Genomic DNA, 56,947 nt, shown 5'->3' with positions numbered 1-56,947 from the left:
TCTGACTCGTACAGACGTTTGACTGCATCATTACTAAAATCAATGTACTAATTACCAATTCCATATTCTGTTTTTATAATTGAAACTTTCATCTTATACCTCCACTCCGAATGTACCGGATTATTCTTTTTGATTCATCAAGTCTTCAGCTCCAGGAGTTCTACCACGGATTATCCCTATACATTGATGATCTAGCTCCAGAAATCAGTTCCTCCCGGATACTCAGACTTCTAATATTTCTTAATCTCTATTTCGCTTTTCTTCAAAGACAGTCAAAATTTGCTGCAGAAGTTTGTGTTTTAAATGCCGGTATATGTTCGAAGCAATATACCAAAGATTCGTGTATTAGATTCGGGTTACTTCTTGGCATCTTACTTTGCCGCCTTACACACTGCTGGTATTTATGATTAGTACCAAACGAATTATTGATCGACTTTTTCCATTGCCGAGAGGATGGCCACTCTACAGTTGATGTGAAAGGAGCGGGAACCGTTCATAACACATCTGCACTCATAAATACTAATATAATAATATATTAATTAAGTAATATGGGTAGTTAAGACTCTTTAGCTCCCATTGGTAAGTATCATGACAATGCATAATTTCTAATAATTAATCCGATAAGAAACAACAATATACAAAATACGAAAATATATATCTTTTTTTCTTTATGATCAAATATTTCCACGATAAGTATGAAAAAACTAGTAGCAAAAAAACAGTAGGCTAATAATATGAGTAAAGAAGATATCATATCGATCTCCTTTCATTGTTTCGCTTATCTTCAAAGTCAGTCAAAACTTGCTCCGGAAGTTTGCGTTTCAAATGTGCCGGTATATCTTCGAAGCAATATACCATTGATTCGCGGTTTAAATTCGGAATCCTTCCTAGCAGCTCCCACTCGGCATTAGTCAGGTTCGCTTTACACTTCAGGCATTTATGGTTAGAGACCGCAAATGATTGCATTGGAGCGGCTCCATCCTCCACTCCTGCAGGTGGTCCACTCTGTAGTAAATGTACAAGCGCTGGGTTCCCTGCCCAGTCCTCAAGCTTGTAGGGGGCGAGATCCTTCCATCCCATCTCATAAGTATCAATCGCATCGATGAAAGCTTCATTGACTGCCTGATCGACCGCTGTACGTATTAACTTGGGCTCGGCAGCAGGATCTCCATTCATAATCGATACTCCGTAGCCATCACGAGTATAGGGTCCGATACGGATCTGTACGATCGCCTTTACATAGCGGTGTGGCACACTAATATCGAGCTCCTTAATCTCCTTATCCCACTCACTGCCTGTTGCAGTCTCAAGTCGATCTGTATAGACCTGGTTGGGGATATAAACCCCCTTCTTATCTTTTCTGTGTGTTACTGTCCCTTCCGGAAAGCGCTGCTTCAGCGAAGCTATGATCTCCTGATAGTTATCCATCCTCTCATACCTTTCTATTAGTCATATTTTTTCATGATTTTAGAGAACCGTTCATATACCTGGATGGCCATGTTTACTTTTTCCGGTAACTCTCGTAGCAGCTGCTGAAAATACTCTTCTCCGGAAGGTGTGATCTCATAGTAGCGGTTATAGCGGTTATCGTTTTCCCATCTACTAGTGGCATGCCCTTTTTCGGCTAACTTCTTCAATCGCTGTGACAGGTAGGAATCGTTCACGCCTACGCCATCAAGCGCCTGAATAATAACTTGGTCAATTTGTTTACCATAACGCTCGCCCTTCTGCAGCTCAGCCAGAACCATGAAATCAATGACTTGCTGAACTTTAACGACTGAACCAAGCGTAGACTCTTTTTCAACCTTATCTGTATTTCTCATTTGTCTGTATCCTTTCTATAATCCAATCGCTATGCTTATGGAAAAATAAATGAAGTATTAAACTACTTTTAGTTTGTTCATAGCATTTTGGAAAGCTTTCTGGTATAAATCAATCAGATTGGCAAGAACAACAGTAAAGTCATTTTGATTACCGTACTTCTGCTGAATCTCATGAATCTCTAAGGCTGATGGTGAGAAGTAGTCATACATTAGTGCAATATCAGTTTCACTAATTCCTCTAAAGTGAATCTCAGGAGCCTCTATGACTTCGAAATACCAAACATCATCGTTATTCAGTTGATCTATGGAATACTTTCTCAGTAGTTGATCACGAACCCAAGTAACATGACCTTTAAGTATCCAAGGCATTTGCCTTTTCATGCGATCACCATCCAGTCTGTAACATCTTAATATCTTTTCCCTACAGTAACTCGCCCGATGGGGGAGAGCTAAATCCCGCTCCTAGCACAGAGTTACAACCCCTCAAAGAGAATTCCTTATACTCCTAATTATACCATAACACGCGTGATTATAACATACGTGTTAGCACGTATTCACATCACTTAATCGCTTCATTCCCCTCTTTATCTGTATCCCCTCCCTTTATACCGCACTTCAACACTCTCCGTACCTAGACTCCACTTAGTAACAAAATTCAACTCTACATCTATATCCGAGTTTATTCTTTTGCTATCTACGTACCCAGTCGAAGAGTTCAACTCTACTTCTAAATCCGGATCAAGTTACAATTTTAGATGGTTTGGGGGGCGGGGCGGCGCGGAAGGCAAAAACCGGGTTAAAAGGTAAACCCAAAAAATCCAAAAATGCAGGTTACACCTGCAGGAGTTTATTATCGGCTATGTTGAAGAAATGGATTCAGAAATAGACATAGGAATCATAGTCTTTCCTGGATAGATGATAGATTCGTGAATATGCTTACGTGCAGTGTCCCAAAAGACAATTCACATAAATAGAATTATCGATGTAGCTAAGCAGCCGTATCGAACAAACAAAATAGTAGCAAACAATCAGTGAAAGAAGTAGAAATGCAGGGATCAAGCTCGTAGGAGCTGGACGCTGGGGATGGCATGCGTGTAAACACGTATGTTTAAAACACGCGGTTTTCGTGAAATCTATGTTCGAGGTCCTTTTTTTATAAAGAGATTAGACCTGAATACGTATGTGGTTATGATTAGTTACGAATTGTTGATCTTACGCAGAATTCTGAATGGTTAAATCGTAAGATTCGAAATGAAAGTACTAGATGTTCCAATAATAAAACCAGGGCAATGGTCTGGAAAATCAAGTCCTAGACTACCCTGGTTTTAACAATTCAAGTTTGGTTAAAGGATCAGATCAGCGGTTGTATGGCAAATTCCCCACTTAGTTCTATATTATGTATTTTTTATGGTTCATTTTGATCTCAGCCTTGATAATATCATGCAACTTTTTAATAACCTTATTGTATTCCTCCCAATCATTTAAAATTCCATTAAGAGGATCTTCAAAATCGTCTATATCTATTTCCTCGTAATCTTCCCAATTCAAGGGATTCGCTGCATGTTCCCAAAATTTATCCTCATTTTCTTTTAATGATTTTTCATAGAAACTGAGCTTATCTTGGATTTTTTCGTCAGCCTTTGTGAGGTTCTCCCCTAAAACGCTTGTCGCCTTTAGAAGCACGGATCTAGCGAGCGGAACTGTACCCTCAAGCCAGTATACAAGTTCGAAAATAAACTTATTAGATTGATTTACATTATTCTCAAATATACGGATAATTTCTGGCCGCGATGCTTTGAGCTCTAAAAACCCAACATAATTCCTTAATTGCTTTATTCCTTCGGCTTCCTCGTCAAAGGCTCTCTTGCTTTTACTTAAGGTGATGTGCAAATCTTGTGCTTCACGAATTGCCACATTAAGATTGCTGTTAAGTTCTCTTACGGTTTCGATTTTCGTTATTGATTCATTATGAAGCTGCTTCATTTGATTGAGCCGTAACTCCACCTCTTCCACTTTAGATGAAAAAGTCTTTTTGGAAATCCAGACAAATATACCACCGAATAATGTAAGTCCAGCAACAATAACAGCAAGCAACGACAATAGAGCATTAATATTTCCTTCAAGAATAGCTATTCTTGATTTTTGGGTATCTATTAATTGCTGGGTGATTTCTTCCTTCGTAAGTGTATCCCCTGGTAGCTGACCCATTGTCTGAAGTTCTTCTTTTGTGGCCATGTCCATCTTGAGTTTTTCCAAACTGTTTTGCAATTGATCGTTCGTAACAAAATCGCTTTCCGTTGCTGCATTGACGTTTAAACCCACTGAAAAGATACTAATTAAAATACAAAACGCCAGTACCTTAAGCCTAAATGTTTTATTCATGTGTCCTCCTAGTATTTATCCACTTTAAATCCCCTAAAGAGTAGGAAAGACTAAGAAAATTTCCTAGCATCCTTCTTAATCTCATCAAATATTACCACATGCTGAATAAATAGAGGAATGATATTGTATCCTCCCGTAAGTTAATGTCGTTCCCAGCCTATTAAAATTCGGTTGGTGATTTATTTTTCTATTAAAGCTCAAAATAGTCCACCTTATCCAGGAACGACTAAGCTATAAAATCGTATAGATTTGTAATGGATATAACATCATAGAACTTCATCATTTCTAGAGAAGAAAGAGGTTGCCTATGAGCAAAAATAAACCTAGTAAAAAACAAAGAAAAAAACATAAAAGAACCAAGAATATCCCTGTACTAGAGAGTGGACCTCCACCCGTCCCCCCAATAGGAATTGAGCTCTTAAAAATAAGAGAGAGCCTCACTAAGATTTTGGATAAGTTATTCAGCATTGCTAAATGGGATAAAAAGCTCTACTTAGACAAGATACGTTTTGCTTTCTCTCCATTTATGCTCATCCCATTGATTGTTTCCTGGATAGAAGCTCCAATTCATAAATTAGGTGCAGCACCTCATGTGCTACAAAGCACATTTCCAATCATTCTAAAAACAGTTGAGATTTGTAATACGGTTATGTATTGGTTACAAACTAGTGGATATATCCAGATCGTATACCTTCTGTTATCCATGAAATTCATTCAAATTTTATACAAACATAATAAGCATGATAAGCAGCTTCAAGAGAAAATGACCCCATCGCTAATTTGCAAAATGCTATTCGATTTAGTATTACTTTACTCAGCAACGCAATATTTTCCTGGTGTGCTTGCAACTGTTTCAGCTTGGGCTATTCTACCGTTTCTCGTTATAACTCTAGCTTACATAGCTAGTTTAGGTCATTATCAAAAACAAAAGGGATCCTATGATCCCGATCAGATGTTAAAACGGGAACGTAGGAGAGAAAAAAAACGTCATATAAAATAAAAAAGCAGTAGAATGCCCTATTAAGAATAAGCATTCTACTGTTTTTTTATTGATTTAAATAATTATCTACCGAAAGATTCATTTATAAGGTCATTAACCTTAGAATCATCATACAATTACCCGTTCCAGGACCGGCAATCTCAGCTTCCCAGCCTTTGTCCAGTGACGAAAGCGAACTTCTATCTTCACAAATGGCTCTACATAAACAAAATCCTTAGTTTCTCGAATAACCGCCTTCTTTAGAAATGGAAAAGTTGCTTTCCCGATCGGTGTGTTAAGGCCGTACTCTAATAGACCAACTGGGATGATCTTACCACCGCGCTCGACGCCTATAGACCAAGCATGTGTTTTCTTTGAATAACCCGTGACAAAGCATTCTTCTCTATTATATACAACGACGCGTTGCCAAATCCCCCGAGGTCTTTGTCCCTTATAATAGAGACTATCTCTACGCTTTAGCACGATGCCCTCCAGTTCTTGCTCGCGGCACTTTTCATAGAGAGGAATAAAACCTTGCTCTACATATCGGATGCGTTTAATGAACTCATTCTCCTTCACCGCTTCATCAAGCAGTGCTTTACGCTGCATTAGTGGTAAAGCGGTCGTATCTTTCCCCTTGTATGACAATATATCAAAGGCCACAAAGCACAATCCAGGTGTAATCTTCTTTTGCCGTGTAGACTGAAACCGCGCCATTGTGGATGCAAAGTCAGGTTTTCCCGTACTAGTATCACAAACAACGATCTCACCATCTAGTTTGGTTCCAAATTCAATTGCAGCTGTCGCAGCTTCAGTGATCTCATCAAATCGAGAGGTTATTTCATTATGATGCCGGCTATATATTCTCGTTCTGCTCTCTTTGCCAACAATACCGCGTATACCATCTATTTTTAGTTCTGCTATATGAAGATCTGATTCAAATGGAACATCCACTTCATCTAGCAACATTGGATCAGTAAACATTATCATCACCCATTATAGCGTAACAAACTCTATGAGTGATTGATATCGGTAGATGGTGGTAATCATCATTAAACATCATAAAATAATGGTCTAGGTAGCCGCTTATACGTTGCAGGTTCAATGTATAAACCCTAGATAAAGAAATGTAAACCACATTACCCCGAGCTTATATGTATTCGTACAGATTCAACTACCCTGCCCTATAGATTAAAGAGGCTGCCATACATATACGTGCAGCCTCGACTGTTGTCATTATTAGTCTATTGTTCTCCGATGGTGAATCGCATGCCAGCGAAAATATACCTGGGCAGGACCGTTCCATGAGGGAACCCGTTTCCCTAATAGCTCGGATATTTTATTAACCAACCAGTCTGTTCCGTCTCTTCGGATGGGCACCACGTTACCGTTTTCAACTCCTATCCAGCCATGTTCAAATAGCGCATCACACCCGAATTTGCACATAGGGAGTACAATATTTTCATCCTTGCGTTCCTCATCGCTAGCTTTGGACCGTTTTTTGATATGAGCTACGATAAGAAACTCAGGTGGTAGCGAGGTACCACAAATAGCACATGCCTCCAGTTCCCCTCTGCCTAACAAATATTTGCGAAGTCCTGGCTGCTCACGCCGCCGTTTCGTCACGACCGTCGTATCCGTGGGACCTTCAAACGTAAAAGTCTCGTTTTCCCCTTGCTGGGTGATCTTGGGTTCAGAGATCAACTGCATCTGATAGATCTCACGGAAAAAATCTATGCGTGAACTATTAAACGTCGCCCCTGTGTAATTCAGAACCAAGTCCTTTAGTTCCTCGTTGCCATCCCATGTTATTTTCCAACCCTCACCCCAGTTCACCCCTACCATGTTTAGCTGACGTATAGCTCCTTCTATGGCTATCCTAAGCCCGACTTCTCCTCGAGGTCCTCTTAATACATATTCTTTTCGAGCAGGATTCTTAACATCTACATACACAAGCTCAACATCTAATATTGATTCCATACGAAACCTCCAATTAAATCATCTTATCCCACGAGTTTAACTGCCAGTTAGCCAAATGCTATTCCCATTCAAATACTACAATTAACTCAGTCTACTAGTTTATATTCATTTAACCTTTATATTGATTTCCTTAAAAAAGACCCTACCACAACGGTAGGGACTCTAAAGTAATATTTGTTCTTCCTTTTCTGATTCTACATATTTAAATACCTCTTTTGCCTTGCCATCTGTGAAGTCTTCGATCTGCAAAGGTCTTTTATTGTTCATGGAGCGCCGATCTGAGGTGGCCACAATGTCTTCCATGATTTTTTGTTTCATGGAAAGCATACCTTCAGCTTTCGTTGTGATTTCCTCTCGAATACACTGCTCATAAAAGAAAATCGATTTGCCGATCCTATCATTTAACCATTTCAGCGAAGTGGTTTTATCATCTTCATCTTCCGGATCATACTCACGCTTAGTATCCGCGTAGTTATCTTCAATTGCTCTTATAATGTAGCCGGCTAAATTACTTACATCCATATTACGTTTTTTATCATATACATACTGTACATTCTCACGTATAAGTACTTCACCATACTTATGGATCAGCTCTTTAGCTGTCTTTTTATTAATTTCAAAACGGGCTAACAAAGCGATGAGATCTTCTTGCGCGATATATTCCGCATCATTTAATCCTTCACGTCCTCCACGAGGGTTCGGGAAGATATGAAACACGATACCAACCACCTTAGCACCTTTTTTGATCTCTTCGAACGTAAATTTTATATCTGTCTTAGCTTCTAGTTCCATTTGAGAGGATAGTAAAATACGATTTTTCAAATGACTGTATTTCACATACTTACCTTCTTCCAGCTCAAGCATATCCCGTAACTGTTCCAGCGTAAATCTTCTCTTTTGGAGCGGGAGATACTGTTTAAGTAGCTTGTACAACTTGGAAGAGTAAAAGCTCTTCAAATAAAGCACATTCCACATTTTAAACTTCGTAAAGTTTTGCTGGAGCTGTAGTAAATAAGGGCGTAGCATTGAAGAAAACTCAAGCTCTATCGTACCTTTACCATGATAGTACCTTGCTGCTGCTAACCAATGTGCTGACAGAGTGGATTGCATGCTCTTTTCTTCAATTATCACCTTTTTATCCTGTAAACCCTCAACAATATCACGAACGCGTTTATAGAAATTCTTTTCAGTAAGGTCTAGCTTCTCAGCAATATCCTTAACCTTGAAAAAATGAGTCTTAAATTGTGTATCATCTGGATGAATCCTAGATGCTAGTATGTATATTAGTCTCTCTTCGTATAGTGTGAGATTAGTCCTGGCCTCAATTAATGCATTAGATTCCGAAACGATGTAATGATCCGAGATGGCATCATGTTCGAAATCGAACTCTAACTGCTCTTTCTCTATCATGCGTTACCCTCACTAAACTTTATTTAATATATAGATTGTATTGTACCTTGAATGTATTATCTACTCCCTTCTATGTGGCATTTTTTTCTTGAATATTACCCACTATCAGAGCTGTAACTCTAATTAATGCCACATTATAAGGAGCCTGAGTACTCAAAACAGCTAATTTGATGGTGTTTTTATTAAAGTGCCACATGAAAAGGAGTCAAATGACGTTAAAAGTGGCATATAATTGATTGTTCACTCCCGTAGGTGTGGCATTTTAACTAGAGTGCCACATGAAAAGGAGTCCAATAACGTTAAAAGTGGCATATAATCGATTGTTACTCCCGTAAGTGTGGCAATCTAACTAAAAACCTCACTTATGGGAGTACTATAGTAACTTTTTTATTGCTATCTTAATAAACACTCCTTTTTATGTGGCACTTAGGCTAAAATGCTCTTTGAACAGACTTATTTCGGATGTAAATCAGAGGAGATTTCACTCAAATCCATGAAATTCACCTCTGATTTTTGGACAACCACAGTGCCAAATGCCACACAAAAGGGATAAACAAACGATGTACAACTGATCTTATAATAACTCCCTTGTAAGTGGCACCTATACTCCCTTTCATGTGGCATTAGACTCCCCTTCATGTGATACCTTATACTCCTATATTTGTGGTCATTGACTCCCTTTGATGTGGCATTTAACTCCCTTTTTAGTGGCACTAATCTATATTTATCCCTTACGCCATCTAGCATTTTCCTCTCTTAAAACAATAAACATATTAATAAAATAAAAGACTATAAACACATTAATAAATAATTATGTATATCACTTAAGAGATTAAGAGAATCATCATCAAAAAAATCCATAATTGAAACCTTCTCTATACTTTATTCTCCTAAACTCTAATTAAGAACACTGAAAAACTTCATAAATAGTAATCTCACCTATAATGACCCAAAAAGCAACATAGCTAAAAAGCGCTTTAGAACACATCATCTTCCTTAAGGTTTGTTTTGGTTGATATGATAGACTCAGTAAAAACCGGTGTCCTCAGCATGCAAATAACTATCCTATATAGACAACTGCATCCTTACGTTGAAATGCAGTAGGTAGTTCTTCCACAAGCGGATCAACATTTTCAAAGAAATATTCTTTATCAGCATCATTTAAATTATTAGCTGCCCATTCTTTAATTGATTTAGTTCATCAAGAATAATTGGTAAGTTTGCTTCAGTTACCTCAACGCCTAATTCAAAAAGTCCAATCCACCACAAATCTAGTGCATTAATGCCTGGTAACCAGCATCTTTCAAAAAAAGACAGATAAGCAACTTGTATGTAAAATTTACTTTCAAAATCATTCTGCGGATTATTAATTATTACACTGATTGCCATTTCTCAATCCCCTCCCCCGTAGGTAGCACTAAATTTATAATCAGAATATTCTTCTCAAAGCTGATTTACAACGTTCTCATTCAGTCGCTTGTCTTAACTCTATATGGCAACCCATACAGGAGAGACAATATGCCACGTCATTGCTCAGGTTTTAAGTTGCTCCTAAACTATCGATATCCAGGTGTTAGATTAACAAATATCTCACTCACTAAGCTTCAAAAGATCATTTCATTCAGGTAGTAATACTGATCTCAACTGATAATTTTTTTTCATAAATTCTCTCTGAACCAACACTTTATTAATGGTTTGGATCACCTTAAATTGAATTTTATCTTCAGCATTAAATGAGCTATCATTTTTTAAAAACTCTTTTAAACTCACTAATCGTGACACTGATAAATCCCATAGTTTTCTTTCAATAGCATCACCAATTTCAATGACTATTTCCCCATTTCTTCCCACGGATATCTCATGAGAATACACTGAAAGTAGATGGTTTCCATCAAACATAAGTTTAGTTTCTGATTCCTCATACATCGTTTAGCCTCCCATAATAATATATATACTATTATATTATTATATTATTTACATAATATAATTGGTTGGTTATTAATTATCAGTTTCATTCTTAGAGATAGATCTTTTAATAAAAAAAGAATTTGCCCATTGTTCCAAAGTAATCCCATGTTTCTCTATAAATTTATCAGTTTCATCTTTCTTATCAAAAATAAATAACTGTCTATCCTCTTCCTCATCTACTAATTTACCATCTGGTAAACGACCATAATTGTATTCATTCGGTGAAGCATGAAGCAATCGTACGTACTCACCAGAAAGAGAACAAGCTCCAGCAATAGCAGTATTATCAATATTCTCTGGAGCAAGGGCACCATAGATCGCACAATGAGTCATTTCTGCATTAAGCTTGTCACATAATCGGCACGTCGGGTATATTTTCTGTTTCATTACCATTTGGATAAAACCTCCATTATTCTGACTGTTGAGATTATCATATAACGGAACTTCCAAAACTCAAAATAAATTCTGTACTTAGTAATTATTTGAAATATTAAGAAAAAAACATATAAATCAACGAACACTTCATCCATTTTTGACTTATTAGAATTTTTTTGTCATATAATAGTTCCTATAGTTGTAATAGGTAATCGTTTACAATTACATCACAAGGAAGGTTGTGAATAATGAAAAATCCGATTATCAGTAAAAAGTCGTTCTTTCTTATACTTTTTTTGATATTCCTAATAGGAGTATACTTTCTATTCTTTGGATTACCATGGAAGTCCATTGCACAGAAAAAACAATTCGAAGTCTATTTAGAAAATAAATATCAAATTGAATTCAAGTTTAAAAAAATGGACTTTGATTTTATGCACCGCACATACCTTACTTATGCATACCCCGTGAGTGATCCAACTTTAGTTTTTTATGTAGGTCAAGATATTGAAAACAAAGAAATTCATGATCTTTACCAATATGAACTAGATAAACGTAAGGCAGGAGCAAAATAGATGCGCTTATTTATTTTAAAAAAGCAAGGAATCATCCGAATCCGGAGAATCCCTTGCTTTTTCTGTTTTAAATACCATTTTTAGTTAATTTAATCATAACTCTCACTCTATTATATAGTATAATATGTAATTAAAGGAGGAAAATAGACTAATAAGATCATTTATCCAAACAAAAGGAGATGATAGAATGTTTGTAAAAAAAACAATAGCTATGTTTCTCTTAATCGTACTATTGGGTTCTACTGCATTAATCCCACCTCCGGCAAGTGCAAATAGTGAAATAATCCCCGTTGATACTGCCATGCAAGTTGTTGAAAACGATATCAAATCCATAACTCCTGAGCATGAATTTTATGGGCTTTGGAATCATGTAGAGGTGGTTCATCGTGCAGACTTGTATGATATTCATGATAATATTATGGGTTACTACTTCCAACTTCTAGATGATGGACAAAGCGTAGGATACTATATTTCTGGAGCAAGATATGATATAACTCCGATACTAGAATACAGTAGTGCACCGGCTAAAGATTCTTTAGAGTCACCGGAAGCAGGCAAGAAGTTTTATTATTTTGGAGGAGAGAATCAAGCCAAAGCAGCGAATGCCGATGAACTCATTGCACAAATTGAGTTGGGCATAAATACATTTAACGAAAAAGTACAACAGCAAAAAAGCTTATCGGATACTGCTACACTGACTTTATCCAATGTGCTTAAAGATTTGGATCTGAATGTAGACCCCAACTCATCCCAATTGTGGGAGCAGAATCTGGCATCGGAAGCTATTTCTCTACGAGCCTATCCAGAAGCATACTACTTGAGCGTTCCTTCAATGAACCAGTATCAATCCGGCGTTAATCATCCCAATAGTGCCTGTGGGCCTACTTCGCTATCAATGGTAATACAATACTTACACAGTATAGGATTGTCAGTTCATAATATGCAAACATACTTTAATAATTCAGAAAGTGAAATGATTAATGGGATGTACAATTTTCTAGGGTCTAATTTCTTAGGTACTTCAGCAGGAAATATGTCGTATTTGACGCCTCAATTGCTAAACATGCACATGAGTGGCTGGACAGCAACAAATATCAACGGTGATGCCTCTGGAGCTACTGATAAATATAAGGATCGTATTGTTAGTTCCAGACCTCCATTGGTGATGTGGGATACATTAGGAATCTTTCCTTGGCTTGATCCTGAAGTGACATGGCATTGGCAAACAGGAAATGGATACAGAATGTCCAATGGAGTCTTCGAGCTAGGTGTTAAAGACCCTAGTAGTAGTTACACTACTTCCAAATATTACAGCTGGGCAGCCAATAAAAATTACTTCTTATTCACTTCATATAAACAATAAATATCGAGACAGAATTATTTAATAATAAAGGTAAACTGCAACTGTACTTTATATCTCCTATCGTATGAAAAAAAGAGAAGGCAGCAAAACACTGCTTTCTCTTTTTTTTAAATATACACATTTTCTATTCGAGAATTAGAAATTAAAAACCATCTGCCCCTCAGAAACGTTATACGACTTTTTCCTCTTAGTCACTGGTGTCTTTCCTTCAACAAGAAGTTCCAGCTTCCATTCGTTATCTCTCATAACATTTGATTCAACCGGCTTAGTTGTCAATGCTAACAACCAGCGGCGGAAATCGATATCGTTTAATCGTACCTTACTAGGATCCCAATGCAGTTCATAATGTTCCAGGAAAGAAGTTCTTGTTACAGCTAACCCATCAACCCCTAGATCAATGTTATTGGATACATACTCAATTTGTTGTTCAAAGCGCCCATACATATCTTCTGGAACGATGGAGTGTGCCCAAGATATTAACGCTTCTTCCACCGTTGTTCCAAAATACGTAGAGATAGTAGGAAGTTTATCAATAAGAATGTCTTCTTCTAAACCTGTTTTTACTGTTGTTGGAGTAATAGGAACCAAATGTGTAGGCGTAACAGACATCTTGCCCCAAATGGATTCAGCACTCTCTACTCCAGCAATATTGTTCCCTACAAAGCGTTTGGCAAGTTCATTCGCCAAACTTCCTCCGGAACTTTCCGTTAAGGCAGCAAGACCATCCTGACTAAACTGTCCTTCTAAAGCAAGCGCTGTGACCATTTTCGTGGCCATAAGATTGATCGCTAATTCCTGCATCGTACCTTTATAACCGCTATATACAGTTTCACATAGCGCCTGCTGACCAATTCTCCAATGTCGCCGGCTTGCTTGACGAACAATAGATAATCGATACCCCGTTTGATAAAAATACAGTGACGGGAAATTCAGAAGATCTAAACCTGTACTCACCAAAATTGGATTCGTGAGCATAACTTGAATTCCTTCTTGTTCCCGCTCCGCAATCCAAGCTTCCCGTAGCGGCCCATCTACACTGGATTCTAGAACACCTGTTTTGATTCCGCGCTCCTCAAATAAGGTTTGTAAGCGCTCGAGTGTACCCAGCTTTCCAGTGTACGTAGCATAGACTCCAACTTTCCGTCCCGCTTTGATCCTTGCCCTAGCGAATTTGATCAGCTGAAGTTCTTTTGGATATAACAACCGATCGCTAAGTCGATATCGCGGCGAGACAATCTCTTCCCCAGTGTCAGGATGATAGACACCTTTAAAGTTGAATGGTACATCCGGATAGGATAAAAGTGTATTAAGTAAACTTCCGAGTAAGACAGGTTGTCCACCTGCCTCAATTTCTTTCTGTACAGCTTTACGCAATAGATCAGATACTTCATTCAAGTTCTTTTCCAAATACCACGAGGGAGCCAATAATCGAATACCCTTCTTCACTATTCGTTTAGTGCGTCCTGGCTTTCGGTGAATTCTCGTTGTACAGGATACAAGGGTTCTTTCTCCCCCAAGCTTAACGTTCAAGGGCCCTTCCTGCAGCTCCGGTAAAACTTCGAACATATCAGACATCTGAATAAAGCAGGCGACGTCACTTAGCATGTCCGTGAAAAGCTGAGGTGCAGCTGCCGGCAATTCCTTTACACTAGTTCGAACAGGAGATCCATTACTGGAAGAATTCAATGCATTATCCTTACGAATTTTAGTTACCCTTTCTCGTACGCCATAAAGATCGATCCATTTCCCAACATCGCCCCAATTAAACCCCATTTGCTTCAAACGCTGTGGAAACATACGAAAAATAAGCTCAAATAGGTTACTAGAATATCCGTTGAGCAATGTGCCGGTCATTGCAATGGACCGTTTCGCACAGCCCATTAATACATGGAAAGCATGAGCTTGAGCGCTGCCACCCGTTAATAGCCATAGGTAAGGGTTTGATGCAATCGCTCCCTTTTCCCCGGCTCCACACCGTACGTGAACCTTTCAGTTCATACGGCGTTCCATCTACTAGTCTACCTATTACACCCTATTTAGCTTACAAAGGCTCCTGAGTTGGTTCAGTTTTCTCAACTGCATTGCGTTGTGATTAAAATAGTGGAGATATTTCTTAATAGTCTCTTCGTTCGTCGCGTGTATCAGCCTATGAATGTCCCGGTGTACAATTGTAAGATTCTTAAAGTCATCTCCCCCACCAAGGTATGTAGGGGTTTTATGATGACAGTGAACGTCTGATGCTTGTAACGGGATTCCCGTTATGGCGCATCGTCCCTTCTGCATGGAGTAAACTGACAACCGATTGTCCATGTATTCAACGGATCGGTTAGGCAGTTTGGACCTCATAAGTATTACAATCTGTGAGTCCCATGCAAAATCTCGATCATTGTCAAACGGATTCGTGGATTGGGAGTAGTTCAAGTTCGGAATGGACTTGATGTTCCCTATTGGGAAGATGTACAAATCTCCGATCTTATATGTCCTCCTCGTGACAGGATAGTGTCTCCTGTAAGTCGCCTCCGGCGGCAATCCTGAAGGATATTCATAGGATGCGATGTTCTTAAGACGATACCTCAAGGTTTTCATGAGCCGGAAATCAAGGTCACGGAAAGCTACAGTCGCATGGGTAGCATACTTATAATAATAGTGCATACCCAAAATGATCGAGTTGTAACGATTGATGTTCTCCGAGCTCGCGTCCTTATGGATTGATTCAATCTGTCTCTTCAAAGTACCCTGCATTTGCTTGGTCTTCTTATCTGAGACATAAGTGAAAGCGACAATCTTATGCCCTTTCTTAGCGGTCTTGAACTTGTAGCTCAGAAATTCAGAACTTTTCTTCCGAAGGTTAATAACTCGGGATTTTTCCGGGGATATGTCGAGTTTCAACCTATCCTTTAAGAACTTACGGACCGCATGGAACCATTTGTATGCAGTCGTGCAATCCCGAGCCATTATCCTGAAATCATCAGCATATCGGACGATGAATCCTTCTTTCATATTGCTTCCGTCTCTCAATGCTCGGTACTTCTTATCGTTGCATGAGTAAGTATGGCGGGTTTTATCGAAAGTTTCCCATTGATTAGCTACCCAATGATCGAGGTCATTAAGAACCACGTTCGAGAGCAGCGGGGACAGGATACCACCTTGCGGAACTCCCTTGGTTGGGATGCCTTCACCCTTTATGGGGGCTTTGAGCATTTTACTGATGACTGACAGCACGCGCTTGTCCTTTATTCCAATGTTCCATAGCTGCTTGATAAGCAAATTGTGGTTCACGTTGTCAAAGAAACCCTTGATGTCGATGTCCACTGTATAATGCAGTTTGTTGATGTTAATCAACGTCTGCACCCTTGCTATAGCATGTCTAGTCGATCGGTTAGGTCGAAATCCGTATGAGTGATTGTAGAACTTAGCTTCGCAGATGGGCTGAAGAATATTCAGGAACATTTGCTGGACTAAGCGGTCTATGATGCTAGGGATTCCAAGAGGTCGCTTGTCTCCATTCGGTTTTGGAATCCAGACTCTTCTTACTTCCCGCGGGCGGTAGTTTAATACCGTTTCCCGCATGAATTGTATGAAATGGGTCTGATCCTGTTCTGCCATGTGTATGATCGTGTATCCGTCGGTGCCCTTGGTTTTGGAACCCGTGTTGGCTTTAATCATGCGGTAGGCCAAAAGGATATTTTTGTCGGAGATGATCATTTCCATGAGGTCTCTGAAATTACGCTTCCCGCTCTTACTCTGGGCGTAAAGGTCTTTTTGAATCTCCACTGATTCGTAGTATTTATTGCCTCTGGACGTCTTTGTGTTCATCGGTGTAGGACCACCCCCTAAGAGTGAATCCAACTCACCTTCTTACCCGAAGGATGAACTTTAGCAAGCTAGAATGTAGAATGGTGATCTGTAGACTTGGGGCTATCCCTCCACTGTGTTTCCACAGTTTCAACGGTACTGTGCCCCTACTTTCACAACAGCAAACACATTTCGGCTGAAGCCTTATAGTGACCCTTCCGGTGATAGCCGTTTGGTATGAAGGTCTGTTGCTTACAACGTTCCGATAGATTTAGCTGTACATATGCCTTTAGGTGCCTGCTTTGTACCCGTGAGCCTTATAGCCCCATTGTTGGCTATCCCGACTTTCATAACGAACAATCTTACTCATCGGTATCTCACCCCGCTTCACACGGTAGCAAGGGTTTCCCCAAGCTTATGCCTCTAGATACGTTCATTCGCAGGTTTGTCAGTCCCACCCTTGGGACATTCTCACCGTGGACATTTTATAGCGCCCCGGCATATCCCGATCCATATCTTTTCCTGGAGCGGGATACCCGCTCCATAAATGACTTAGGAGCGGTTCTACCGACTTTACCTAGCTTCATACCCATTGGACTATCATCTTACAGAGCATGTAGGAGTATTAGGCTGTTGGTTTTAGCTCGACATGGCGGCCTCATTCCCAACATCAATCTATCAGTTGTATCTCAAAAATCGAGACCAGCAATTTCGCTCCAAAGGAACTTATATGCTAACGTTTCGCACGTTCATGGCATTCATCTCCAATAGCTAGATCAAATTTATTTTTGAAATAACGCTTAAAGAGATCTGCCGGTGATACTTTTCGTGGAGCTGGACCTACTGGCTTTTTTGCTTGCCCAGAGTAACTGCTTTGATCATGATTTTTCGCCGTCCACAAGGAAGCATTGCATTTCCGCGTGCCCATTTCATAAACGGGTGTTTTTCTAATGGATCCATCCGATTGAAGTTCTTCGACATGTTGAGTTGCTTTCAAATAGGAAACCAGATTGGAACAAAATAGATTGTTTTTTCTTCGAGTAGGTTTCCCATGCTTATTAAAGAAATCTTCGTACTCCATCGGTACTAGATCTCTCTCTTCTTCTTTCATGAGTAAACCACCACAGTCCGGACAAACCCATCCCTTAAAGGCTGTTTTTGTAATAGGTTTATCCTCGCTACCTCCCTTTGGGATACAGGTATACGTACGATCTACCCACTTAGCTGCAGGAGCATTAACATATCCTAATTTGGCTGTATCCCTTGCAATAATATAGACCTCTATCTTTGTAGGAGCGGTCTCCATTTTTTCGCTATCTCTTAAGTGGATAACATCAACATAATTATTCAAAAACTGGACTTCAAATAACTCTTTATTTAGGAGAAGTCCGACTTCACGCTTTGTTTTCTCAATGAGATGGTTCGGAACCATATATATTACGCGGCCTCGCCCATGAAGAACTTCTGAGAGCAGTGCGAAAAAGGTAGCAATACTCATAGCCGTTTTACCGGTGCCTGGTTCACCAATAAGAAAAAGATTACGTGATTTACGTAGACCTTTAATCAAAGCAGTTACAAGGTGAGCTTGGGACTTAAACAAAGGCCGCTTAAAATGATTAAGAATCTCAAGCGGTTCATCTCTCCCTGGGTGATGGATCGGCACATACTCTTTATCCAAGCGCCGGATTAAATCCGCTCCGAACATGGATAAATAATCCCCTATGTTTTCAATGTCCATCAGTGTATTGAGTTCTCCCGCTCCTATAACCCCATCTTCTGTCTCATGCTCTGCTTCGTTTCCTTGCTCTTGAACACCTGACTGCTGATCTTTGATCTCTAATAGCTCATCTTGGCTTTTTTCCATAACCGCAGGATAATTCAAATTAGACAACCTCCTGTACTTGTTCATCTTCTGTGAGTATTAATGCGCCAGTCTGAAGACCAAATGAAATACAGCCATCAAGCACATCTTCCTCAACCAGTAATTCATAAACGACCAATTCAGGATTATCATTTGAAAAATCATGTACGTTCAAAGGAACTAAGCCTTTACTTTTTATTAGCTGCTCATAGAGATAAGGTGTCCACTCTTCAAGCAATGGTGTCTCATAATACGAATCAATGGTCCAAAAAAGCTTCTCATGAATGTTCCCATCCCATGCGAATATGATATAGCCATCTTTTTGGCGTTCTAATACCTTTTCACTCACGACTAACCCAGTAACAAAAGTATCATCCTCGCGTAAAGACATATGCTTATATTTTCCGGATGGATAAACATAAAGTGAGCTCTTATCATAATCTTTTTCACCAATCCGTGGTGCATGAGATATTCGGAAGAAAACATCACTTTTCTTCCGAGAATGATGAAATTGAGCAAACATCGCCTGCACTCTGGAATCAATATCAATGACGTTTGCATACACCAACTCATTCTGTTGCTTTCGATCTTTCTCATTTACTTCACGGGTTACAATAATAGAAGTATGTGTTTTTACATAAATATCTTTATGCTTAAACTCCATGAATTTCATATTTTCTATTCCTCCAGATTCGTTCTTTTTTAGCTTTGAATAGTACGAATGTTGCCATACCGATCTACAATTTTAAAAGTAATCGTAAACTTTTCACGTTCGGTAATTACGGTTTCATTGTCTGTTACCTCGGTAGTACTAATACTCTCTTTTTTGACAACCCCTTTAAGAACATGAAGAAGTTTCCCACTTCCCACTTTTCCGTTCAGTTTTCCAGAAGCCATTCTAAGTACTCTGTGCATTTCTTTGTCTGGGAGGAGCGGCTGCAGTCGTTCTGCAGGCTTCTTAGGGGTTGACCATTCCATCCCTTTACGAGTGAGTGAAGATAGGCGTGATACCTCTCTCACATGATCTACGTCGATATGACTCGAGCGAAATAGCTTAGGGCTAATGTTTCCAGGAAACACTTTATATAGTGGGGCCTCTGCCATCGGAATACGTTGTAGTTCGCTTCCCTCAAGCATTAATCCCAAGATTCGCTGTACCTCATTCCTATCAATATATTTAGTAGCCCTCTTTCTTCCGATCGTATACACCTGATTGAAGGTATCATCATGGGAGGCATATACACGGATATCATCCAAGTTGGCCACCAAAATATTCACTATATCTTTGGTCATACGACCACGAGGGATATTAAATATTAGGATTCCATCCACAGCAACATAAGGGAAAAGCTGCCGAAGAAACCGCTTTTCTTTACGCTCCATCTTCGATTCTAACGTCTCGCTATCGTTATCATAGGGAGGATTAAGGTACATGAGTCTAAAGGTATCTCTGCTGATACGACACTCTTCATATCCCCCGTATAGAGCGTAGTTCGCACGTTCTCGAAGTTCGAGATACTTCTCTTCATTTGGCTCAATCCCGAAGGTTACCGCCTCAGTGCCTTCTGTCATGACATTCAATGCATTTCCACTGCCGGCACAAAAGTCGGCTACAGAAAATGCGGATTTCGGAAATTGAAGAAGACTACGAATACACAGCGTATCCTGATCTTTAGTCTCAAAATTGCCCATTCTCACTTTGTTATGAATAACCCGGTCAAACATATCTTTCATCTGATTGGACGACATCTATTTCCCTCCTAATTTTTAGCCAAAAAAAAGAGCTGCAGCATGACGCGCAACTCTTTTAGGCATCCTGTTATAGTAATCCCACACACCATTGCTACTACTAAGCCCTTGTCATAGGCACGGAAGTAAAACTGCAGTTACCGATGGATCACCTTCTAATGTCAGATACCCAGGGCTCTTCGAACCACTCACTCGGATCTGAACATTTTTGGTTTCTCGGTTGCCCAGAAGTAAAGCTTCACGTAGATACTTTCCATTAAATTTCATGACGGGGAAAGAAGCATTAGCATCTAAAATAGCTGTAGGAAATCCTTCTGTCAGTGCACTGTTTTTTGATTGAGTATGAACAACAAATTCTCCTGTTGTATCAACTTCAAGCGTCACACGATTATTTTGAGCATCCAGTGACAAAGCACGATAAAGTGTCTTATCCAGCTCCTCTTTAGATAAAGTAATCGTGATTCCCTGATCTATCCCCTTAAAAGCTACAGAAAGATCTGGAAAAGTCGCATCAATCAATCTACCAAAATAGACAATGTTCTTATCTCTTAGGATTAAGTAAGTACTCGTTACTGCGAGTTGAATCGCAACTGAGTCTTTTAATGAATCCACAATCTGTTTAAAGTTCTGTGCAGGGACAATTGAGGACAGAAACGTTTCCGGAGTATCTATAGGGATGTCCGAAACAAATCTACTAATCCGATGACGATCCGTTGCTTGGAATCCTAATTTCCCCTCATGATTATAGATATGTATACCATTCAGTGCGGGTGTTTTTTCATCCGTAGCTGTAAAAAGTGATGTAACAGCAGCTCTTCGAAGAGTCTCTAATGAAATAGGGATCATATCTGTTTTCCCCAAGACGGGAAGCGCAGGGAATTCATCAGAGTCTAAGACACTAAGATTAGCCTTACCACTCTTTCCATATTGAACATGCACTGATGATTCCTTTCTTGTCAGCGTCAAACTACCAGCAGGCAACCGCTTAATAAGTTCGATCCCTTCTTTTGCTGGGAACAAATAACTCCCCTTTACCCCGCCTGTATTTTTCACCTCCATCATCTGCAGCACGGATTGACTAACGTCTACAGCCGTGATGAACAGAGTATCACCATTCAAGTCAAACTTTATCGTTTGCATGATAGGGATAGCGCTCGATTTAGGTATAACCTTCCCGCAGATTGTTAGTGCATTCATGAGGGCACCGTGATCTACTACAAAAGCCATCTCACTCGTTACCGCTACTTCTTCTTTTTCATCTACATGATTTTCATGACGCTGCTCCAAAAGTATTTCCATTAGTATCTTCCTCCCAGTTTTTAGGCACAAAAAAAGCCATGGAAAATAAAAAAAACATACCTGTGGCATGCTTCTTAATCTCCATGGCAAATTCTATGCCTGTTATTTTTTTATCCGTTAACCGGATATACTCCTTCACTCGCCGAAAAGGTAGACGGCGGTGAAAATAAATACCTTTCGTAATATCCGTATTATAACAGTTCAACGTCTTTACAATCAATATAAATGGTTCTCATACCTATAAAATAAAGATACCCTCTTTTTGAAGAAGGTATCTTTATTAATTTATGAGTTACCAATGATTCTCTTGGGTAGTTCTAATCCTTCCGGAATCGAAATGTAACAGCGTGTTAGAAGAAATCCAATACAATTGACCTGCATGCCTTCTAACAGACTGTACCCATTTTTAGTAGATACCAGTGAATATACATGATATTCTTTGAACTCTTCGAGAATCATTTTTAAATGTTGCTGTGTTAAGCCAGTCCATACATTCCCGAAAAAACTTTGATCGTAACTTACCCGCTTCACGAAAAGTGGATGTGTCACCGCTGTTTTGTTCGAAGATGGAGGTATGACTACGCTAGCTTTGTTAATGAATGTGTCAAAATGGTACTCGATAACCAACTCTTGTATCAAGGATTCTGTCATTTCCCCATAAAAGTTGAATAACCTTCCATGACAATACTCTGTTAATACAGTGATACCATCCATAGTACACCAGATCATAACATTCTCACTAACCTCTAAACCTCTTGACCGGAGCATCCCCTCACATATAAATCCAAAACGTCCTAACTCGAATCCAGAAGAGACTTGTGAAGCAAAATCGATCAGTTGACGCTTGGAATCATCGGCGGCTTGCTGGACACTGAGTGGATCAGTAGAGCGAGGTAGATATAGCGTGATTTCACTTTCACTTTCATTCTCTTTAATATCATAGTAGATATTTAATTTTTGACAGAGAGCACGAACGGCATGAACTGAAGGATCATCTATACCATAATCTATATGGCAAATCGACCAGTCCCCTTCGTGATAGGCAGAAACAAATGTTGTGAGAATGTCAGCTACATCTTCATCTACAATATCAAATCCGAATTTAAAATCAGCTGATAGGAACATTCTTTCTAATTTTGGAACAAGTTGACTACTCCAGATTCAAGCTTTATCTCTTAAAATGGCAATATTGAAGAACGCATACTGTGTAATTCCCCAATACTCCTTGTTCTAATTGAGTTTTTATTGGTTACACACCGTCCCTGTGTAAACCGTGAATTCACTTTTCTAAAATTACCACAAATACGTCTAGAAATCAAATGTTTAAATCGGACCTCGTTCCGACTCGATAATTGTACTTAAACAACCTCCTCGGTATATATACTAATGGTGGGGTACAGTCCCCTCCTTGCACTTAGAGCAAATAGGCTGCCACGATTGGTTGTTCTGGTAGTCTATTTGTCTCTCCAGAACTAAACATGCAGAATTTAAACTTTTCCAGACGAGAGATGCATATGTAAATTTTTGTACTAAGCCCTCGTTGTCCCTGTTATTTTTCTTACTCTAAGGATTTAGCTGTTTATGATTATTCGCTTCGTCATTACTGCCAATTTCAACATAATATACGCTAACGTTCCGTAGACGGTTTCCTGTTCTTCATCCTCTCCCTCGGTGATACTTTATTTCGGAGCGAAACCATGCAGCAACAGCAGCTCATATGTCGCAAGGATGCCATTAGAGTCGCCGTATCGCGTCTCGTAGTGCTGGAACATGTCGTGAAAAAGGCGGCGTAGGCCGATTCGGCCGGAAGGGGAGGCTACCGAGGCGCTGGCGCCGATCGCTTTTATCGCATGGAGAAAATCGCGCACCGTCGGGTACCGTTCGATGCGGACGTTTTGGCGGCGCCGCGGGTTCATAAACCCGGCTGCGGCCAGCATTGCGTTCCACTCCTTAGCTGTATGCAGCGGCAGGCCGTGGCGCTGCGGCTTCAAGCCCTGCGCACGGTAAGCGAGCTCGAATGCGGTATGCAGCTCTCGAAACGTCTCCAGGCATTACAGGTGAGCGTTACTCCTAGTTCTTTACACAAATCGTCATAAATCTGTTCTGTAGGATGCTCCTCTATGAAATGTCTTGTAAGAAATTCATACCATACCTGGTGCGTTAACCCGCGAGCTATAACAGCGAGGCAAGCAGATTGCTCCGTGAGTTCCCGCGCTACGCCGGCGCTGTACAAAACTTCGCACACCTTGTAATTGAGGCGATTGCTTCTTAAAATCATAATTCGCCGAACATACCACAGCCGTTTCCTCATCGACGACCATCACCTTTGCGTGCAGCATCCCTTTTTCGTACATGTAAATCTGTACCCGGCTTCCGTAGTAGGTACGGCTCCTATCTTAGAAGCCGGGCACATGCTTTATCCACGAGGCTTTGCTACGAGCGACGCAAGAAAAGAGAAAATGATCGCTGCTGAAACGCCGGCGCTCGTTAACTCAAAAATCCCGATGATGATGCCGATCCATCCATCCTGCTGCAGCTCCTGAAGCGCACCATGAACCAGAGAGTTTCCAAAACTGGTGATCGGGACGGTCGCGACGGCGCCCGCAGCTGAAAAAGACATCTTATCTTATATGAGAGATAATCAGGAAAGGAGGGATTGGGGCAATGACTGTAGCTACTCAGGTCAAAACTTGCCTGGCTTCGCTGAAAAGCACCCAGGGAAGAACCGCAATTCAAGGGCTTCTAGTCCATCCATGAACAAAACCGGAAGCAGATCCCGGCTAGGGCAGCAAATGATCCGCAGCTGTACCGCCGATGTACTGCTGCCGATCCGCAAGGCAGACTAAATGAAGAATGGTGTCGGATACACTGCCTTCCGCTGCCGCCTTCGTATCCTCCCGCTCTTCAGCCCCGCAAACCTTGCATACGCTGATCACGATTACTGCTCCTCGCGAAATTTTGCAGTTGCCATGCCTGTATCCCTCCCAAATCTTGCGCAGCTTGCTTGTCAGGTCGCCTCCCAAGCCAAGGCGCGCTGGTTGGCTCGGGAGGCTGAAGGCGCTAGGCAAGGCAGGGGTGCAAGTCTCGTTCGGCATGTTGCTGAACCTTTTGCGCGGCATTTGGGACTTATTTGCAAAGAAAATCGGCTGAATGGTTTTGGGGTATACGCATCGTCAAGTGAAAAAACGACCGCCTTCTTTTTAAAGCGATCGTTTTTTCACTTGCTGTTCTATTGATACTGCCGTGGCTGCAAATTCTGATTCTGCCAGCTCTGAGCCATTGGCCAGCCCGCATTCTGCACGCCGGCTTGTTGTTGCGCTGTTTGTTGAAGCTGAGAACAAATTTGCATCGCCTGCTGCATCTGCTGTATGGCAGTTTGATGTCCTTGCAGAACAGATTGAATGGTTTGAACCGCTTGACGTTCTTTCTGGGCCAGCTGATCCAGTTGGGCGGCGTTTTGCTGCTCCTGTTGCAACATTTGTTGATACATGTTGCTCGATTGCTGGGTTTGCTGGATCAACTGTTGAATAATCTGCGCGCATTGGCTTGCTTGCTGTGAAAGGTTTTGTTGATACACGATTTTTGACCTCCTTCAATATGGTAGGACTTCATCCCCCAAAGCTTATTATGTGCAAGCGCCCATTTTTCATGTAACGCCTATATTGTGATCTCACAATTCATTTTAATGAAACTGCACATCAATTTGCCGTTGGGTATCGGCTTTTAATTTCGGCATGCGAACTTCAAGGACACCGTTGCGGTACGTGGCTGTCGTTCCTTCCGTTTGAACGCGTGATGGCAAAGACACCGACCGTTGGAACCGTCCGACAAACCGTTCTTTGCGATGTATTTGTTCCTGCTTCACTTCATTCGCTTGCTTTATGGTCCCACTAATTGTAAGCATGTTTTCATCCACATCGATATGAAGGTCTTCTTTTTTATCCAAACCAGGGATTTCACAAGAAGCAATCACTTCATGTTCAGTCTCAAATACATCAATACGAGGGGTAGCAAATCCCAGACGCGCGCCTATTTCAGGAAAACCTTCGTTAAAAATTTTTTCCAAATCCCTTCTCCATAGATCGGTATTGCGAAACGAATCCCAAGGAATGAGCGGCATGTAAGTTCCTCCATTGTCACATTATCTTTTTTTTCAGCTTTATTTTGTACTCTTCGGAAAATATTATTCTTTGCTACCCTGCATAGTTGAATTGGAATATGCCTTTGGTCAGAAACTCCCGGCAATAGCCCCCGAAAAAATTTTTTGAGGGTTTGTTGTGTAGCCATTGGCATTTACAGCAATGTTACCGACAATTTTAAGTTGTTCCCGTAAATGTCGGTAATTGAACGATAACATTTGTGCCGACCTCCGAGCTTTCGAAATTCAAAGAGCCCCCCATTTTTGCGATCATAGCATGACTGAAACTAAGCCCAAATCCGATAGCGTCCGGTTTACTTGTAATAAACGGTAGGATGATTCGGGACTGCAGATCTTTTGGAATTCCTGCTCCTTGATCGCGAACAATGATGTGGATATGATTATCCGTAATGTTTATTCGGAGCGTTAAGACAGAACCTGGGGGACTTGCATCTAATGCGTTGTCAATGATTTCTTGCAGCGCCGCTCGCAGCAGCTTGGGGTCTCCTAACACAAAGCCGTTTCGCTCCGGATATTCCAAAGCGAAACGCACTTTTTTGTCTAGTGCTTGGATTTGTATACCGGGAACCCATTCCTGCATGAACGAAATGACGGAAACAGGAACAAATTTCAATTGGGAAGGCTTTCCAAAGAGCAAAAACCGCTGCAACGCTTTGTCGATCGTCTGAATTTGCTCATCGAGCAGCTTAAAGTATCCTGTCATTTTCTGATGAGGCGGAGATGCCGCAAATTGCAAAACGGAAACATGATCCTTCGAACTTTTTTCCAGAAGTTGAAGCGTCCCTTTGATTACCGCTAAAGGATTTAAAATGATATTGGCTGTGCCCGCCGCCATATGCCCAATCGTTTCCCTTCTTTCTTTCTCACATTGAATTTGCACGTACTGTTGAAAATCTTGGATATCGGCCATTAGAACAAAACATTCCCCTTTTAACTGAGGGTATACATAGGCGATCATGGATCGCACTTTGCCATCTAACTTCTCTTGTACGAGTACTCCCGGGTAATTCTTTTTATCCTGCAATACTTGCCCCACGATCGCTTGTATTGCCGAGTGTGCAGGGAATTCTTCTTCGGGGGTTACTGAGTACCATGTGTTCATGGTTGTATTTAACCATAAAATTCTGGCTTCTGAATCAACGACAGCCAGTCCAATATCCATTTGATCGGAATTCATAAGGAACTCTACGATTTGCTTCATCTCTATTAACGTCCTCCATTTGCTTCCTCCATTAACTCCCTTCCCGGCCACTTATCATGTGCAAACTGCAGTAAACAAGCGAGCGAATTTCTCGTCACGAAGTGGATGGGTTATGAATAAAATTAAACCCACTTTCAAAGAAGTTATTAAATTCGTTGTTACAGAGCGACGGGAAACGATACGGTGAAAGTTGTACCTTCACCAACCTCGCTTGCAACCTCAATATTCGCATTGTGATACTCTGCAATCTGATAACAAATGGATAGCCCGAGACCCGTTCCTGTCTCTTTCTGCGTAAAAAAGGGTTGTCCGATCTTTTGCAACAATTCTTGCGGAATTCCAACCCCGTTATCCCTTATGCTTACTTTAACCCATTCATCGCATCGCATTTGTTCGATCCAGACAGTTCCCCCTTCAGGCATCGCTTCAATGGCATTCTTAATCAAATTAATAAATAACTGTTTGATTTTATTTCCATCGCACCGGATCTGCACGGATTCCTTGGTTGGATGAAAGTGAATTTCAACATTATGTAAAGTGGCCTGCGCCTGAAGCAGCACGACGATATCCTGAATCAGCTCGGAAAGATCATGCCGCGTCATGTTCATCTCTTGCGGTTTGGCTAAGGCCAGCAGTTCATTTAGAATAAGTTCGATACGAGTTAATTCATCCTTCATAATATCGTAGTACTTACTTCCATTTTCGTTGCCGGCGCTTAACAATTGCAGAAATCCTTTCAGCGCGGTAAGCGGGTTTCGAATTTCATGCGCAATTCCCGCGGCCATTTGACCCGCTATGGATAATTTGTCTGCCTGATGAGCAGATTGCTTGGCTGCATCAAATTCGGTAATATCGTGCATGACACAAATGCCGCCCACAATTTTATTGTGAACAATGATCGGCTTCCCATGACAGAGAACGAGGCGATGCTCGCCATTCGACTTTTTAACGACCATTTCCAGATCGCGGAAACTTTCGCCCCGATACGCCCGATAAAGCGGGACGCGTTCCTTGCTCAACAGCGTTTTTCCATCCGATTCATACAATCCGTATGTAGAACTCCAGTGTTCGGGAGAAAGAGGTATCTGTACGAATTCGTGCAATTGTCTTGCGGCTCTATTCATGCTTGTCAATATCCCATTTTCATCACAAATCACAACGCCGACATCCATCATTTCGACAATACCACTCATGACACGTTCTTGAGTAGCCAGGACGTCTTCCAGCGTCTTTCGGCTCGTGATATCTCGAAAAACCTTAACTATTTCACGAACATTGCCCGAATCGTACCGTAGCGTGTTGCTTACGACCTCCACCCAAACAAAGGAGCCGTCTCTTCGACGTAATCGCAAAATGTTGACATAACCGTCTTCATTCATCCACTCTTGCGAGTTGTCCAATTTTTCTATATCGGGAGGATAGAACAGTTCCCAGACAGGTCTTCCTATCAATTCCGTCGCATCATAACCCAGCAATGGTTTGCACGCCGGCGATATGTAGTAGATAATGCCATTGATATTCAGTGTAGCAATCATTTCCCCCGTGTGGTCCGCTAACAAACGATACTTTTTCTCGCTGTGCTTCAGGGCCTTTTCCATACTGGATTGCAGGGTAATATCCCTTGCGATGCAATGCAGCCCTACGAGTTCATTCTGAATGAAATTCGGGATATGCAATACGCTGAATTTTAATATTTGGCCGTCTTTCGCTTCAATTGAAGTTTCCATTTCAAACCGGGCATTGGTATACGTTTCCGTCACGTGCTCCAGACTTTTCCAAATGATGTCTCCAAGTGTTCTTTCCAATTCGTATAAGTCATAGCCCAATAATTTCGTGCAGGCGCGGTTCACATAGCTGATACTTCCATCCAACATGACGTCGTAAACAAGATCGGAATGATTGTCAGCAAGCATTCTGAATTTATCCGCGTATTCCTCGTTCAATTCAACAAGCCTTTTGCGATACGTGATCTCCTGAATCTGGATCAAGAATATCCTTTCCGGATATTCCTCCACTTCGATGATCGATAGGGTTGTCGTTCCCCATTTGTGTCTGCCGTCAAGACAAATATAACGATTTTCCATTTCGACATAATCGGAATTACCGCCTAACAAGTCATTGATGGATCCGTTATATAATGGAACGTCTTCCGTATAAATGATATCATGTATTCTCATTCGCAGCAGTTCTTGTTCTGTATAGCCCAGCATGTTGCATAGCGAGCGATTGACCATTTCCACTTCCCCGCCGAGCCGAACCATAGCTTTTCCGACAAGTGTATAATGAAATGCGTGGTGGGCGACAGGATGCGAAAGCAAATCTGAAATATCCATTGTGCAAGTAACCTCCGACTGTGCAATAAGCGTATAGTTGCATACGTAACGTTCTTCTGTTAAGAACCTATGTATGTACTCTATTATATAGGTCATTTGTAACAGTTGGAACAAGATTCCGAGACCAACTTAACTTGGAGTCCCCGAACGCTAGCCATGGAAACGGAACCGACTTGTGATCTGCGAAAGAGCCGCTTCACCACGCACTTCATCATCCGAATTCTTACGAAAATAAGACGGAGGCCGGCAAAGTTGCCAGCCTCTATGATCAAGTATACACAAGTAATCACACCTTCAATTGATTCGTTATTCAGTGTTCACGATCTCATATCCCGGAAGGACAGGAAAGTATGTCCATTTGCTCTCGGTTTCGACTCCGTTCGTCCTGGATCAATTGACATAACGTACTCGCCAATATACGTCCAGCCGTTCTTGGCGCGACCAATCCCGGTAAACTTGGTGCCAACAAGGCCTTGATTCCACGTTTTTCGGCAAAACGAAAATCAGTCCCACCAGGTTTGGAAGCCAAATCAATAATGATAGCGTGATGCGGAATACGGGTTAAAACACGAGAACTAAGAATATGCGCCGGAACTGTGTTAAAAATAATATCCACATTTACGCCTTCATCGTACAAATCTTTCGTATTAAACGGCTCAATCCCCATCTCCCAGGCACGTGCAAACTCCTCCGGTTTCTGCACACCCGCTTTGACGCGTGCCCCCAGGCGGTGAAGCATACCGGCTAACGTAAGACCGATTCTCCCCAAGCCCAGCACCATACAACGCGAACCATGTATGGTAATGTCCGTATGTTGAATGGCCATCATTAAGGCGCCTTCCGCAGTGGGAATGGAATTGAAGATGGCAACATCGTCCCTGCTGAATAATTCAATCAGATCGATCCCCAGTTCCGCGCAAAGGTTCTTCAAGTAGGACTTGGCTATGCCAGTATAGACTTTTGCGTGTTTCGGCAAGGAAGACATATATTCCTTGTTCAGCAATAGCGTTTCAGCTGAAAATGAAGATTCTACTCTGCCATGGTCGTCTGTACCGACAACCGGTAATATCAATATGTCCGCTTTGCGAAGAACCTCCTTCGTAAGCTTGGAATAATGGACTTCATGAAGTTGTTCGTGCAAATCTTCAAAACCGATTACCGCAACATTTGCATCCAGGTCAGTGAATGACCGAATGATTTCAAGATGCCGGGCATCGCCTCCAAGGAAGACAATATGCAGACCCGTTAACAAAAAATCCCCCTACTTTCCTTAAGAATGGACTCAACAATTACCTGCCCCCGCTTACCATCTTTAAAAGCGCATCTGCTCCTTTCATTCCAGGGCGAATTCCGCGTAATTCCGCCTCTGTAGTAACCATATCGAGTGGGGCATCCAGCAATTGCTCTATGGTTCGCACCCCGGTTGCGCGTCCTGCGACAATGCGGCGATCGTTTAATTTCTCATTTAACAAACGGATATCCAGCGCGCCGCACATGATATATCCGTGATCGGTTGTGATGGCAAGAAGTGTTGTTTTGGGCAGGGCGACCTCGATACTTATAACCTGATGACCTTCCACTTCAATCGGTTTCATCATGATCATCTATGATGCAGCTCCTTTTTTTCTACACTATATGCCGGGCGTGATATTTGCACCATAGACGGTAGCCCAAATCCGATATTACTTGTCTTCGTTGGAAGCCTTCTCCCCTTTCGCCAGTGGAAACTGGACTTCGATTCAATTCCATGTAACTTTTGAGATTTATAACAAAGGAGACAACAAACGCGCCGCTTGATCAAGCATGCGCTCGGAAGAAGTACGATGCATATGATCTTCCAAACGATATGGAGTAGCCTCGGCGAGATCCCGTTCGAATTGTTCCGTAAGCTCCCGGGCCACATCGGAATGATACATCACTGCACACACTTCGTAGTTTAAACGGTAACTACGGAGATCGTAGTTGGAAGAACCCACTTCGGCAATCTCGCCATCGATAATCATGACTTTGGCGTGCAATACCCCTTTGTTGTACTGAAACACATTGATCCCTGCTTCCACGAGTTCGCCATAATACGTACGGCTTGCAGCTCCTGCAACTTTAGGAATCACTTGGCGCGGCACCAGTAATCTCACTCGAACGCCACGCGCCGCGGCTGTTTTGATGGCCATAATGATATCCGCATCGGGTATAAAATAAGGGTTGGTCACGTCGATGGTTCGGGTCGCCTGCGTCAGGCAGATGAAATGCATTTCCCGAATGACCGGAGTAGGCAGCCCGGGATTGCCTTCGAATATCTGTATATAGACGTTATGCGAATCCTTGGATGGGGAAGCTTTTCCCATGTGGGGGCCTTCCATCGTTCCCAGCTCCGATCCCCATTCCCATCCGTATCCTCGTTCTGTTTTGCCGGATGGAAATGGATGAATGGCTTTATCGTCAGAAAGTTGAGCCGATTCAGGGAGAAATTTTGCCTTTCTCGTTAAATGGAGCATGTCCGGTGACGCCATTTTCCAGTGAGCCTCAAAAACGGCTTTCACATCATCCGCTGTTTCGCCGGTTAACCGCATATGAGTGTCGCGCCAAAAATCGACATCCGGCTTCATTCCGGTATACTCGTCCCCAACGTTGATTCCTCCCATGAAGGCTTCCTTTCCGTCGACGATGACGATCTTGCAATGATCCCGGTATGTCAAGTTGGATAGTACCCAGGGGATTCGCAAGGGAAAGATGGTCCTGCATTCAATGCCTGCTTCCATCATCCGGCGAACCGCATGTTTGGGAAACGACCGGCTTCCCCAGCCATCCCTTATAAAACGAATGTTCACACCGGATAAAGCCCGGTCAATCAGCACATCTGTGATACGTTTACCGATATGGTCATTCCGGTATATGTAATATTCCAGATCGATTGACTTTTGTGCGGCCTGAATTGATTGAAGGAGTTTTCCGTAGGTTTCCATCCCGTTCGTGAGGATTTGGACGGAACCGGTTCGAAGGCCACTGACAGACAAAGGTTGCAAAGCCCGAGCGATAACAAAAGCGGAGTCACCACATGCTGTAGGCAACGCTATTGGGTTATTGTGCGAAGAAACGAGCTTGTCCCGCCGCATTTGCACAGGATTCGTGACGAACAGGTAACAAACGAATCCGATAATCGGTAATACAAGTCCGACTGATATCCAAGTCAACGCTTTGGCGGGGCGGCGCACCTCCCGAACCGCAATGATGATCAATAGTGCCGTATTTACTAGCCATAATCCTGCTATCCATGCCAAGAAAATCAGCCTCCCAATCCAGTCATCTACGAGGGAATAAAGGGGCAGCCATGCCGAGAAGAGATCGGCATGGCCCTTTATTAGAAACCTTTATACTGCGGTTCTTCCTGTTCAATTTGTTGTAACCGTGGAGTGACCTGGTCAATGATGTTTTGTGTCTGTTGCGCTGCATTTGTGAACGTGGTTTTGGCCTGCTGGTTTTGTGTATTTAACGCAAACTGTTCAAAGCTGGCCTGTGCGCTTTTTAATGAAGCTACAGCTGTTTTCACTTGAGAAGCTACCGTCATGTTGATCACCTCCTGAAATGGCATCCATATGTAATATGTCAACCCGTCAGAAAAATAATGAATGGTAAAATTTTACGATTGGCTATTGTCAGGGGTTAGAGTCTTTTTGAAAAGATTTACCGAAATCTATGCCCTTCTTGGCAATGCTTGAAGCCAGCAAGTACAGCCCAACATAGATAGGAAAAGAATAGGTATGCATCCAGTGAACGGGGTGGTATAAATCGGCCATTTGTGAGACCGGCTCGGCCACAAAAGCGGAAAATCCCCCAAATAGGAGAGCTTTGAACAACGGATGTATGCCAGACTTGTACTGGTGTAAGAACATAACCGTGACGGGAAGAAGTGAAAAATTCCATGGAAAATTGGCCGGCATGAACGGTACGACTTCCCAGTGATAATGCCAGAGTCCCATGGCAATCCCAAGCTGGTCCAACCACGATGTCACGATAATCATCGTAAACCCGGATAGGAGAAACTGTCCCGTAGCTCTCTTATCCCGAAATCCGATCCAAAATAGCCAGGGGCATATCGATAAACCTACTCCAAACCACCATTGCCGCGTAAACAGTACGTGAGTGCGCCAAATGTCAGTCATGTTGCGGTGTGCTTCAACAATCAATTGATAGGCTTGTTCGATTGCATGATGAATCTGATTTTCGTCCACTGATATGCCACCCCTTTCCGTTATCCGCTTACCGATCATTTTTCATCCGATATGTGCCTGTTTTATATACGCGAGTTTCCATACAGTATATTCGACGTTACAAATACGCCGACCGGCGGCAGCGAAGTTGAAGGCGGTTGCGGTGGGATATAGCCGCTATACCCCGCCAAGCTTATATCAGTTGTCGCTACCCAGGTTCCATATTCGCCCGCCTGTAAAGAAGAGGGTAGCATCCGCAGACGTCCGGTGAGAACCAAATGCCGAAGTTGAATCTTGACATCGTCATAGATGGTTAATTGGCCGGAGTAGGCGGCGTAGGGGGAATGAAACATGATCTGCTGCGTGCTTTCATTCCAACTTCCTTCAATCGGAATCGGCGTTCCGCGAAATTGGATGGTGCCTTGAATTTGCTGGTCCTGCAAAACACGCATCACTAGTTTGCCCCACACAACCGGTCTTCCGGCGACAGATGCATGAACTCCCCATATGGAAAAGGGAGGTAAACTCTTTGTACTTGTTTGAGCCGCAACGGACATGATTCATCACTCCTCAAAGTTAGATCACGTCATTATATGCGTCCTCGGAAAAAATGCCAGTCACTGGGCAAGAATTCTTTGCAGATAACCGAACATGATCAAGTAAAAGAAGATGGACTTTCTCTTATACTGGTTGTTTCTTAATGCAGACAGGTTTCGAACAAAATTGTTTCAACCCATCCCAGTTGCCCCAGATGCAATTTTTACATCGATTTGGTTGTCTTGGGGCAGAGGTAGTCCAGTTTTTAATGCTTGTACTGAATGTTGGTAACATGCAGGCATCCGCCTTTCCAAATTTATGCAAACAGCATTTAAGTTGTCCAGAAACGAATCATCCTATGCAGTTATCCGCATCGTGAAAGTCCGCTTGGATTTGATCCCATCTACCCTTGTCCCCTGCATACAAATATCAAAGGCCGGAGCAACCCATTTTGGGCAACAGCCGGCCATTTGGTCCTATTTCGCAGGCATTCTACCGATGGCTCGAATCGCAAACATTTTTCACACACCGATTCTCCCAGTTGTTGCAGAAGTCCTCATATACTTGCTCTACGCCACAGTCGGATAGCATGTGCCTGGCCAAAAAGTCATACCAGAACTGGTCGAAAGACAAGGGCATCCGGGTTCCATATTGGGAACGAAGGGTTACATAGCGGTCCCAGATTTTGATTCGGAATGCTGCCAATTCATCACATCGCTCCATGTCGGTTCGCCTTTAAGCGACGCTGGTGTCGCTGGATATTTCTGACGTTTTCGCTTTTTCTTCGGAGAGCTTTTGAAATTGTTTCGCCCTTTCCAGATGAAAGGTACGTAATTGTTCGTGATACTGAGCCATTTTCATGTGCCAATCGTACATTTGCCTGACATAAGCGGCCTGGTCATGCGTATACATGGGCATTACCTGTTTGATAAACTGCATTTGAAAACATTCCTCCTTGGGTTAGGTAAAGTTGAACTTACAGCATTAGTCTATGGCAGGCGCATAGAAGCGACAACGGCATCCGCCCGGTTTCCGGTCATTTTATCGGGTTGGTTGTCTATATACAGGCGGAAACACAGCCTTTTGGGGACCTGACTCCTATGATGCATAAAGGATATGAAAATCGGAATAATATCAGTTGCATATTCTGAAAATGGCGAATGAAAAGGAGAAATTATGGAAAAAAGCGAACTTAAATCACAATTTAAACAGCGAATCAAAACGACAAGTAACAAATCTCCAATAATCTTGGATGGAAAGGCAAGTGAAAATGTTCCAACCGAGCCGAGTTTAATGGAGCGAACCAAAGAAGTGATGGAGAATATAGGAACCGAAATAAATAGCGTCTGACAGTATATGGCTTTTATAGCTTGGTCAACGTAACCTTTGAGATTATCGATGGGGACATTCCGTACAGATTGGAACAAGTAAATGTTTCTCATAATCAAAACCGGCCGGTTAGGGATCGCCCTGACCGACCGTTACAGTGTATTTTAGCCAACGAAATTCGGATTGGGCCCCGTATTATCCTTTGGGTTTTACAAACAATGCAGCGAGAAACGAAAAAATAATCGCAGCAGATATTCCGGCACTGGTCACTTCGAAAATTCCGGTGATGATCCCAATCCAGCCATTGTTCTCTAGTTCTTGAAGCGCACCATGGACAAGCGCGTTACCAAAACTTGTAATCGGGACCGATGCTCCTGCCCCGGCAAATTCAATCAGCGGGTCATACCATCCAATTCCATCGACAATCGCGCCCAGTACAACAAGCAAGGTCATGGTGTGGGCCGGTGTAAGTTTCAAGATATCAAAACAAAATTGTCCGAAAACACAGATTGCACCGCCCACCAAAAAAGCCCAAAGAAAAATCATAATATCTCCCTCCCTGCCTCTATGGATACGGCATGAGCGATACAAGGAATGCTTTCCCCTTGTTGAAATGAAATCGGGGATAGCAGCGCCCCCGTAGCGACAACGAGGATTCGTTTCAGTTCACCTCTTCGCATCCGATTTAGCAAATGTCCATAGGTAACAACTGCCGAACAACCGCAGCCGCTTGCTCCGGCCTGAACCATTTGGGTTTCATAATCGTAAATCATCATCCCGCAATCGGAATATTCGGTTTGTTCGATGGGAAAGTTATGTTTCTTAAACAATTTACAGGCGATTTCATATCCGACTTTCGCAAGATCGCCGGTAACGATCAAATCGTAATAACCCGGTTCAATTCCCAAATCCCGAACATGCGCCTCAATGGTGTCTACCGCTGCAGGAGCCATCGCTGCGCCCATATTAAACGGGTCTTTAATGCCCATATCGATAACCCGGCCAATGGTGGCAGAAGTAACAACCGGTCCGTCACCTTCCGTGGATATGATGGCAGCACCGGCCCCGGTTACCGTATATTGGGCGGTTGGCGGTTTTTGCGAGCCGTACTCGGTCGGATATCGGAACTGTTTCTCCGCACTGGAATCATGGCTGCATGTCCCCGCCAACACAAATTTCGCCGAACCGGAATTTACAAGGTTAGCTGCTAATGCCAGACTTTCCATCGAGGTTGAGCAAGCACCAAACACACCGATGTAAGGGATCGATAATGTTCGCGCGGCAAAACTGCTGCTAATGATTTGATTCATCAAATCCCCGCCTATGTAAAACTGTACTTGTTCCTTTGTCAACCCCGCATTTTCAATAGCCAGTTTTGCCGCTTCTTCAATCAATGCCTTTTCTGCTTTCTCCCAGCTCTTTTGTCCCATCATGGATTCTCCATGGACAATGTCAAAATCTTTGGCCAGCGGGCCTCTTCCTTCAAATGGACCCACTACCGTTGCTGTTGATCGGATGAACGGCTTGTTCTCAAATAGCCAACTCTGGTGTCCCTTTAACATATTAAGAGCCTCCCCCGCCTTTGATCAGCAAATGTACAATTCCTACCGCAAAGGCGGCGACTGTACCAAATACAATAACCGGTCCAGCCAGTTTAAACATTTTACCGCCAACACCGAGCACCATACCTTCACTCTGATGTTCAATCGCAGCGGATGCCATCGAATTCGCAAATCCCGTCACAGGCACTGCAGAACCCGCACCAGCCCATTGGGCAAACTTATCGTACACCCCCATGCTGGTCAGAATGACAGAAAGGAGTATCATAACCGCCACGGTAGGGTCCCCAGCTTTTTTCTCATCAAAGCCGCCCCAATGCACAAACATTTCCTGGATGGCTTGTCCAACCAAACAAATGGCCCCGCCGGCTATAAACGCACGAATGAAGTTTTTGAGTATGGGCCTCGGAGGTTCGACGCTTTGCGCCAATTCTTTATATTCCTGTTGTACCCGCGTTAAATTTTTCTTTATATTATTTGCCATGAACATCCTCCTCGATTTTCAGCTGACGTATAATTAGCGAATTGTTAACGAATCAGCAATGGTTTAACTTCATCAATAATCTTTTCTAACGCTTTTGAACATTGCTCGTACATCTGCTTTGTATTTTGTTCTTTGGTAGATAAGCCAAACATTTCGAGATCCGCTTCACACTTTTTCAATGTTGCAAGCAACGCGGCTTTTTTCTGGGGTTTCGGTACTTTGATCTGATCATCAAATAAATCAACGTATAGCTGGCCATAGGAATCCACCTGTCCAAGAAATACGTTATCAATCGAAACACCTAATTTCTCCAGTTCCGTATCCAGCCATTTCCTGTTTAGACCTATCGTGGCAAGCGGTTCGTCCATTATTTTTCCATCCATAATGACCGATTGAGGTTCTTGTTCTGGCCCGACATTTATTCCCAGGTGTTTAGGCGTTAACGGTTGATTTTCCTTGGTTAAAAGAACGCTAACGTCACCGCTTGACTCCATGATGGCGAATTCAACATCGGCAGCTTTGAACACATTCTTTATTCGAAGCTGTTCCATAAGTTCATCCGTGGTAATCCTTTCTTTTTTTAGGTTATCCTCCATGATCTTGCCGTCCTTAATGAGCACTGTTGCTTTGCCGTCGAATAGGTCTCTTGCCGTTTTGCTTTTCAGCTGTAGAAATTCAATCCCTAAAGAAACAACGGTCCAAACCGTCATCGCAACCAAGCCTAAATACCAATTGGTCTCCAGATCCAACGAAACGTAAGCTGCAAGGCTGCCGATCGTGATTCCGGTGATATACTCAAACAATGACAGCTGTGATACCTGCCGTTTCCCCAATATCTTCGTTAGGACAAAAAGTACCCCCATAGCCAACAACGTTCGCAAAGCGATTTCTACCCAATCCGGCATAATATCACCATTCCTTTCCAATCACATTAATCGACAAAAGTTAATATGTCCTAATTCCATTATTTTCATGCATTTCCATTTGAATTTTTTTCTAACGTATACTTTTGTTGCGAGACGGAAATATTAATTTCGGTATTGGGAGAATGTAAGCATCTATTCCTATTACCCCTGAAACATTATCCTATCCTAAGGTAAAGGAGGTGACATTCCGTGACAGTTGCTTCTCAAGTGAAAACGTGCGTAGCATCTTTAAAAAGTGCTCAGGCGAGTCTGGAACAATTTGCTTTGGAAACACAAAATCAAGAAGCAAAATCGCTCTTTACGAATGCGGCCCAACAAACCCAACAAATCGTGCAGCAAGTAGAAAGCCGCGTACAACAGTTGGAAAATGAAGAACCTCAATATAAGGGGTTTTAAGAAAAACAGACAAACCATGAATATTGAGGACATGGCTTGTCTGTTTTCATCGGTGAACAGATTAGAAAAGAGATCAAACCCTACTCAACTTGTAGGGTTTGATCTCTTTTCGCCACTATTCTTTTGTTTAGACAGCTAACCTTGGATAAACCTAAACACTGCCGCCCCCATCGCGACTGCTAAAGTTGACAGTATCCAAGTTCCCCCTCGGCCCAACGCACGCCCATGGCTACGGCCGCCATTGGAGTTGCCGAAATCATAGATTGTTGTATTCGATGGTCAGGAAGCTTTTACTGGAGGCATCAATATCGGGGATGAATATACCGGATTAAAGTCGAATGTCGGCTTTTGGCGCGACACCCATATTCGAATAGTGGGTTAACCTGCAAACGAACTGCAAGCAGTCTTCGACGCCCATTGGAATATCGCGCCTTACTTTGTGCCAGATGCAGACATTATTATGGCGATTAAAGCAGCTTTGGTTCGCGGTGTCCGAGTGCGCTTAGTTCCCCGCCACGTGGTATCGATCATCGTTGGAGCTGCAAGTCGGACCTACTATGGAGAACTTTTGGAAGCCGGGGTTCATATCTACCTCTACAATAAAGGCGTGTTGCATGCGAAGTTAATGATCATTGACGGAGAAATTGCCGAGATAGGCTCCTCAAATTTTGATTTAAGAAGCTACCGTCTGAATTATGAAGTGTGCGAAGTTGTGTACAGTTCTGAAGTAGCACGAAAACTGGCGGAACAATTCGAGCATGATCTTGCGGACTCCATTCCCTTACGGATGGAAGTCCCGCCTCAACGCACGCATTTGCAGCGGATTCTCGATCAAACGGCGTGCTTGCTTTCACCAATCATTTGATGAAAGAGGAAATGAAAAGTTGTTTCTTCAATTCTCAATTGAGTTCTTGCTAGGTTTTGTAGGATTGTCCATTGTCCATCATTACAAAGATGTTAGGGAAAAACCAATTTAGTCAAGTAACACCGTTTGACTTCATTTCAGCTATTTTTTAGGTGAAGTCGTTGGAAATACTCTATATGACATGCAACTGTCTACCCTATGCTGTATTCTTTATTCTTATGGAGGTCATTTATGTTAGCTATTAAGACGGCAGGCCAAAAGTCTTGGAAATAAGAAGTTGGATCGATGGAACCCTGTGCCTTAATTCCGATAGTAGCATAATTACCCAATAGTTGGATTTCGTGCCGAATCAACTTATAAAAATATGGAGACTTAGTCCCTGGGCATCCGTTGAGCTGCTAAAAAAATAAGAAGTATCAAACCCATATACCCAAATAGCGGATAAAGATAAGTAAGTAAGGAGGTGAAACCGGCTTGACTAATCAAAAAACTAGCAAGTAATATGCCAAGAACTAACCAACTTCTAGGAAGATTATATAGACTTTGGATTTGACGAGAAATTCCGAAAACATTGCCTATCAATGTGGTGAATATTTCTCCATAGATTACGAGCAAAAACAATACATGAAAAAACCGCCCGAAATCTCGAATAATCTCGGCCATCGGAATATCGTATTGAAGAATCTCGGGCATCTTTGAGCTCATTGCAAAATGGCTGACAAGAAGCATAAAACCAAGACCAATGCCTCCCCAAAACCCTCCCCATTTTAATGCGCTTTCGTCATCCACCTCACTCCCCAGAGGAACCATAACGGCTAGAATAAAAGCAAAATTCAATCCTGCATACACAAACGGACTCACGAACCACTTCAAATTGTACAGTTGTTGGTTCTGCCAACCGACTATATCAAAAATATTGTCTATTCTGACAACCTTTACGACAAGGAGAATAGTGAAAAAAAGCATCATGGGAACGACTAACGAGTTTACGAACATAATTCCGCTGATTTCCTTCGTCATCACCAGATAACACAAAACGATGCTGATGATAATACCCAGTTGATAGGGTAGACGGAGTTGTTCTTCGAAAATGGTACCGGTTCCTGAAAGCATCACGGCCGTTACCCCAAATAGAATAATAAAAGTCAAGGCATTTGCGACTTTGCCGAAAATCTTGCCAAACAGATAAACATTAAACTCCTGATATGAAAATGCTTTGATATGGTGAGCTAGAATCATCATTTTAGTGCCGATCCACACAAAAAGAAAGGTGCTGCATAAAATGCCTAATACCCCATAGGCTCCGTATACCGTGAAAAACTGCATAATCGACTGTCCTGAAGCAAATCCGGCTCCCACCACGGTTCCCGTATATGTTGCGGCGATTTGTATTATCATATTTGTGTTTTTCTTCATATTTCACCCATGTCCTGGTAGAGAATAGAATCATTAAATTCTATGCTTAAAAAAAATGCTTATTCCAAAAGGAACTCGTTGTCAGCCGTTATGACGAGAATCGATAGTGGTCCGGTAGATCATCAATTAACAAACTTGAGTCTTTAACAATGACATGGTAAATATGCAGCTCATGAATCTGGGCATGATTTTTGGAATCGGTAAACTTATGGTTTTGGCCTTTATTTATCTACCGAGGATGAATCTGTGCAATCAACGCCCCGCTTGGCGATGCTCGAAGCCAGCAGATATAGCCCCACATAGATAGGAAACGAATATGTATGTTTCCAGTGAACGGGGTGGTATAAATCGGCCATTTGTGAGACCGGCTCGGCCACAAAAGCGGAAAATCCCCCAAATAGGAGAGCTTTGAACAACGGATGTATGCCAGACTTGTACTGGTGTAAGAACATAACCGTGACGGGAAGAAGTGAAAAATTCCATGGAAAATTAGCGGGCATGAATGGTATGACTTCCCAGTGATAATGCCAAAGTCCCATGGCAATCCCAAGCTGGTCCAGCCACGACGACACGATAATCATCATAAACCCGGATAGGAGAAACTGTCCCGTAGCTCTCTTATCCCGAAATCCGATCCAAAATAGCCAGGGGCATATCGATAAACCTACTCCCAACCACCATTGTCGCGTAAATAGTACGTGAGTGCGCCAAATGTCAGTCATGTTGCGGTGTGCTTAGACAATCAATTGATAGGCTTGTTCGATTACATGATGAATCTGATTTTCGTCCACCGATTCCACCCCTTTCCGTTATCTGGATCCCCATCATGTGCTCTTCTGTTGACAAGACGATGCACCAGCGATTCCATTTCCATACCCTGCACAGAACCCGGCAACGATCATTTTTTATCCGTCAAGGCCATATTTGGGGACAATGACGGATAGGTGCCTGCTTTATAACCGCGAGTTTCCATACAGTATATTCGACGTTACAAATACGCCAACCGGCGGCAGCGAAGTTGAAGACGGTTGGGGCGGGACATAGCCGCTATACTCCGGCAAGCTTATATCTGTTGTCGCTACCCAGGTTCCATACTCACCTGCCTGTAAAGAGGGGGGGAGCATCTGGAGGCGTCCGGTGAGAACCAGATGCCGAAGTTGAATCTGGACATCGTCGTAGATGGATAAATGGCCGGAGTAGGCGGCGTAGGGGGAATGAAACATGATCTGCTGCCCGCTTTCATTCCAGCTTCCTTCAATCGGAATCGGCGTTCCGCGAAATCGGATGGTGCCTTGAATTTGTTGATCCGGCAAAACACGCATCACGAGTTTGCCCCACACAACCGGTCTTCCGGCGACAGATGCATGAACCCCCCATATGGAAAAGGGAGGTACACTCTTTGTACTTGTTTGAGCCGCAACGGACATGATTCATCACTCCTCAAAAGTTGGATCACGTCATTATATGCGTCCTCGGCAAAAATGCCAGTCACGGGGCATGGATTCTTTACAGATAACCGAACAGGATCAAGTAAAAGAAGATGGACAGTATCGTCATCGGGATGCTCCAAACCGGCTTTGTATGATGAAAGCGAAGCATCAGAAACATGTGTACATCAAAGAAAAGCGACCACCAGCAATTCCAGCCGTGGGAGTAGGTAATATAACCGAGGCGATATCCAACCCATTCTACACCGATATAGATCAGCACCCATTTTGCAATGTGAACCGCAGCCTTCCATTCGACTTCTGGAAAACGAGTCAGGTAGAGAAAAGCAGTCAAAGGATAAATGCAAAAGGTGTGCAGCATCACAACGCCGGTATAATTGATCAGTTGATCCGGTTCCAGACGCCACACATAAAATTTTTCGTGCGAAAAAAATTCGTAAAGATTTGGAAGCTACCTTACGATTCCAGAGGCGTCGAACGTCAATTCCTTTCACACATCCTGCAAGGGGGAATTCCTGTGGATTGCTGCGCACCTTCCGATCATGCCGGAATCGTATGTTGACCGGATCAAAACTCAGGTACAGGCTGGCCGCTGCGCATGCGAAATCCACAATCCGCAGGGGACTTGCTGTTTGGGGAATGTGAGCGCTTTTGTACGCGGCTTCAAACGTTCCATGTCATGAAGACGCGATCATTGGCGAGTGACACAGGGCGCGCGAGCTGCGTCTTCATCGCCGGTCCGCATGCGAATCGAGCATCCCGGTATGCTCCAACTTCAACGAAACATGGATCGTCACGTCCATATCCGGCCATCGTTGGTTCCACTGCTCACGGGTAAATGGCCGGCCCTTCCATCCTACCGTGTGCATGCCCAGGCCGAACGGGTCGACACATAACGACTGCGTTCGACCGATGACTTTCTCCAGCTTTTCCTGGGTTCTCCGTTCAAGCGTACGCTCGAACTCCTGCAGTTCCCGTGGGCTGTCCGTCTTCTGTCCAGCGGGGACTTCTTCCACCCGTCCTTTAAGCATCACGTCAATATGAACGTTCCGGAACGAATCGGTGAAACGAATTTGCCGCTCGGTTTTGATACTGCCGAGCACGACATCCGCCGCTGGCAGCGGCACCGTCTTTTGAACGCCTCTCTTTTCATGCAACATTTGGAAAAAGACGTCATCGGGCAGCGAAACCGTCCCGACCATCTTATCCCCGCGGAACAGCGCCGTCCCGGAATAACGAAGTTCATTGTTCGCGACGGCGTAATAGGGAAGAACCGGATCGGCATAAGGGTTGTACACCCTGGCCAGGAATTCATGCACGTTGCTTGTCGTCAATTGCCCTTGCTTTTCGTAGTGCGCAAACATTTTGTACAGATACAAGTCGATTTCCTCCTGCCCGCTCTGCATCTGCCTGTTCAAATATCCGATCATATCGCCACGCACAACAGAGAGAAACACGCGGCTGGAAATTTCGGGATCACGCAGTAACGTATCGAGCAGAGACGTCAGCCCCCGGTTAGCCATGGCTTCGGAGAAGAAAATCATTCGGATCTGCCCCCCTTTCGTTTCCCGGTAATACTTCAAGTTTCGTAAGTATCTCCCTTCGATTAACGTATTGGAGGACGTGGTAATCACGCTCTTTTTCTCTTTCTTCAGCGGGGGAATGATGGTAGACAGCTTTACGGATCCGTCGTTCCCTTCATCCAGATAAAGCAATACAACCGGCGATATTTCCTCAATGGTATTGGTTTTATCGACAAACGAGCAACCGCCGAGAACAAGCAACGCCAGTAATAGAAGAAGCGGTTTATGACGAGCCGCCGGCATGTCGGACCCTCCATTTCCTGCGAATCGTGATCCATCCCAAGAGGAAGAAGCCAAAAGGCAAAACGGTATAGGTGCTGGCATCCAGCCATGAAAGCCAGGTGATCCACTCCTTGGCTTTCCATTCATCCGGCCATATCCAGCGACCGGCCATCCATGTCAGCAGAAGCATCATCAAAAACGCCAACCAAAACGGCGCTCTTCCTTCTGAAAGACGACTGCGCGCAAGACATTGGATTGCTCCCGCCGCATACAATAGAAGGATGGCGACGACGTAAACGACGGAAATGGCGTAGGCTGGAATCAGAATCATTTCCAGCCGTTCGGCGAAAGGAAGCTGAATATACCGGATCAGATCGACGATCGGCAAGTCTTGCCGCTGCAAATAATCAGATCCGTAAAACGTCAGGCAAATGACAAAAAAGAATATGTATTCGAATGCGGTAAATGCATTGGCGGAAATCAGAGCCGTTTTCAATTTCTTCGCGTCTACCGCCTCTTTCGGCAATGCCAGCATATATTCGGGACCGGAGAACGCCGCCCATATCGTAAGAAAGGTTTGCCAATCTCCCTTGGGCATGTGCTCCGGAAGAAGAGGGAGCAGATGGCGGTATTCGGCAGCCGGCGGAAACGCAAACGGCACGTACAGGAAGGTAACCCATATCGTGCCGACAAACGCAACGATCGCAAAACGAACGGTCTTCTCCATGCCCAATCGAGCCAGGTATACGCAAGCACACAATAGCAGGATGCCAAACAACGTAGCATGTAAGGCAGGAAACAAAATATGATGCACAATATCGACATAACCCATCATCAGCACGATGCCTTTCATCAAAACAGCGAACAGCCCCGCAAGCAAAAACAGGAAAGACACCGCCGATCCCAACGTGCGGACGATGCCGAGATAACCGCCGGGCGTTTCTTTCCATGCAAAACAGCGGGCAATCATCAAAATGTTGAGGTGCGAGCATCCCGCCGCCAGCAGGATGAGGCCGATCATAACCGGCTCCGCAAGCACACTGGGCAAATATAAAAGATAATATAACGTTTGCATCCGGTTCGCCCAGAAGGCGAGGGACAAGAAACCGAAGGGCGCTGAAATCGAAAACAAACCGGCCGAACCTACACGAGAAGCCATCACGGTTTCCTCCCGGTAACGCGCATCCGCTGCAGCGGCTTCAAATAAGCCGGCCTTGTGCGCATCCTGGACAGCGGAGCACGAAACACCGTATCTTTCCAGTCGCTTGCGAAAAACGGGCTCAGCGGGGACAAATACGGTTGCCCGAGCGAAGTCAATCCGTGCAGGTGGATGCACAGCCAGAGCAATCCGAACCCAATGCCCCACATGCCCAGCCATGCCGCCAGAATGAGCAGGGCAAATTGGAGCAGTTTGCTCGCGTTCGTCATCAAATAATTGGGTACGAGAAACGAGGCGATGGCGGAGATGGAGATCACAATGACCATCACATTGCTAGCGATCCCTGCATCCACGGCCGCTTGACCGATGACAATACCGCCCACGATGCCGAGCGTTTGGCCGGATTTGGTTGGCATGCGCAAACTGGCTTCCTTTAATATCTCCAGCGTCAGCAGCATGAGCAGCGCTTCCCAGAACGGAGGATACGGAATTTCACTGCGGGATTGCATCAGGACAAACAGCATCTCCAGCGGAACCATCTGATAATGGTGAACCGTCACCGCCACGTAAGCCGGGGTCAAAAACAGAGCAATTACGAACGCGACAAAACGAAGCCCCCGCAGGAAGCTGCCCACCATCCATCGGTGAATATAGTCCTCCGGGGACTGAAACAGATCAAAGAACGTAATGGGCGCTACAAGCGCAAACGGCGTGTTGTCCACCAGCCAGACCACTTTGCCGCTGGCCAGCGCCGCGGCCAGCACGTCCGGACGGTCCGTCTGTTGAAATTGCGGAAAAACGCTGTTGACGTGGTCCTCCATCAAAGCGGAGATATGGGAGGAATCGAGAAGAACATCGAAATCAAATTGATTCGTTTTCATCTCTGCGATCCGCACCAGCTCCGGATTGACAATACCCTCCATGTACAGCAGCACAACAGAGGTTTTGCTTAACGATCCGGCGGTCCATTTCTTTGACTTTAGGCTTGCTACGGGCAGCCGGCGACGGATTAAGGTCAAGTTTTTGTCAAGGCGCTCGTTCAGGCTGTCTTTAGGACCGTACACAATCGATTCCTGCTCGGAAGAATCGATAGTGCGGCCGAGTTGATCCTGCTTTTTGACCGCGCAAACGTTCCCGATCTCATCAAAAACAAGAATTCCTCCCTGCAGGATGAGTTCTTCGGCTTGCTGCAACGTCGTTACGTCCACCCGATCTTCGGAAATCACCTTTTGTCCTGCTTGTTCGTCCGGGGCATGCAAAAGGGGAAGCACGATGTCGCTTTCGACCTGTTTTTGATCCACAAAGGAACGGATGTAAAACAGCTTGACTTTCCGCACTCCCGCATCCAACTCATGCACCTGTGCATCGTGAATATCGTGAAACAATTGCTGCACGTGCTGCGGAGACAAGTTGCCTGCGGGAGGTTGAGTGTCGGCTTCATTTGGCGTATAGCTTTTGTCTTGCTTTTTAAACCAGCCGATCCAATGCATCGGCTCCCCTCCTTTCGCATTTAGTCCATGTATTATTTTTCCCGATATGACAAAAAACATGCCTCGCAGTTCCAGGTTGTTGGCAGTCCTGAGATTATGAGTCGGTTCGTGAAAAACCACGGGCTTCCTACGAGGCCACTGAAAAAAGTCCCCTCGCCTTCTTTCTGCGATGCAAAAAGTCCGTTTTTAGCCTGTGAGACGGCTTTAAACGGACTTTTCCTTATTTTCCTGCAACATCAAACTTAAAAATCGATGCATCACAGAAAAAACGTATCTTTTTCAGCGGCCTCCTTCCTGCCGATGACTTGATTCGTGAACATTTCGCAAACACTGATTCTCCCAGTTGTTGCAGAAGTCCTCATACACTTGCTCGACTCCGCTGTCGGCTATCATGTGTCTGGCCAGAAAGTCGTACCAGAACTGATCGAAAGACAAAGGCATCCGGGTTCCATATTGGGAACGAAGGGTTACATAACGGTCCCAGATTTTGATTCGGAATGCTGCCAACTCATCACATCGCTCCATGTCGGTTCGCCTTTAAGCGGCGCTGGTGCCGCTGGGTATTTCTGACGTTTTCGCTCTTTCTTCGGCCAGCTTTTGAAATTGTTTCGCTCTTTCCAGATGAAAGGCACGCAATTGGTCGTGATATTGAGCCATTTTCATGTGCCAGTCGTGCATTTGCCTGACGTAAGCGGCGTGGTCATGCGTAAACATGGGCATTGCCTGTTTAGTAAACTGCATTCAAAACCATTCCTCCTTGGGTAGGTGAATTTTGAACTTACAGCATCAGTCTATGGCAGACGTGTAGAAGCGACACCGGCATCCGCCCGGTTTCCGGTCATTTTTATCGGGTTGTTTGTCTATACACAGGCGGAAACAATTGACCCTTCTTTCGTTTATTGTGACTTCACTTTTAGTTCTAAACGCACTCTAGGCTTCATTGTAAGTTCAGAAGCCGAAATCCCTGTCCAGTTCTCTAACTCTTCATTAGTAGGATAACCTTGTTTCTTAACGACCTGACCATCTACCATAATTACAGGCAATACATCTGGACCTTCATCAGTCAGTAATTGTTTAACAACTTCATTCGCAACAAAAGCAGCCGGCTCACTGGACAAGTTATAACGGGAAACATTGACGTCCCTTTTCTTCAGGTTATGCACCACTGCAGAGATCCGAATTAATTCCGGATCAACACTCGGACCACATACTCCTGTGGAACAACACATCGCTGGATCATAGATTTCAATAGAGTTCATATACTTAAGCTCCTTTCTGTAGAAAAAAGCCGGGATTTCTCCCGGCTGGACTATTCCTTATTCGCCGGTTTCAGCAAATCGTTTAATTCGTGCTCCGACCTGATCACGGACCTGCTGGAATACAGCCCATTTCTCTTCGTCAGTTCCTTGCGCTTTCGCAGGATCATCAAATCCCCAGTGTTCCCGTTTCACTTTTGGAGGTGTAATCGGGCACTTATCAGCAGCGTCTCCACACAAGGTAACCACCAGATCAGCGTTATTTAATAGCTCTGAATCAATAATATCGGATGTCTGAGAAGTGATATCAATACCTACTTCATTCATAGCCTTCACCGCTTTAGGGTTAAGACCATGTGCTTCGATACCTGCACTGTAAATATTCCACTCATCACTGAGGTATTTCTTTGCCCAGCCTTCAGCCATCTGGCTCCTGCAAGAGTTTCCAGTACACAAAAAGTAAATTGTTTTCTTTTCCATGATAGATAATCTCCTTTATATTGAAGGTAATAGTAACTATATTTTTGATGCTTTGTTTAGGCAGCAGGTTTCGGTTTATTAAAGTACTTCTTTCCGAACCATAAAGAGACGTTTACAAGCCCGATAAGAACAGGCACCTCAACAAGCGGTCCGATAACAGCGGCAAATGCCGCCCCTGAATTTAATCCGAACACACCGATGGCCACTGCAATACCCAGTTCAAAATTGTTGCTGGCTGCAGTAAAAGAAAGTGAGGCTGCTACCGGATAAGAAGTTCCCGCTTTTTTGGACATCCAGAAGGACAAGAAAAACATAATGACAAAGTATATTAATAACGGTATAGCGATTCTAACGACATCCATAGGTAGCTGAATCATTAAATCTGCTTTAAGTGAAAACATCAACACGATTGTAAATAAAAGGGCAATCAAAGTAAGAGGACCAATCTTTGGCAAGAAAACCTTCTCAAACCAAGCCTCACCCTTTGTCTTCAGTGCAATCACTCGCGTCAATATTCCAGCTGCAAATGGAATACCCAAGTAAATCATTACGCTTTCCGCAATTTGCCCCATCGTAATATCAACGACTGCTCCCTGTACGCCAAACCATCCGGGCATTACAGTGATGAACAAATATGCAAAGACGGAATAAAAAATAATTTGGAATATGGAGTTAAAAGCTACTAAACCTGCTGTATATTCCGGGTCGCCTTTTGCCAGATCACTCCATACGAGAACCATAGCGATACACCGAGCCAAACCTATCATGATCAAACCGATCATGTATTCCGGCATATCGCTCAGAAATAAGATGGCTAACAGAAACATTAATACTGGACCGATAATCCAGTTCTGCACCAAGGAGAGCAGTAGGACTTTCCAGTCCTTAAATACTCTTCCCAGTTTCTCAAACTTCACTTTAGCTAGCGGTGGATACATCATCAGAATCAATCCCACGGCTATAGGAATTGAAGTCGATCCTACCTGCATCTTCGATAAACTTTCCGAAAAGCTTGGCACCAAAAAGCCGATCAAAATTCCAATTCCCATTGCCGCAAAGATCCATAAGGTTAAATAACGATCCAAGAAAGACAACTTCTTTTCTCTTTGACTCATAGTGATCAATCTCCTTTGATAAGTTTTCCTTATCACTTAGATCCTTGTACGTATATTAATTACAAGAAATTCTAAGACCTTTCTTATCGAGCTCTTCCAATTCATGATCTTGTGAAGGAACAAAGTTCAGCAATTTCTGAATTAACTCATTATGATTACTATTAGAATTGATCGAATAAAAAATCCATTGACCCTTCCGATTTTCCTTTACCAGACCTGCATCCTTTAGTTTGCGTAAATGCTGACTGACAGACGGTTGACTCGTTTTGAAAACTTCGACAAGTTCGCATACACAGCATTCTTGCTTCTCCAACAGTTTCATCATGGTAAGCCTCGTTTTATCCCCCAAAAGCTTTAATACCAATGATATTTCATCCAAATCATCTAGAGAAAAACTCATATTCCGTTCCTCCTTTTCCTCCATCATTATATAACCATATGCTTATATAAGCAATAGGTAATATACAAATCAGCATCTGCTTAGTCCTTTGTGAAATTAAATCATTCGATTAATCACAATCAGCTTCAGTATAGTTCTCTTTTAACAAAGACAGCAACGTCTGAGTATCGGGTAAGGTATCTAGAACGGTTTGAATAAAGGGTTTATCATCCATATCAAGTGAATAGTATACCCATTGTCCACGTCTTCTTTCCTTAACCATTCCCAGCGCCTTTAATTTCCTTAAATGCTGGCTGACATTGGGCTGAGTCATATCTAAGATTCCCGCTAGATCACACACACACCATTCTTTATCTTTCAGTAGTCCCATTATTGTGAGTCTGGTTTTGTCACCTAATAATTTCAGTTTTTCAGCCATTTCCATATCGAACATATACACAGTCCCCTCAAGAATACGAACAAAATAATATATAATCATATATTATTGTTTGATTCCTTCAAAATCAAGAAAGGCTATTTCTGTAGGTACATTAGCTTAATTCAAGAACATCTATATATTCTAATGATTTGTCTTGGATAATCGTTCAATAAACCACTTCTTTTAAATTGTTCATCCACATGTCCACAACTGAATATACGATGATACTACACCCGATATCGATAAAGATTTTTATTCGTTAACTGGTATGTTCATTTCCTTCAATAGTGCAATAACTTTCTGTTGAATTTCGTCCCTTGCAGCTCTTACGTCTCCCAGATGGCCGTTAAGTGTTAGCGGATCAGTAACATTCCATTGAATATTTTTGATGGCAAAGGGAACGATTGGACATTTTTCATTGACTTGTTCACATAACTTTATAATGACTTTCGATTGCATAAACGTTTTCATATCAATTGTTTTTGAGCTTTTGTTTGAAATATCAATTCCTATTTCCTTCATGACTTCAATGGTATATGGATGGATATCTCCGGATTCAAGTCCGGCACTTTCAGCGACCACATGATTACCACCATAATGTCTGGCAAAAGCCTCGGCTATTTGACTTCGGCAACGATTCTGGATACAAAGAAAATAAAGACGAATTGGTTGTTGCATCTTCTCAGCCCCTTTCTATTTGTATATAATTATATAATTAAATTGTTATATTTAAATCGTACTTTGTGTTAACGCAATGTAAAACAACAGTATATAATTATTCTATAATCCTGATTTGGCAATCTGAATTTTTCCAATTATATTTTGCAACTTTTAGAATTATACTATTTATGAGGTTTAAATAGACACCTGATGCTAATGATTGAAGACGCATACCCTATCTCTCCTTCACAAAGAGCAACGGTAGTTACAACCATAAATCAGCAAATGACTTAAATTCAGAAGGAGTGTTCAGATATGTCTACACTCAACGTTCGTCATGCAACATTACAGGATTTGAAAAGTATTCTTCGGATTTACAATCAGGGTATCGAAGATCGGATTGCTACACTTGAAACCGAGGAAAAAGATTCGGCTTTTATGGAGGGATGGTTCCAAAATCACCGAGGTCGCTACAGCATTTTAGTAGCTGTAAGAGAAGACGAGGTGATAGGCTGGGCCTCTCTTAACCCCTATTCCCATCGGTGCGCCTATAACGGTGTTGCAGACCTCTCAATTTATATTGATCGTCACTTTCGTGGACAAGGTATAGGAAATACCCTCCTAGAAGTCTTGGAAAAATCTGCACTGGAACAAGAATTTTATAAAATTGTACTATTTACCTTTCCATTCAATCAAGCAGGTCAAATGTTATATCAAAAAAGGGGCTATCGGCAGGTTGGAGTTTTTGAGAAACAAGGAGTTATGGATGGAGCTTTTATAGATGTGTTGATTATGGAAAAACTGTTGTAATCAACAAAAAATATAATCATATCTCTGCTTTGAATAGGTCTGTCTATCAACTACTTTCTGTGTAAGTAAAGCCGATATTCTCATCGAATGATAAATGAGGTGTTACAACATGAGCTTAAATTTTTTTGATCACCGTGAAATAATTGCTAAAAACTTGGTAACCTTCCTTCGGCAGAAAGGTTATTCCAAATTGTCTTTATCTAAACTAACAGACATCTCCCGAGCTACCATAGATCAGATTATCAAAGGAAAATGCCTAAACTCCATGGAGTATAATAAGCAAATTGAAAAGATTAATATAACATTTGAACTTTCAGATAACTATTTTATAACCCCTCTCATTTCTATAAATCCAATAACGTATACTTACTCAGATCAGTGTGCTGACCCAGAGAAAAGTACAGAAGTTAAAGAATTGTTGGATGGCTTGAATAACGTTCTTGATATTTATTCTCTTTACTTAAAGTAAGTAGGTGATTATAAGCAAAAAACGCATTGAAAATCTAGACGAAACCATTGGACGTTTTTTTGGAGATTAACGCGTAACGTTAGTACTTGTGATCCTTGAAGATTTATTCCATTAATCGGCTTGATTCCAGAATCAAAAGATCCAACCTCGACACTCGTCGGGGATGGATCTTTAATTTTAGGTAAAAGCAAGCTTTTGCTATTTTATTATCATTACAGGACAATGCACTCTTTTTACAACCTTATGGCTGACACTTCCTAGAACCATCTCTTGGAGCGCATTTAATCCCCGGCTTCCGATGATAACCATCTCCACTTTTTCCTTATTGGCATATTCAATGATTGTCGGGCCTGGTTCTCCATGCAGAATCTTTAATTTATAAGCAACATTTCCTTGCTTCAGTATTTCTTCGACAAGCGCCAGCTTTTGCCGTCTTTTGAGTTCTAGCTCTTCTCTGCCTTGGGTATGCAGAATTTCACTCTTCGATTTAGAGAAGTCGGCAACGCTAATCACATCTATCTGGCAGCCTGGTGTTAAAGATACCAGCTTTACCGCTTCTTTGGTCGCTCTCAGCGAATTCTCTGACCCATCTACAGCTAATACGATCCGGTTATACATCCTTCATTCACTCCTGAAGTCAAATTAGTGGGCACTTAACTTTGCATTGGCATCATTATAAACAGCCAGTTTATCAACGATCTTTTGGCTTGAAGAATTCAATCCTTTAATTTCAATCCTGTTATTGTTCTCCCGGTATTTAATGACTACCTTGTCAATCGCTCCAACGGCTGAGTCATCCCAAATATGAGCGTTTGAGAAGTCCACTACAATATCGGAATCCGTTACTGTGAAGTCAAAGGTATCCACAAAGCCGTCTACAGAGGCAAAAAACAGCTGACCTTCGACTTCGAATATGGTTTTCGCTTTTTCCACGCGTTTCCGGACTTCAATATTGGAGATTTTGGATACAAAGAAGACCGCACTCAAAATCACCCCGGCGATGACACCTTTGGACAAGTCATGGGTAGCCACCACGATAATAACCGTTACGAGCATCACCGCTGCGTCGGTTCTTGGGGCTTTTAACAGGTAAGTAAACGAGGACCAGTCAAAAGTACCAATGGATACCATAATCATAATGCCTACCAGGACAGGCATTGGAATTTGCACCACCCAATCGCCTAGTACAAGAATCAAGAACATCAGGAACGTGCCCGCCACCAAAGTTGATAGCCTTCCTCTTCCGCCTGATTTGACGTTAATCACCGATTGCCCGATCATAGCGCATCCAGCCATACCGCCGAAGAAACCGTTGATTACATTCGCGATTCCCTGACCTCTGGCCTCCCGGTTCTTATTGCTGTCCGTTCCTGTCATATCATCCACAATAGAAGAGGTTAGCAGCGATTCCAGCAGGCCGACAATAGCCAGTGCAATGGAATACGGGAAGATGATTTTCAGTGTCTCCAAATTAAACGGAATATCAGGAATAAAAAAGGATGGCAGCTCTTGCTTAATAATACCGAGATCCCCCACTGTGTTCAGGTTAACCCCCGTGAAAATGGCTATTACCGTCAATACAAGAATGGCAATCAGCGGAGCAGGAACCGCCTTGAAAAATAAGGGAACAACATATACAATGACTAACGTGATCCCGACAAAAACATACGTCATCCCGTTAATTCCCCCAGAAGTGTGGTACCTGGGCCATGAAAATCAGGATAGCCAAAGCGTTGACAAACCCAATCATAACCGGTCTCGGAATAAACTTCATCAGCCTGGCAATCTTAGAACGCCGAACACGAGCTGGATCACTCCAGTCAGTATCGTTGCTGCAAGCAGGTACTGAAGCCCATGCTCCTTGACTAGCGGAACCATAAGCAATGCCATGGCTCCTGTAGCTGCCGATATCATACCTGGCCGACCGCCTACAAAAGCAATAATGACCGCTATACAAAAGGACGCATAAAGGCCAACCATAGGATCAACACCGGCAATAATCGAAAATGCGATGGCTTCCGGAATCAGCGCCAATGCCACGACTATCCCTGCCAGAACATCTCCCTTCACATTAAAAAACCAGTTTTGTTTTAGTTTCTCAATCACTCTGTTTCCCACCTCTTATTTTTCGGCACTGTAATCTTAAAGATGACAGGCCGGTTTTCTACAAACAGTTTAGCATCAATCTTCCCATAATGGAACCTTTTAGAAACAAAATTTTGTGGTATGATAACGGCAGGTTTATAAAGTAAGGAGCGTACAAAATGCGTATTGGATATATGAGACCTTATCAAGACGATTTGAATTACGAAGCACAAACACAAATGTTAACCTCTTTCTCATGTGATACCGTTATTGTTGAAGAACACGCCTCAGCGAAGCGGCGAACCCATCTTAACCATATGATGAGCAATTTAAATCCTGGAGATACCATCATAGTTGCTAAACTATTTGCCTTTGCGGATTCCACCCGCCACCTTGTGGAGCTGCTTGAGGTTCTGGACAGTCAGCAGGCTTATATTTACTCCATAACGGAAAATATAGACACCAGCAAATCTGAAGGGTATTCATTTAGTGATATTGTGAAGCACCTGGTAGAGTTCCAAAGTGATGTGATTAGCGAAAAAACCAAAAAGAGGACTCTTTGAAGCGAAGCAAAAGGGGAATGTTCCCGGGCGCCCCCGAAAAGCTGATGAAAACGTGGAGAAAGCGATCTTTATGTATCAGTCCAAAAAATATACACTCACTGAGATTAAAGAACAAACGGGAATCAGCAAATCCACCTTGTACCGGTATTTGAGAGAACTAATTGACTTCGGTGATCGATAATGAACATTGAACTGATACATTACTTCGATCTAATTAATTTCTGAATAAGGTGTTATTACTCCAGTTCAGCATTTTCTTTTCATCTCTTCATGAAAAAATCATATTGATTGTTCACACTAAATACATCTACCCTGAAGTGAAATATGTTAGAACTGGACGGTATACAAACACATCCGAGCGAATTTCAGAGGTCTATCCTGGTATTTTCGCTCGGATGTGTTTAGTATTGAGAGGCAGACTTTGTAGGATAGGCGAAGGGGGGGCTGGGGGATTACGGATGTCTACAAGACTTCTCCATCTAGTTTGCCTCTTGTCATCATTTAGGCTCTTGCCCATATTTTTAGGTTTTGCACTCCTTTATATAGGGTCTCTCACTATGATAAAAGTAAACACTAAATCTAAAGAGGAGAATGAGTATGTATCATAAATCATGTCATCACTATCACTGGCATAATCCTATGCATAACAGCAAGAATAAAAACTATCAGGGTTATCATCCTCAATATAATTGGAATAATACCAATAGTAATCCCTATGAGATAATGAATTTAAGAGATTATGGACAATGTCCACTTGTAATAAATATTGACCAGGCAGCAAAGCAAAACAATACTTACCGGACCGCATTATGGACAGGGAATTATTTTCAAGTGACTTTGATGAGTATCAATATTGGCGATGATATCGGATTAGAGGTCCATCCGACAACTGATCAATTCATACGTATAGAAGAAGGTCAGGGACTTGTTCAAATGGGTGATAGGAAAGATAATTTGGATTTCCAAGTGATGGCCTATGATGACTATGCAATTATGATACCTGCTGGAAAATGGCACAATATAACCAATACAGGGAATAGTCCCCTTAAAATTTATGTTATCTATGCACCGCCTGAGCATCCATATGGAACAGTTCATGAAACAAAAGCAATTGCAATGTCTGCTGAAGGATAGCTAAATCACGGTCCGGAACCAGCAATGAAGGAATTAGGATGCTAATCCGAATTCATCCTTTTTATAACGGTATAATTTCAAATCTATTATATACTTATTCTTCTTTATCTTCTGACTTTAATCCCCTAAGTGTATTTATTATTTCGATTCTTCTTTGTTATAGTCTCGCATAGTAAAGTCTATTGTTATCGAAAACCATATTATTTCAAAATAATAATCATTTTACATTAAAATCGAAATTTTTTCTTACTGCCATAACAGCTTCCAACGAAGGCTGTACTTATCTTGTTCCAATTCACTCAATGTACCCTGGGAAATACCAATCAAAACGAAAGTTTGACCTGACTCAGTTTGTTGATTTTTCTGATGTTTTTTATTTTATCACCAAGAGTTTTCACTCTTTCACCTCCTATATAAATAAAAAAACAGTCCCGAGGAAGGTAAGTACTTCTTCAGGACTGTTAGTATGAAGTATTTAATTTAGTCTTAGATGACTGTTTAACTATAGTTTTTCTCAAATTAAGCATAAAACTTTATTGTTTAGAACAAAACCTTATTGTCATGACACACACTTTTTTATTACCGGATACCAATCATTATTTCACAACTATAATGTTAATTCCACAACTTTAATGTCTATTTCAAAACTTTAATGTCAATTTCACAACTATGATATCACCAGA

At 42.5% G+C, this 56,947-nt stretch carries 61 protein-coding genes and 6 pseudogenes; 12 read left to right on the top strand and 55 right to left on the bottom strand.

Features of this window, described 5'->3' with window-relative positions:
- Window positions 1–750 precede the first annotated feature (750 nt).
- From ACDZ28_RS00445 to ACDZ28_RS00430, 4 genes are all read right to left on the bottom strand, one after another.
- Window positions 751–1,428 (bottom strand): hypothetical protein, encoded by a 678-nt coding sequence (locus ACDZ28_RS00445; protein WP_280788551.1) that lies wholly within the window; start codon window positions 1,426–1,428, stop codon window positions 751–753.
- Window positions 1,429–1,445: 17 nt separating this feature from the next.
- Entirely contained in the window at window positions 1,446–1,823 is a 378-nt protein-coding gene (locus ACDZ28_RS00440) for a PadR family transcriptional regulator (protein ID WP_280788550.1), read from the bottom strand.
- 57 nt (window positions 1,824–1,880) lie between these two features.
- Complete coding sequence (locus tag ACDZ28_RS00435; protein ID WP_280788549.1) at window positions 1,881–2,192, bottom strand: hypothetical protein; 312 nt, start codon at window positions 2,190–2,192, stop codon at window positions 1,881–1,883.
- Between the two features lie 1,020 nt (window positions 2,193–3,212).
- The gene (locus ACDZ28_RS00430) at window positions 3,213–4,205 is read right to left on the bottom strand and encodes a hypothetical protein (protein WP_280788548.1); all 993 of its coding nucleotides are present in this window, start codon (window positions 4,203–4,205) and stop codon (window positions 3,213–3,215) included.
- A gap of 307 nt (window positions 4,206–4,512) precedes the next feature.
- Here ACDZ28_RS00430 and ACDZ28_RS00425 point away from each other — a divergent pair, with 307 nt between their 5' ends.
- Window positions 4,513–5,205, top strand: coding sequence for a hypothetical protein (locus tag ACDZ28_RS00425; protein ID WP_280788547.1), 693 nt, complete (start codon window positions 4,513–4,515; stop codon window positions 5,203–5,205).
- Between the two features lie 108 nt (window positions 5,206–5,313).
- On the opposite strand, the gene ACDZ28_RS00420 is transcribed toward ACDZ28_RS00425, so the two are convergent.
- The 6 genes from ACDZ28_RS00420 to ACDZ28_RS00395 all read right to left on the bottom strand — a co-directional run bounded on the left by ACDZ28_RS00420 (window position 5,314) and on the right by ACDZ28_RS00395 (window position 10,935).
- Window positions 5,314–6,168, bottom strand: coding sequence for a hypothetical protein (locus ACDZ28_RS00420; protein WP_375102315.1), 855 nt, complete (start codon window positions 6,166–6,168; stop codon window positions 5,314–5,316).
- Window positions 6,169–6,423: 255 nt separating this feature from the next.
- Window positions 6,424–7,164, bottom strand: a complete 741-nt coding sequence (locus ACDZ28_RS00415; protein ID WP_375102314.1) for a hypothetical protein — start codon at window positions 7,162–7,164, stop codon at window positions 6,424–6,426.
- A gap of 162 nt (window positions 7,165–7,326) precedes the next feature.
- On the bottom strand, window positions 7,327–8,574 hold the full coding sequence (locus ACDZ28_RS00410; RefSeq protein WP_375102313.1) for a replication initiation protein: 1,248 nt from the start codon (window positions 8,572–8,574) through the stop codon (window positions 7,327–7,329).
- A 1,161-nt stretch (window positions 8,575–9,735) separates the two neighbouring features.
- Window positions 9,736–9,963: a hypothetical protein gene (locus tag ACDZ28_RS00405; RefSeq protein ID WP_375102312.1), complete on the bottom strand. Its 228-nt coding sequence runs from the start codon at window positions 9,961–9,963 to the stop codon at window positions 9,736–9,738.
- Window positions 9,964–10,191: 228 nt separating this feature from the next.
- Entirely contained in the window at window positions 10,192–10,500 is a 309-nt protein-coding gene (locus tag ACDZ28_RS00400; protein WP_375102311.1) for a hypothetical protein, read from the bottom strand.
- Between the two features lie 72 nt (window positions 10,501–10,572).
- On the bottom strand, window positions 10,573–10,935 hold the full coding sequence (locus ACDZ28_RS00395; RefSeq protein WP_375102310.1) for a hypothetical protein: 363 nt from the start codon (window positions 10,933–10,935) through the stop codon (window positions 10,573–10,575).
- 230 nt (window positions 10,936–11,165) lie between these two features.
- Between ACDZ28_RS00395 and ACDZ28_RS00390 the strand changes: the two genes are divergently transcribed.
- Complete coding sequence (locus tag ACDZ28_RS00390) at window positions 11,166–11,492, top strand: hypothetical protein (RefSeq protein WP_375102309.1); 327 nt, start codon at window positions 11,166–11,168, stop codon at window positions 11,490–11,492.
- A gap of 187 nt (window positions 11,493–11,679) precedes the next feature.
- Window positions 11,680–12,855 (top strand): hypothetical protein, encoded by a 1,176-nt coding sequence (locus ACDZ28_RS00385; RefSeq protein ID WP_375102308.1) that lies wholly within the window; start codon window positions 11,680–11,682, stop codon window positions 12,853–12,855.
- A gap of 135 nt (window positions 12,856–12,990) precedes the next feature.
- Here ACDZ28_RS00385 and ACDZ28_RS00380 read toward each other — a convergent pair whose 3' ends face one another.
- From ACDZ28_RS00380 to ACDZ28_RS00270, 23 genes and pseudogenes are all read right to left on the bottom strand, one after another.
- On the bottom strand, window positions 12,991–14,736 hold the full coding sequence (locus tag ACDZ28_RS00380; RefSeq protein ID WP_375102307.1) for a hypothetical protein: 1,746 nt from the start codon (window positions 14,734–14,736) through the stop codon (window positions 12,991–12,993).
- Between the two features lie 144 nt (window positions 14,737–14,880).
- Window positions 14,881–16,671 (bottom strand): group II intron reverse transcriptase/maturase, encoded by a 1,791-nt coding sequence (gene ltrA / locus ACDZ28_RS00375; protein ID WP_280788538.1) that lies wholly within the window; start codon window positions 16,669–16,671, stop codon window positions 14,881–14,883.
- A 712-nt stretch (window positions 16,672–17,383) separates the two neighbouring features.
- Window positions 17,384–18,532 (bottom strand): hypothetical protein, encoded by a 1,149-nt coding sequence (locus tag ACDZ28_RS00370; protein WP_375102306.1) that lies wholly within the window; start codon window positions 18,530–18,532, stop codon window positions 17,384–17,386.
- Window position 18,533: 1 nt separating this feature from the next.
- On the bottom strand, window positions 18,534–19,184 hold the full coding sequence (locus tag ACDZ28_RS00365) for a hypothetical protein (RefSeq protein ID WP_076179615.1): 651 nt from the start codon (window positions 19,182–19,184) through the stop codon (window positions 18,534–18,536).
- 29 nt (window positions 19,185–19,213) lie between these two features.
- The gene (locus tag ACDZ28_RS00360; RefSeq protein WP_280788536.1) at window positions 19,214–20,260 is read right to left on the bottom strand and encodes a DUF6094 domain-containing protein; all 1,047 of its coding nucleotides are present in this window, start codon (window positions 20,258–20,260) and stop codon (window positions 19,214–19,216) included.
- A gap of 111 nt (window positions 20,261–20,371) precedes the next feature.
- Complete coding sequence (gene dnaN, locus ACDZ28_RS00355) at window positions 20,372–21,559, bottom strand: DNA polymerase III subunit beta (RefSeq protein ID WP_076179613.1); 1,188 nt, start codon at window positions 21,557–21,559, stop codon at window positions 20,372–20,374.
- Window positions 21,531–21,779: a hypothetical protein gene (locus tag ACDZ28_RS00350; RefSeq protein WP_375102305.1), complete on the bottom strand. Its 249-nt coding sequence runs from the start codon at window positions 21,777–21,779 to the stop codon at window positions 21,531–21,533. The genes dnaN and ACDZ28_RS00350 overlap by 29 nt, the downstream gene beginning before the upstream one ends.
- Window positions 21,780–21,844: 65 nt before the next feature.
- Window positions 21,845–22,684, bottom strand: a complete 840-nt coding sequence (locus ACDZ28_RS00345) for a hypothetical protein (RefSeq protein ID WP_375102304.1) — start codon at window positions 22,682–22,684, stop codon at window positions 21,845–21,847.
- 554 nt (window positions 22,685–23,238) lie between these two features.
- Window positions 23,239–23,496: a hypothetical protein gene (locus ACDZ28_RS00340; RefSeq protein ID WP_023559076.1), complete on the bottom strand. Its 258-nt coding sequence runs from the start codon at window positions 23,494–23,496 to the stop codon at window positions 23,239–23,241.
- 257 nt (window positions 23,497–23,753) lie between these two features.
- Window positions 23,754–23,949 (bottom strand): annotated as a pseudogene (locus ACDZ28_RS00335) (phospholipase D-like domain-containing protein); the annotation flags it as partial.
- A 26-nt stretch (window positions 23,950–23,975) separates the two neighbouring features.
- A pseudogene (locus ACDZ28_RS00330) lies at window positions 23,976–24,164 on the bottom strand (SpoVA/SpoVAEb family sporulation membrane protein); the annotation flags it as partial.
- Between the two features lie 175 nt (window positions 24,165–24,339).
- On the bottom strand, window positions 24,340–24,495 hold the full coding sequence (locus ACDZ28_RS00325) for a hypothetical protein (protein WP_159067864.1): 156 nt from the start codon (window positions 24,493–24,495) through the stop codon (window positions 24,340–24,342).
- A gap of 293 nt (window positions 24,496–24,788) precedes the next feature.
- The gene (locus ACDZ28_RS00320; RefSeq protein ID WP_023559073.1) at window positions 24,789–25,136 is read right to left on the bottom strand and encodes a hypothetical protein; all 348 of its coding nucleotides are present in this window, start codon (window positions 25,134–25,136) and stop codon (window positions 24,789–24,791) included.
- 105 nt (window positions 25,137–25,241) lie between these two features.
- On the bottom strand, window positions 25,242–25,679 hold the full coding sequence (locus ACDZ28_RS00315; RefSeq protein ID WP_054943631.1) for an Hsp20/alpha crystallin family protein: 438 nt from the start codon (window positions 25,677–25,679) through the stop codon (window positions 25,242–25,244).
- Complete coding sequence (locus tag ACDZ28_RS00310; RefSeq protein ID WP_375102353.1) at window positions 25,589–25,846, bottom strand: hypothetical protein; 258 nt, start codon at window positions 25,844–25,846, stop codon at window positions 25,589–25,591. Before ACDZ28_RS00310 ends, ACDZ28_RS00315 begins: the two co-directional genes overlap by 91 nt.
- Before the next feature lie 29 nt (window positions 25,847–25,875).
- Entirely contained in the window at window positions 25,876–26,919 is a 1,044-nt protein-coding gene (locus ACDZ28_RS00305; protein ID WP_375102303.1) for an ATP-binding protein, read from the bottom strand.
- A 158-nt stretch (window positions 26,920–27,077) separates the two neighbouring features.
- Window positions 27,078–29,252, bottom strand: a complete 2,175-nt coding sequence (locus tag ACDZ28_RS00300) for a PAS domain S-box protein (protein WP_280788528.1) — start codon at window positions 29,250–29,252, stop codon at window positions 27,078–27,080.
- Window positions 29,253–29,577: 325 nt separating this feature from the next.
- Window positions 29,578–30,504 (bottom strand): dipicolinate synthase subunit DpsA, encoded by a 927-nt coding sequence (gene dpsA / locus ACDZ28_RS00295; protein WP_054943629.1) that lies wholly within the window; start codon window positions 30,502–30,504, stop codon window positions 29,578–29,580.
- A gap of 37 nt (window positions 30,505–30,541) precedes the next feature.
- Window positions 30,542–30,856: a YunC family protein gene (locus ACDZ28_RS00290; protein WP_023559069.1), complete on the bottom strand. Its 315-nt coding sequence runs from the start codon at window positions 30,854–30,856 to the stop codon at window positions 30,542–30,544.
- A gap of 159 nt (window positions 30,857–31,015) precedes the next feature.
- Window positions 31,016–32,530, bottom strand: coding sequence for a phospholipase D-like domain-containing protein (locus tag ACDZ28_RS00285; protein WP_375102302.1), 1,515 nt, complete (start codon window positions 32,528–32,530; stop codon window positions 31,016–31,018).
- 80 nt (window positions 32,531–32,610) lie between these two features.
- Complete coding sequence (locus ACDZ28_RS00280; RefSeq protein ID WP_029197844.1) at window positions 32,611–32,817, bottom strand: DUF1657 domain-containing protein; 207 nt, start codon at window positions 32,815–32,817, stop codon at window positions 32,611–32,613.
- Between the two features lie 88 nt (window positions 32,818–32,905).
- Window positions 32,906–33,481: a CBO0543 family protein gene (locus ACDZ28_RS00275; protein WP_375102301.1), complete on the bottom strand. Its 576-nt coding sequence runs from the start codon at window positions 33,479–33,481 to the stop codon at window positions 32,906–32,908.
- 62 nt (window positions 33,482–33,543) lie between these two features.
- Complete coding sequence (locus tag ACDZ28_RS00270; RefSeq protein ID WP_023556420.1) at window positions 33,544–34,017, bottom strand: hypothetical protein; 474 nt, start codon at window positions 34,015–34,017, stop codon at window positions 33,544–33,546.
- Between the two features lie 298 nt (window positions 34,018–34,315).
- On the opposite strand from ACDZ28_RS00270, the gene ACDZ28_RS00265 reads away from it, so the two are divergent.
- The gene (locus ACDZ28_RS00265) at window positions 34,316–34,585 is read left to right on the top strand and encodes a hypothetical protein (protein WP_375102300.1); all 270 of its coding nucleotides are present in this window, start codon (window positions 34,316–34,318) and stop codon (window positions 34,583–34,585) included.
- Between the two features lie 147 nt (window positions 34,586–34,732).
- Here ACDZ28_RS00265 and ACDZ28_RS00260 read toward each other — a convergent pair whose 3' ends face one another.
- The gene (locus ACDZ28_RS00260; RefSeq protein WP_054943627.1) at window positions 34,733–34,936 is read right to left on the bottom strand and encodes a hypothetical protein; all 204 of its coding nucleotides are present in this window, start codon (window positions 34,934–34,936) and stop codon (window positions 34,733–34,735) included.
- 237 nt (window positions 34,937–35,173) lie between these two features.
- On the opposite strand from ACDZ28_RS00260, the gene ACDZ28_RS00255 reads away from it, so the two are divergent.
- Window positions 35,174–35,347 (top strand): hypothetical protein, encoded by a 174-nt coding sequence (locus ACDZ28_RS00255; protein ID WP_153784608.1) that lies wholly within the window; start codon window positions 35,174–35,176, stop codon window positions 35,345–35,347.
- 174 nt (window positions 35,348–35,521) lie between these two features.
- Here ACDZ28_RS00255 and spoVAE read toward each other — a convergent pair whose 3' ends face one another.
- The 4 genes from spoVAE to ACDZ28_RS00235 are packed head-to-tail and all read right to left on the bottom strand — an operon-like array spanning window position 35,522 to window position 38,274.
- On the bottom strand, window positions 35,522–35,872 hold the full coding sequence (gene spoVAE / locus ACDZ28_RS00250) for a stage V sporulation protein AE (RefSeq protein WP_054943626.1): 351 nt from the start codon (window positions 35,870–35,872) through the stop codon (window positions 35,522–35,524).
- A complete protein-coding gene (gene spoVAD, locus ACDZ28_RS00245) occupies window positions 35,869–36,888 on the bottom strand; it encodes a stage V sporulation protein AD (protein ID WP_375102299.1) in 1,020 nt (339 codons plus the stop codon). Before spoVAD ends, spoVAE begins: the two co-directional genes overlap by 4 nt.
- 1 nt (window position 36,889) lies before the next feature.
- Window positions 36,890–37,369, bottom strand: a complete 480-nt coding sequence (gene spoVAC / locus ACDZ28_RS00240) for a stage V sporulation protein AC (RefSeq protein ID WP_005832062.1) — start codon at window positions 37,367–37,369, stop codon at window positions 36,890–36,892.
- 44 nt (window positions 37,370–37,413) lie between these two features.
- Complete coding sequence (locus tag ACDZ28_RS00235; protein WP_054943624.1) at window positions 37,414–38,274, bottom strand: DUF421 domain-containing protein; 861 nt, start codon at window positions 38,272–38,274, stop codon at window positions 37,414–37,416.
- 210 nt (window positions 38,275–38,484) lie between these two features.
- Between ACDZ28_RS00235 and ACDZ28_RS00230 the strand changes: the two genes are divergently transcribed.
- The 3 genes and pseudogenes from ACDZ28_RS00230 to ACDZ28_RS00220 all read left to right on the top strand — a co-directional run.
- Complete coding sequence (locus tag ACDZ28_RS00230) at window positions 38,485–38,691, top strand: DUF1657 domain-containing protein (RefSeq protein WP_007781230.1); 207 nt, start codon at window positions 38,485–38,487, stop codon at window positions 38,689–38,691.
- A 262-nt stretch (window positions 38,692–38,953) separates the two neighbouring features.
- Window positions 38,954–39,556, top strand: a pseudogene (locus ACDZ28_RS00225) (phosphatidylserine/phosphatidylglycerophosphate/cardiolipin synthase family protein); the annotation flags it as partial.
- A gap of 89 nt (window positions 39,557–39,645) precedes the next feature.
- A pseudogene (locus ACDZ28_RS00220) lies at window positions 39,646–39,746 on the top strand (DUF421 domain-containing protein); the annotation flags it as partial.
- A 182-nt stretch (window positions 39,747–39,928) separates the two neighbouring features.
- Here the strand turns inward: ACDZ28_RS00220 and ACDZ28_RS00215 are convergent.
- From ACDZ28_RS00215 to ACDZ28_RS00145, 15 genes are all read right to left on the bottom strand, one after another.
- Window positions 39,929–40,972 (bottom strand): hypothetical protein, encoded by a 1,044-nt coding sequence (locus tag ACDZ28_RS00215; RefSeq protein WP_375102298.1) that lies wholly within the window; start codon window positions 40,970–40,972, stop codon window positions 39,929–39,931.
- A 221-nt stretch (window positions 40,973–41,193) separates the two neighbouring features.
- On the bottom strand, window positions 41,194–41,694 hold the full coding sequence (locus ACDZ28_RS00210) for a CBO0543 family protein (protein WP_301554599.1): 501 nt from the start codon (window positions 41,692–41,694) through the stop codon (window positions 41,194–41,196).
- 231 nt (window positions 41,695–41,925) lie between these two features.
- Window positions 41,926–42,399, bottom strand: coding sequence for a hypothetical protein (locus ACDZ28_RS00205; protein ID WP_107338600.1), 474 nt, complete (start codon window positions 42,397–42,399; stop codon window positions 41,926–41,928).
- A gap of 79 nt (window positions 42,400–42,478) precedes the next feature.
- On the bottom strand, window positions 42,479–42,829 hold the full coding sequence (locus ACDZ28_RS00200) for a hypothetical protein (RefSeq protein ID WP_054943620.1): 351 nt from the start codon (window positions 42,827–42,829) through the stop codon (window positions 42,479–42,481).
- Between the two features lie 319 nt (window positions 42,830–43,148).
- Window positions 43,149–44,246, bottom strand: coding sequence for a Ger(x)C family spore germination protein (locus ACDZ28_RS00195; protein WP_054943619.1), 1,098 nt, complete (start codon window positions 44,244–44,246; stop codon window positions 43,149–43,151).
- Entirely contained in the window at window positions 44,227–45,384 is a 1,158-nt protein-coding gene (locus ACDZ28_RS00190; protein ID WP_107338598.1) for a GerAB/ArcD/ProY family transporter, read from the bottom strand. Before ACDZ28_RS00190 ends, ACDZ28_RS00195 begins: the two co-directional genes overlap by 20 nt.
- Complete coding sequence (locus ACDZ28_RS00185) at window positions 45,384–46,874, bottom strand: spore germination protein (protein ID WP_280788524.1); 1,491 nt, start codon at window positions 46,872–46,874, stop codon at window positions 45,384–45,386. The genes ACDZ28_RS00190 and ACDZ28_RS00185 overlap by 1 nt, the downstream gene beginning before the upstream one ends.
- A 279-nt stretch (window positions 46,875–47,153) precedes the next feature.
- Window positions 47,154–47,399 (bottom strand): hypothetical protein, encoded by a 246-nt coding sequence (locus tag ACDZ28_RS00180; RefSeq protein WP_054943617.1) that lies wholly within the window; start codon window positions 47,397–47,399, stop codon window positions 47,154–47,156.
- 12 nt (window positions 47,400–47,411) lie between these two features.
- The gene (locus ACDZ28_RS00175; protein ID WP_028407024.1) at window positions 47,412–47,615 is read right to left on the bottom strand and encodes a hypothetical protein; all 204 of its coding nucleotides are present in this window, start codon (window positions 47,613–47,615) and stop codon (window positions 47,412–47,414) included.
- A 155-nt stretch (window positions 47,616–47,770) separates the two neighbouring features.
- On the bottom strand, window positions 47,771–48,133 hold the full coding sequence (gene arsD, locus ACDZ28_RS00170; RefSeq protein WP_042131160.1) for an arsenite efflux transporter metallochaperone ArsD: 363 nt from the start codon (window positions 48,131–48,133) through the stop codon (window positions 47,771–47,773).
- A gap of 57 nt (window positions 48,134–48,190) precedes the next feature.
- Window positions 48,191–48,610 (bottom strand): arsenate reductase (thioredoxin), encoded by a 420-nt coding sequence (gene arsC, locus ACDZ28_RS00165; protein WP_042131161.1) that lies wholly within the window; start codon window positions 48,608–48,610, stop codon window positions 48,191–48,193.
- A gap of 56 nt (window positions 48,611–48,666) precedes the next feature.
- The gene (arsB, locus tag ACDZ28_RS00160; RefSeq protein ID WP_042131162.1) at window positions 48,667–49,725 is read right to left on the bottom strand and encodes an ACR3 family arsenite efflux transporter; all 1,059 of its coding nucleotides are present in this window, start codon (window positions 49,723–49,725) and stop codon (window positions 48,667–48,669) included.
- Window positions 49,726–49,780: 55 nt separating this feature from the next.
- Complete coding sequence (locus ACDZ28_RS00155; protein ID WP_042131163.1) at window positions 49,781–50,125, bottom strand: metalloregulator ArsR/SmtB family transcription factor; 345 nt, start codon at window positions 50,123–50,125, stop codon at window positions 49,781–49,783.
- A 109-nt stretch (window positions 50,126–50,234) separates the two neighbouring features.
- A complete protein-coding gene (locus ACDZ28_RS00150; protein ID WP_375102297.1) occupies window positions 50,235–50,558 on the bottom strand; it encodes an ArsR/SmtB family transcription factor in 324 nt (107 codons plus the stop codon).
- Window positions 50,559–50,795: 237 nt separating this feature from the next.
- Window positions 50,796–51,221: an arsenate reductase ArsC gene (locus ACDZ28_RS00145; RefSeq protein WP_042131164.1), complete on the bottom strand. Its 426-nt coding sequence runs from the start codon at window positions 51,219–51,221 to the stop codon at window positions 50,796–50,798.
- A 297-nt stretch (window positions 51,222–51,518) separates the two neighbouring features.
- Between ACDZ28_RS00145 and ACDZ28_RS00140 the strand changes: the two genes are divergently transcribed.
- Both ACDZ28_RS00140 and ACDZ28_RS00135 read left to right on the top strand, forming a co-directional pair.
- Window positions 51,519–52,013, top strand: coding sequence for an arsinothricin resistance N-acetyltransferase ArsN1 family A (locus ACDZ28_RS00140; RefSeq protein WP_042131165.1), 495 nt, complete (start codon window positions 51,519–51,521; stop codon window positions 52,011–52,013).
- Between the two features lie 109 nt (window positions 52,014–52,122).
- Window positions 52,123–52,482, top strand: coding sequence for a helix-turn-helix transcriptional regulator (locus tag ACDZ28_RS00135; RefSeq protein ID WP_042131166.1), 360 nt, complete (start codon window positions 52,123–52,125; stop codon window positions 52,480–52,482).
- A gap of 198 nt (window positions 52,483–52,680) precedes the next feature.
- Here ACDZ28_RS00135 and ACDZ28_RS00130 read toward each other — a convergent pair whose 3' ends face one another.
- Together ACDZ28_RS00130 and ACDZ28_RS00125 are read right to left on the bottom strand one after the other, a co-directional pair.
- On the bottom strand, window positions 52,681–53,100 hold the full coding sequence (locus tag ACDZ28_RS00130; protein ID WP_042131167.1) for a universal stress protein: 420 nt from the start codon (window positions 53,098–53,100) through the stop codon (window positions 52,681–52,683).
- Window positions 53,101–53,124: 24 nt separating this feature from the next.
- Window positions 53,125–54,588, bottom strand: a pseudogene (locus ACDZ28_RS00125) (SulP family inorganic anion transporter).
- A 158-nt stretch (window positions 54,589–54,746) separates the two neighbouring features.
- On the opposite strand from ACDZ28_RS00125, the pseudogene ACDZ28_RS00120 reads away from it, so the two are divergent.
- Window positions 54,747–55,311: pseudogene (locus ACDZ28_RS00120) on the top strand (recombinase family protein).
- Between the two features lie 416 nt (window positions 55,312–55,727).
- Complete coding sequence (locus tag ACDZ28_RS00115; RefSeq protein ID WP_042131170.1) at window positions 55,728–56,264, top strand: cupin domain-containing protein; 537 nt, start codon at window positions 55,728–55,730, stop codon at window positions 56,262–56,264.
- Window positions 56,265–56,947 lie beyond the last annotated feature (683 nt).

The sequence above is a fragment of the Paenibacillus sp. RS8 genome, assembly GCF_041956825.1.
Classification (GTDB): domain Bacteria; phylum Bacillota; class Bacilli; order Paenibacillales; family Paenibacillaceae; genus Paenibacillus_AQ.
This window is presented reverse-complemented; position numbering and strand designations above follow the sequence as displayed.

Bases quoted from the DNA above. Each gene is read 5' to 3' on its own strand.
- ACDZ28_RS00445 (WP_280788551.1), bottom strand. From the start codon at position 1,428: ATGGATAACTATCAGGAGATCATAGCTTCGCTGAAGCAGCGCTTTCCG.
- ACDZ28_RS00440 (WP_280788550.1), bottom strand. From the start codon at position 1,823: ATGAGAAATACAGATAAGGTTGAAAAAGAGTCTACGCTTGGTTCAGTC.
- ACDZ28_RS00435 (WP_280788549.1), bottom strand. From the start codon at position 2,192: ATGCCTTGGATACTTAAAGGTCATGTTACTTGGGTTCGTGATCAACTA.
- ACDZ28_RS00430 (WP_280788548.1), bottom strand. From the start codon at position 4,205: ATGAATAAAACATTTAGGCTTAAGGTACTGGCGTTTTGTATTTTAATT.
- ACDZ28_RS00425 (WP_280788547.1), top strand. From the start codon at position 4,513: ATGAGCAAAAATAAACCTAGTAAAAAACAAAGAAAAAAACATAAAAGA.
- ACDZ28_RS00420 (WP_375102315.1), bottom strand. From the start codon at position 6,168: ATGTTTACTGATCCAATGTTGCTAGATGAAGTGGATGTTCCATTTGAA.
- ACDZ28_RS00415 (WP_375102314.1), bottom strand. From the start codon at position 7,164: ATGGAATCAATATTAGATGTTGAGCTTGTGTATGTAGATGTTAAGAAT.
- ACDZ28_RS00410 (WP_375102313.1), bottom strand. From the start codon at position 8,574: ATGATAGAGAAAGAGCAGTTAGAGTTCGATTTCGAACATGATGCCATC.
- ACDZ28_RS00405 (WP_375102312.1), bottom strand. From the start codon at position 9,963: ATGGCAATCAGTGTAATAATTAATAATCCGCAGAATGATTTTGAAAGT.
- ACDZ28_RS00400 (WP_375102311.1), bottom strand. From the start codon at position 10,500: ATGTATGAGGAATCAGAAACTAAACTTATGTTTGATGGAAACCATCTA.
- ACDZ28_RS00395 (WP_375102310.1), bottom strand. From the start codon at position 10,935: ATGGTAATGAAACAGAAAATATACCCGACGTGCCGATTATGTGACAAG.
- ACDZ28_RS00390 (WP_375102309.1), top strand. From the start codon at position 11,166: ATGAAAAATCCGATTATCAGTAAAAAGTCGTTCTTTCTTATACTTTTT.
- ACDZ28_RS00385 (WP_375102308.1), top strand. From the start codon at position 11,680: ATGTTTGTAAAAAAAACAATAGCTATGTTTCTCTTAATCGTACTATTG.
- ACDZ28_RS00380 (WP_375102307.1), bottom strand. From the start codon at position 14,736: ATGGGCTGTGCGAAACGGTCCATTGCAATGACCGGCACATTGCTCAAC.
- ltrA (WP_280788538.1), bottom strand. From the start codon at position 16,671: ATGAACACAAAGACGTCCAGAGGCAATAAATACTACGAATCAGTGGAG.
- ACDZ28_RS00365 (WP_076179615.1), bottom strand. From the start codon at position 19,184: ATGAAATTCATGGAGTTTAAGCATAAAGATATTTATGTAAAAACACAT.
- ACDZ28_RS00360 (WP_280788536.1), bottom strand. From the start codon at position 20,260: ATGTCGTCCAATCAGATGAAAGATATGTTTGACCGGGTTATTCATAAC.
- dnaN (WP_076179613.1), bottom strand. From the start codon at position 21,559: ATGGAAATACTTTTGGAGCAGCGTCATGAAAATCATGTAGATGAAAAA.
- ACDZ28_RS00345 (WP_375102304.1), bottom strand. From the start codon at position 22,684: ATGTTCCTATCAGCTGATTTTAAATTCGGATTTGATATTGTAGATGAA.
- ACDZ28_RS00340 (WP_023559076.1), bottom strand. From the start codon at position 23,496: ATGCTGGCCGCAGCCGGGTTTATGAACCCGCGGCGCCGCCAAAACGTC.
- ACDZ28_RS00315 (WP_054943631.1), bottom strand. From the start codon at position 25,679: ATGCCGCTCATTCCTTGGGATTCGTTTCGCAATACCGATCTATGGAGA.
- ACDZ28_RS00310 (WP_375102353.1), bottom strand. From the start codon at position 25,846: ATGGCTACACAACAAACCCTCAAAAAATTTTTTCGGGGGCTATTGCCG.
- ACDZ28_RS00305 (WP_375102303.1), bottom strand. From the start codon at position 26,919: ATGAAGCAAATCGTAGAGTTCCTTATGAATTCCGATCAAATGGATATT.
- ACDZ28_RS00300 (WP_280788528.1), bottom strand. From the start codon at position 29,252: ATGGATATTTCAGATTTGCTTTCGCATCCTGTCGCCCACCACGCATTT.
- ACDZ28_RS00290 (WP_023559069.1), bottom strand. From the start codon at position 30,856: ATGATCATGATGAAACCGATTGAAGTGGAAGGTCATCAGGTTATAAGT.
- ACDZ28_RS00280 (WP_029197844.1), bottom strand. From the start codon at position 32,817: ATGACGGTAGCTTCTCAAGTGAAAACAGCTGTAGCTTCATTAAAAAGC.
- ACDZ28_RS00270 (WP_023556420.1), bottom strand. From the start codon at position 34,017: ATGTCCGTTGCGGCTCAAACAAGTACAAAGAGTTTACCTCCCTTTTCC.
- ACDZ28_RS00265 (WP_375102300.1), top strand. From the start codon at position 34,316: ATGCAAACAGCATTTAAGTTGTCCAGAAACGAATCATCCTATGCAGTT.
- ACDZ28_RS00260 (WP_054943627.1), bottom strand. From the start codon at position 34,936: ATGCAGTTTATCAAACAGGTAATGCCCATGTATACGCATGACCAGGCC.
- ACDZ28_RS00255 (WP_153784608.1), top strand. From the start codon at position 35,174: ATGGAAAAAAGCGAACTTAAATCACAATTTAAACAGCGAATCAAAACG.
- spoVAE (WP_054943626.1), bottom strand. From the start codon at position 35,872: ATGATTTTTCTTTGGGCTTTTTTGGTGGGCGGTGCAATCTGTGTTTTC.
- spoVAD (WP_375102299.1), bottom strand. From the start codon at position 36,888: ATGTTAAAGGGACACCAGAGTTGGCTATTTGAGAACAAGCCGTTCATC.
- spoVAC (WP_005832062.1), bottom strand. From the start codon at position 37,369: ATGGCAAATAATATAAAGAAAAATTTAACGCGGGTACAACAGGAATAT.
- ACDZ28_RS00235 (WP_054943624.1), bottom strand. From the start codon at position 38,274: ATGCCGGATTGGGTAGAAATCGCTTTGCGAACGTTGTTGGCTATGGGG.
- ACDZ28_RS00215 (WP_375102298.1), bottom strand. From the start codon at position 40,972: ATGAAGAAAAACACAAATATGATAATACAAATCGCCGCAACATATACG.
- ACDZ28_RS00210 (WP_301554599.1), bottom strand. From the start codon at position 41,694: ATGACTGACATTTGGCGCACTCACGTACTATTTACGCGACAATGGTGG.
- ACDZ28_RS00205 (WP_107338600.1), bottom strand. From the start codon at position 42,399: ATGTCCGTTGCGGCTCAAACAAGTACAAAGAGTGTACCTCCCTTTTCC.
- ACDZ28_RS00195 (WP_054943619.1), bottom strand. From the start codon at position 44,246: ATGCCGGCGGCTCGTCATAAACCGCTTCTTCTATTACTGGCGTTGCTT.
- ACDZ28_RS00190 (WP_107338598.1), bottom strand. From the start codon at position 45,384: ATGGCTTCTCGTGTAGGTTCGGCCGGTTTGTTTTCGATTTCAGCGCCC.
- ACDZ28_RS00185 (WP_280788524.1), bottom strand. From the start codon at position 46,874: ATGCATTGGATCGGCTGGTTTAAAAAGCAAGACAAAAGCTATACGCCA.
- ACDZ28_RS00180 (WP_054943617.1), bottom strand. From the start codon at position 47,399: ATGGAGCGATGTGATGAGTTGGCAGCATTCCGAATCAAAATCTGGGAC.
- ACDZ28_RS00175 (WP_028407024.1), bottom strand. From the start codon at position 47,615: ATGCAGTTTACTAAACAGGCAATGCCCATGTTTACGCATGACCACGCC.
- arsD (WP_042131160.1), bottom strand. From the start codon at position 48,133: ATGAACTCTATTGAAATCTATGATCCAGCGATGTGTTGTTCCACAGGA.
- arsC (WP_042131161.1), bottom strand. From the start codon at position 48,610: ATGGAAAAGAAAACAATTTACTTTTTGTGTACTGGAAACTCTTGCAGG.
- arsB (WP_042131162.1), bottom strand. From the start codon at position 49,725: ATGAGTCAAAGAGAAAAGAAGTTGTCTTTCTTGGATCGTTATTTAACC.
- ACDZ28_RS00155 (WP_042131163.1), bottom strand. From the start codon at position 50,125: ATGAGTTTTTCTCTAGATGATTTGGATGAAATATCATTGGTATTAAAG.
- ACDZ28_RS00150 (WP_375102297.1), bottom strand. From the start codon at position 50,558: ATGTTCGATATGGAAATGGCTGAAAAACTGAAATTATTAGGTGACAAA.
- ACDZ28_RS00145 (WP_042131164.1), bottom strand. From the start codon at position 51,221: ATGCAACAACCAATTCGTCTTTATTTTCTTTGTATCCAGAATCGTTGC.
- ACDZ28_RS00140 (WP_042131165.1), top strand. From the start codon at position 51,519: ATGTCTACACTCAACGTTCGTCATGCAACATTACAGGATTTGAAAAGT.
- ACDZ28_RS00135 (WP_042131166.1), top strand. From the start codon at position 52,123: ATGAGCTTAAATTTTTTTGATCACCGTGAAATAATTGCTAAAAACTTG.
- ACDZ28_RS00130 (WP_042131167.1), bottom strand. From the start codon at position 53,100: ATGTATAACCGGATCGTATTAGCTGTAGATGGGTCAGAGAATTCGCTG.
- ACDZ28_RS00115 (WP_042131170.1), top strand. From the start codon at position 55,728: ATGTATCATAAATCATGTCATCACTATCACTGGCATAATCCTATGCAT.